General features: G+C 43.1%; 40 protein-coding genes and 1 tRNA gene. 11 read left to right on the top strand and 30 right to left on the bottom strand.

The window, feature by feature from the left end; genetic code table 11:
• From RG47T_RS25885 to RG47T_RS00475, 7 genes are all read right to left on the bottom strand, one after another.
• A partial coding sequence (locus RG47T_RS25885) for a M1 family metallopeptidase (RefSeq protein WP_253187480.1) occupies positions 1-1,599 on the bottom strand: 1,599 nt, incomplete at its 3' end.
• Positions 1,600-1,675: 76 nt separating this feature from the next.
• The gene (locus RG47T_RS00500) at positions 1,676-2,023 is read right to left on the bottom strand and encodes a Spx/MgsR family RNA polymerase-binding regulatory protein (RefSeq protein ID WP_074487371.1); all 348 of its coding nucleotides are present in this window, start codon (positions 2,021-2,023) and stop codon (positions 1,676-1,678) included.
• 9 nt (positions 2,024-2,032) lie between these two features.
• Positions 2,033-4,453 (bottom strand): outer membrane beta-barrel protein, encoded by a 2,421-nt coding sequence (locus RG47T_RS00495; protein ID WP_074487370.1) that lies wholly within the window; start codon positions 4,451-4,453, stop codon positions 2,033-2,035.
• 114 nt (positions 4,454-4,567) lie between these two features.
• Positions 4,568-5,128 carry an aminoacyl-tRNA hydrolase gene (gene pth / locus RG47T_RS00490; protein ID WP_074487369.1) on the bottom strand — a complete coding sequence of 187 codons (561 nt, stop codon included), beginning with the start codon at positions 5,126-5,128 and terminating at the stop codon, positions 4,568-4,570.
• Positions 5,129-5,375: 247 nt separating this feature from the next.
• Positions 5,376-5,954, bottom strand: coding sequence for a 50S ribosomal protein L25/general stress protein Ctc (locus RG47T_RS00485; RefSeq protein ID WP_074487368.1), 579 nt, complete (start codon positions 5,952-5,954; stop codon positions 5,376-5,378).
• Positions 5,955-6,108: 154 nt separating this feature from the next.
• On the bottom strand, positions 6,109-7,053 hold the full coding sequence (locus tag RG47T_RS00480; protein WP_074487367.1) for a ribose-phosphate pyrophosphokinase: 945 nt from the start codon (positions 7,051-7,053) through the stop codon (positions 6,109-6,111).
• 129 nt (positions 7,054-7,182) lie between these two features.
• Positions 7,183-7,253, bottom strand: a tRNA-Gln gene (locus RG47T_RS00475).
• Between the two features lie 213 nt (positions 7,254-7,466).
• Here RG47T_RS00475 and RG47T_RS00470 point away from each other — a divergent pair.
• Positions 7,467-10,610: a protein O-mannosyl-transferase family gene (locus RG47T_RS00470; protein ID WP_091690945.1), complete on the top strand. Its 3,144-nt coding sequence runs from the start codon at positions 7,467-7,469 to the stop codon at positions 10,608-10,610.
• Between the two features lie 468 nt (positions 10,611-11,078).
• Here the strand turns inward: RG47T_RS00470 and RG47T_RS00460 are convergent, their stop codons facing one another.
• From RG47T_RS00460 to RG47T_RS00450, 3 genes are all read right to left on the bottom strand, one after another.
• Positions 11,079-12,062 carry an acetyl-CoA carboxylase carboxyltransferase subunit alpha gene (locus RG47T_RS00460; RefSeq protein WP_074487365.1) on the bottom strand — a complete coding sequence of 328 codons (984 nt, stop codon included), beginning with the start codon at positions 12,060-12,062 and terminating at the stop codon, positions 11,079-11,081.
• Positions 12,063-12,108: 46 nt separating this feature from the next.
• Positions 12,109-12,624: a hypothetical protein gene (locus RG47T_RS00455; RefSeq protein WP_074487364.1), complete on the bottom strand. Its 516-nt coding sequence runs from the start codon at positions 12,622-12,624 to the stop codon at positions 12,109-12,111.
• 141 nt (positions 12,625-12,765) lie between these two features.
• Positions 12,766-15,477 (bottom strand): carboxypeptidase-like regulatory domain-containing protein, encoded by a 2,712-nt coding sequence (locus tag RG47T_RS00450; protein ID WP_083627238.1) that lies wholly within the window; start codon positions 15,475-15,477, stop codon positions 12,766-12,768.
• Positions 15,478-15,759: 282 nt separating this feature from the next.
• On the opposite strand from RG47T_RS00450, the gene RG47T_RS25880 reads away from it, so the two are divergent.
• Positions 15,760-15,915, top strand: coding sequence for a hypothetical protein (locus RG47T_RS25880; RefSeq protein ID WP_171972450.1), 156 nt, complete (start codon positions 15,760-15,762; stop codon positions 15,913-15,915).
• A gap of 379 nt (positions 15,916-16,294) precedes the next feature.
• Complete coding sequence (locus tag RG47T_RS00445; RefSeq protein ID WP_074487362.1) at positions 16,295-18,523, top strand: ATP-binding protein; 2,229 nt, start codon at positions 16,295-16,297, stop codon at positions 18,521-18,523.
• Between the two features lie 48 nt (positions 18,524-18,571).
• On the opposite strand, the gene RG47T_RS00440 is transcribed toward RG47T_RS00445, so the two are convergent.
• From RG47T_RS00440 to kdpA, 7 genes are all read right to left on the bottom strand, one after another.
• Positions 18,572-20,338 carry a HAMP domain-containing sensor histidine kinase gene (locus RG47T_RS00440; protein ID WP_074487361.1) on the bottom strand — a complete coding sequence of 589 codons (1,767 nt, stop codon included), beginning with the start codon at positions 20,336-20,338 and terminating at the stop codon, positions 18,572-18,574.
• A gap of 31 nt (positions 20,339-20,369) precedes the next feature.
• The gene (locus RG47T_RS00435; RefSeq protein WP_074487360.1) at positions 20,370-21,494 is read right to left on the bottom strand and encodes a sensor protein KdpD; all 1,125 of its coding nucleotides are present in this window, start codon (positions 21,492-21,494) and stop codon (positions 20,370-20,372) included.
• 9 nt (positions 21,495-21,503) lie between these two features.
• Entirely contained in the window at positions 21,504-22,541 is a 1,038-nt protein-coding gene (locus RG47T_RS00430; RefSeq protein ID WP_245770834.1) for a porin, read from the bottom strand.
• Positions 22,542-22,628: 87 nt separating this feature from the next.
• The gene (locus RG47T_RS00425) at positions 22,629-23,951 is read right to left on the bottom strand and encodes an outer membrane beta-barrel protein (protein WP_074487358.1); all 1,323 of its coding nucleotides are present in this window, start codon (positions 23,949-23,951) and stop codon (positions 22,629-22,631) included.
• A 25-nt stretch (positions 23,952-23,976) separates the two neighbouring features.
• The gene (locus RG47T_RS00420; RefSeq protein WP_074487357.1) at positions 23,977-24,540 is read right to left on the bottom strand and encodes a K(+)-transporting ATPase subunit C; all 564 of its coding nucleotides are present in this window, start codon (positions 24,538-24,540) and stop codon (positions 23,977-23,979) included.
• A 19-nt stretch (positions 24,541-24,559) separates the two neighbouring features.
• Entirely contained in the window at positions 24,560-26,587 is a 2,028-nt protein-coding gene (kdpB, locus tag RG47T_RS00415; protein ID WP_074487356.1) for a potassium-transporting ATPase subunit KdpB, read from the bottom strand.
• 90 nt (positions 26,588-26,677) lie between these two features.
• Entirely contained in the window at positions 26,678-28,396 is a 1,719-nt protein-coding gene (gene kdpA, locus RG47T_RS00410) for a potassium-transporting ATPase subunit KdpA (protein WP_074487355.1), read from the bottom strand.
• Between the two features lie 52 nt (positions 28,397-28,448).
• Between kdpA and RG47T_RS26545 the strand changes: the two genes are divergently transcribed.
• Positions 28,449-28,625, top strand: coding sequence for a hypothetical protein (locus RG47T_RS26545; protein ID WP_245770835.1), 177 nt, complete (start codon positions 28,449-28,451; stop codon positions 28,623-28,625).
• Between the two features lie 160 nt (positions 28,626-28,785).
• Here RG47T_RS26545 and RG47T_RS00400 read toward each other — a convergent pair whose 3' ends face one another.
• Positions 28,786-30,120 (bottom strand): sigma-54-dependent transcriptional regulator, encoded by a 1,335-nt coding sequence (locus tag RG47T_RS00400; RefSeq protein WP_074487353.1) that lies wholly within the window; start codon positions 30,118-30,120, stop codon positions 28,786-28,788.
• A gap of 146 nt (positions 30,121-30,266) precedes the next feature.
• The gene (locus RG47T_RS00395; protein WP_139235702.1) at positions 30,267-30,452 is read right to left on the bottom strand and encodes a hypothetical protein; all 186 of its coding nucleotides are present in this window, start codon (positions 30,450-30,452) and stop codon (positions 30,267-30,269) included.
• A 313-nt stretch (positions 30,453-30,765) separates the two neighbouring features.
• On the opposite strand from RG47T_RS00395, the gene RG47T_RS00390 reads away from it, so the two are divergent.
• On the top strand, positions 30,766-31,035 hold the full coding sequence (locus RG47T_RS00390; RefSeq protein WP_074487351.1) for a UBP-type zinc finger domain-containing protein: 270 nt from the start codon (positions 30,766-30,768) through the stop codon (positions 31,033-31,035).
• Between the two features lie 142 nt (positions 31,036-31,177).
• A complete protein-coding gene (locus tag RG47T_RS00385; protein WP_074487350.1) occupies positions 31,178-32,596 on the top strand; it encodes an FAD/NAD(P)-binding protein in 1,419 nt (472 codons plus the stop codon).
• 2 nt (positions 32,597-32,598) lie between these two features.
• Here RG47T_RS00385 and RG47T_RS00380 read toward each other — a convergent pair whose 3' ends face one another.
• Positions 32,599-34,140, bottom strand: a complete 1,542-nt coding sequence (locus RG47T_RS00380) for a DHA2 family efflux MFS transporter permease subunit (RefSeq protein WP_074487349.1) — start codon at positions 34,138-34,140, stop codon at positions 32,599-32,601.
• 182 nt (positions 34,141-34,322) lie between these two features.
• Here RG47T_RS00380 and RG47T_RS00375 point away from each other — a divergent pair, with 182 nt between their 5' ends.
• Together RG47T_RS00375 and RG47T_RS00370 are read left to right on the top strand one after the other, a co-directional pair.
• Positions 34,323-34,544, top strand: a complete 222-nt coding sequence (locus tag RG47T_RS00375; RefSeq protein ID WP_074487348.1) for an SDR family oxidoreductase — start codon at positions 34,323-34,325, stop codon at positions 34,542-34,544.
• Positions 34,545-34,780: 236 nt separating this feature from the next.
• Complete coding sequence (locus RG47T_RS00370) at positions 34,781-35,713, top strand: alpha/beta fold hydrolase (RefSeq protein ID WP_216350981.1); 933 nt, start codon at positions 34,781-34,783, stop codon at positions 35,711-35,713.
• 72 nt (positions 35,714-35,785) lie between these two features.
• Here RG47T_RS00370 and RG47T_RS00365 read toward each other — a convergent pair whose 3' ends face one another.
• Both RG47T_RS00365 and RG47T_RS00360 read right to left on the bottom strand, forming a co-directional pair.
• Positions 35,786-36,307, bottom strand: a complete 522-nt coding sequence (locus RG47T_RS00365; RefSeq protein WP_074487347.1) for a YceI family protein — start codon at positions 36,305-36,307, stop codon at positions 35,786-35,788.
• 177 nt (positions 36,308-36,484) lie between these two features.
• Entirely contained in the window at positions 36,485-40,747 is a 4,263-nt protein-coding gene (locus RG47T_RS00360; RefSeq protein ID WP_074487346.1) for a hybrid sensor histidine kinase/response regulator, read from the bottom strand.
• 268 nt (positions 40,748-41,015) lie between these two features.
• Between RG47T_RS00360 and RG47T_RS00355 the strand changes: the two genes are divergently transcribed.
• Both RG47T_RS00355 and RG47T_RS00350 read left to right on the top strand, forming a co-directional pair.
• Positions 41,016-41,516 carry a cupin domain-containing protein gene (locus RG47T_RS00355; RefSeq protein WP_074487345.1) on the top strand — a complete coding sequence of 167 codons (501 nt, stop codon included), beginning with the start codon at positions 41,016-41,018 and terminating at the stop codon, positions 41,514-41,516.
• Positions 41,517-41,660: 144 nt separating this feature from the next.
• Positions 41,661-42,647, top strand: coding sequence for a helix-turn-helix domain-containing protein (locus tag RG47T_RS00350; RefSeq protein ID WP_074487344.1), 987 nt, complete (start codon positions 41,661-41,663; stop codon positions 42,645-42,647).
• Between the two features lie 63 nt (positions 42,648-42,710).
• Here the strand turns inward: RG47T_RS00350 and RG47T_RS00345 are convergent, their stop codons facing one another.
• The 7 genes from RG47T_RS00345 to RG47T_RS00315 form a co-directional block, all read right to left on the bottom strand.
• Positions 42,711-43,478: a LytR/AlgR family response regulator transcription factor gene (locus RG47T_RS00345; protein ID WP_074487343.1), complete on the bottom strand. Its 768-nt coding sequence runs from the start codon at positions 43,476-43,478 to the stop codon at positions 42,711-42,713.
• A gap of 11 nt (positions 43,479-43,489) precedes the next feature.
• Positions 43,490-44,533 carry a sensor histidine kinase gene (locus tag RG47T_RS00340; protein ID WP_074487342.1) on the bottom strand — a complete coding sequence of 348 codons (1,044 nt, stop codon included), beginning with the start codon at positions 44,531-44,533 and terminating at the stop codon, positions 43,490-43,492.
• Between the two features lie 40 nt (positions 44,534-44,573).
• A complete protein-coding gene (locus RG47T_RS00335) occupies positions 44,574-44,951 on the bottom strand; it encodes a DUF2147 domain-containing protein (protein ID WP_139235703.1) in 378 nt (125 codons plus the stop codon).
• A gap of 22 nt (positions 44,952-44,973) precedes the next feature.
• Positions 44,974-45,600, bottom strand: coding sequence for a hypothetical protein (locus RG47T_RS00330; RefSeq protein WP_074487340.1), 627 nt, complete (start codon positions 45,598-45,600; stop codon positions 44,974-44,976).
• A 57-nt stretch (positions 45,601-45,657) separates the two neighbouring features.
• Positions 45,658-50,136, bottom strand: a complete 4,479-nt coding sequence (locus RG47T_RS00325; RefSeq protein WP_074487339.1) for an efflux RND transporter permease subunit — start codon at positions 50,134-50,136, stop codon at positions 45,658-45,660.
• A gap of 39 nt (positions 50,137-50,175) precedes the next feature.
• Entirely contained in the window at positions 50,176-51,267 is a 1,092-nt protein-coding gene (locus RG47T_RS00320; protein ID WP_074487338.1) for an efflux RND transporter periplasmic adaptor subunit, read from the bottom strand.
• A 265-nt stretch (positions 51,268-51,532) separates the two neighbouring features.
• Entirely contained in the window at positions 51,533-52,981 is a 1,449-nt protein-coding gene (locus tag RG47T_RS00315; protein ID WP_074487337.1) for a rhomboid family intramembrane serine protease, read from the bottom strand.
• Positions 52,982-53,134: 153 nt separating this feature from the next.
• On the opposite strand from RG47T_RS00315, the gene RG47T_RS00310 reads away from it, so the two are divergent.
• Positions 53,135-53,665 (top strand): hypothetical protein, encoded by a 531-nt coding sequence (locus tag RG47T_RS00310; protein WP_074487336.1) that lies wholly within the window; start codon positions 53,135-53,137, stop codon positions 53,663-53,665.
• Between the two features lie 157 nt (positions 53,666-53,822).
• Here the strand turns inward: RG47T_RS00310 and RG47T_RS00305 are convergent, their stop codons facing one another.
• Complete coding sequence (locus RG47T_RS00305; protein ID WP_074487335.1) at positions 53,823-54,452, bottom strand: hypothetical protein; 630 nt, start codon at positions 54,450-54,452, stop codon at positions 53,823-53,825.
• Between the last annotated feature and the right edge of the window lie 70 nt (positions 54,453-54,522).

Raw genomic sequence — 54,522 nt, 5'->3', positions numbered from 1 at the left:
GGGAGTGGGGTGTTTATAGGCCCAACGTTCTATATAAGTTTTAAAAGCCCTGTCAAACCTGTCTGTACCAAGCACCTGGTTACGCAAAATCTTTAATGCTTCGGCAGGCTTATCGTAAAGCACAGCGCCATCGTGCATTTCGGCAACGTTATCAGGCGCGGTCATTACCGGTTCCATTTCAGGGTTTAGCAGGTGCATGGCCTTGTTGCTTGTCCAGTTTAAGCCTGGTTCGGCATATTGGCCGTTGTTATAGGCTGCTGTAGACAGGCTATTGATGAAAGTATTAAATCCTTCGTCCATCCAGCCGTACAAACGCTCGTTAGAACCCACTATCATCGGGAACCAGGTATGGCCAAACTCATGGTCGTTAACATCCCACAAAATTTTACCCTTGCTGTCAGATCCGCAGAAAACAATGCCGGGGTACTCCATACCACCAACTTTGCCCGCCACAGCTACAGCCACCGGGTAAGGGTAAGCAAACCATTTACTGCTATTATACTCTAATGAGCCTTTAACATACTCTGTTGAATGCTCCCAGCCGTTATCGCCTTTACTCTCTACCGGATAGGCAGATACCGCAAGCGTTTTTTTGCCATTGGGTAAATTAACTTTAGCAGCATCAACAATAAACGCTGCCGACGATGCCCATACAGCATCGCGCGCATTGCTGATTTTGTAATGCCAGGTTAGTTCGGGCTTGCCTGCCGGGCGCGAAGCCGCACTCCTCACCTCACTTGCCGAACGGATAAGTATTGTTTTATCGCTGCCTGCAGCCTGTGCCCAGCGCTGTTGCTGCAACGGTGTATAAACTTCCTGCGGGTTCTGCAATTCGCCGGATGCAAATACGATATGGCTTGCCGGCGCGGTGATGCTTACATCAAAATCGCCGTACTCGAGGTAAAACTCGCTTGGGCCATTGTAGGGTATGGCATTCCAGCCCATTACATCATCGTACACACACATGCGCGGGTACCATTGGGCAATGGTAAATATTTTACCATTACGGGTTTCCTGTATCCCGGTACGGTCAGACCCATAATCGGGCACTGTAAATGAGTAGGTTATTTTAACGGCAACCTTACCGCCTTTTGCAGCCAGGGCCGCAGGCAAAAACAGCTGCATACGGGTATCTATAACCAAAAACTTAACCGCAAGGCCATTTATAGTTACCGATTTAATATCGTAGCCAGTATAAGCGGCCCCTCTCGAATGGTTACGGCTACCCACCGCGGCTTCCATCAATGCGCCTCTCGAGTTTTCTTTGTAAAGATTCTGCTCAAGCTGCATCCACAAAAAGTCCATTTTTTGCGGGCTGTTATTGGTATAGGTAAGTACTTCGGTACCTGTTATTTCGTTGGTTTTATCATCCAAATGGGCAGCCAACTGGTAGTCGGCACGGTTTTGCCAGTACAGGGGGCCGGGTTCGCCATCGGCTGCACGGTACTCGGTACCGTTGTGTGTATAAAAAACCGGGTTAAATAATTGGGTGTTATCAAACTTTGATAGCTCTGGCTGGCTGGCTAAATGCTGGGCTTTGCAAATAGTAATACCTGCAAAAAAGACCAGGGACAAACTGGTCAAAAAAGAATATCTCATTAAAAATTTGGTCAGCAGGTTACGTTATAATTGCTTAAGCAACAATTATAACGTAAAAAGGGCTTATTAATTACACTTATTTTAAAAAGTGTTGCTTATATACGTTTTCGTCAAAGCCAAAATATAAAAATCCGCCGTCTTCAATAACAGGTCTTTTAATCATGCTGGTTTTTTGTTGTAGCAACGGTAAGGCCTCTGCCTCGCCTTTTACGCTTTCTTTTACGGCAGGGTCAAGTTGTTTCCAGGTAAGACCTTGCTTGTTCATAAACTTTTCGTAGCCAGCCTTTTGGTTCCACTCCTGTAATTTTTCTTCGCTAACGCCCAATTTCTTAAAATCATGAAATTCATAATCAACATGATTTGCCTTTAGCCAGTCAACCGCTTTTTTTACTGTGTTGCAATTGGTTATACCATATACTTTCATGCCGCAAAATTAGTGATTTCCACCACGGTTGCCACTACTGTCATCATTTTGAATACCGCGCTGGTTCTTTTTAATCTGGCTGTTTAAGCGGCCAAACTTATAGGTAAAGTTAAACCCGATGTTACGGTAGTAATTTTGATTGGAGTTAGTTTGCTCAAATTGATCTGTTTTGGTATAGCTGTCGTTAGTCCGGTACTTTTTCCAGGGGTTGCTGATATTGATGCCAATGTTGGCTTTATCCTTCAAAAAATCTTTCGAAACACTCATGGAAGCCCCCACATAGTAGTTGTCTTTACCCTGTAAAAGCACATAACGGCTATCAAAGCCACCATCCATACCTACGCGCCAGCCTTTATCAAACTTATACCCGGCATTACCGAACATATACCCCTGGAAACCCTTGTTGGTATAAAAAATACTATTGTAGGTACCGGTTAACCACACATAGATCACTTGCGAATTAACACTCAGGTTCAGCTTTTTGGTAATAGGATAGTTAACGTTAAAATTGGCGCCTAGCCTTTTATTGTGGCCAACGTTTGCGTAAGTGGTGGTGCTAACGGTATCTTTCCCTATACTGGTTACACCCTGGATGGTATTGTTGGCAAAAGAATAACTTAAACCCAGGTTGACAGAGCCTTTGGCATAATTACTATAATTTAATTCGAAACTATGGTTAAGCACCGGGCGCAGCTCTGGGTTACCTACGTTGATATATTTAGGGTTCGATTTATCTATAAAAGGATTTAGCTGCCAGATGTTGGGCCGGGAGATACGCTCTGAGAAACCGAAATTGATACTGCTGCTTTTCAGCGTACGCTGTATGGATACCGAGGGGATAAGGTTATTATAATCTTGCGATGCCACACTGCCTATCGATGTAAAATTGGCATCCACTGTGGTATGCTCTAAACGCAAACCGGCCTTACCGGTCCACTTGCTGAGTTTAACCTGGTACGAGTTATAAGCAGCATAAACATTTTGCTGATAATCGAAATTATTGGTTTGGGTAGGGTTGTTAACAAACTTACCGGTTACGTCATCATAATTATCGTTGCTAAAATCGCTAAAGTTTTTTCGAAGTATAGCCTTTGCCCCGGCCTCTATGGTAACCTTTTTTAGCGGCTGCACATAATCCAGCTGGAAGGTGTGCTCTTTAGTACCCGAGTTATTATACTGGTTATAATCGGGCATACCATAATCAAGCCGCTCTGTAAATAAACCACTATTAATCTGTTTACTGCCAGATGAGCTGTATTTATAAGACGTAGTTAACAGCTGATCTTTATGCCCTGCAAACCCCAGTTGATAATTAATACCAACGTCTGTACCGCTGTAATGATTGCTGGTAGCATTTTGCAAATGATAGGCCTGGTTAACCACCGAGCTGTCATCAAACTGGCGCGAATACTGGCTGCTGGCTTGCGCCATGCTATAGGTATAAGATTCTATATTAGCTGTGATGAGGTTTAGGGTATCAAGCTCATAACTAAGTTCGGCGCTGCCGTATTTGTTTTTGCCATTTCCTCTTTCATTAGTACCATTTTGCAATACCGATGATACCGGGTTAAAAGTATTGATGCTATTTTGAAAAGTGGTGCTTTGTTTATTTTGCCTGTTATAACCTACATAACCGTTTAGGCCAAATTTACCCTGTTTTACGGTAGCATTAAGATTGGTACCTACCCCCCACACGGTATTGTAACGGGTGCTGATGTTACCGTTGTAGCCCTGGTCGGCATTCTTTTTGGTGATGATGTTGATAATGCCCGCCAAACCTTCAGCCTCGTATTTGGCTGGCGGCGTGGTAATTACTTCTATCTTTTCGATATTGCTGGCCGGCATGGCTTTCAATACATCCGACGGGTTTTTGGCAACCAGTGATGATGGCTTACCATTAATGAGGATCTTGTAATCGGTGTTCCCTTTTAACTTAATATTGTCAGAAGCATCAACAGAAACCAGCGGCACCTTGCGCATCATATCCAAAGCGCTTTCTACCTTGTTGGCCGGGTCGGCCTGCACATCGTAGCCAATACGATCAACCTCTTGTTTAATAATGGGGCGCACCGCAGTTACACTTACCTCATTTAAACTACTGGTAGAAGCCGACATCTGAATATTGCCAAGATCAATCAGCTTTTTAGTGCTGTCGATATCGATCACCTTATTTTTAAAGCCAACAGAAGCCAGCACTAACTGATAGGATTTAAGCGGAAGGCCGGTAAACTCGAAACTACCATTATCCTTACTTAACATGCTTTTTACCGGCAAGTTGGTTTTATTATGCCGTAACGCTACGGTTACATAGCCCATAGGTTGCTTTTTTAACGAGTCGGAAATTAATCCCTTGATGGTTTGGGTGTTAGATTGCGCAAACGCGCCTGCACAAAGGCATAGCAATGCTATCAGTGATAAGAAGTGTTTCATTAGGTTTTGTGTAAAGTATGCGATTACTCAATACAATAATAACCCAATACCCCCTATCCAGAAAATTAATTAACACTATTTAACTAAATAGCTAGTTAAGTTTTTGTTAAGTAATTACTTATTAAATTTCGTCATGGTAAGTTCGGTACCTATGGTGGCAAAGGCTTTGATCATCTCTATAGAACGATCTATAAGCGCGGGTAATTCGGGCTTTTCATCATCGTCAAAGCCGCTTAATACATAATCAACCTGGCGGCCTTTGGGGTAGTTATCGCTGATACCGAAACGTAAACGGGCATAGTTATTATCGCCTAAAACCTGTTCAATGTGCTTTAAGCCATTATGCCCGGCGGCACTACCTTTGGGTTTAAGGCGCAGGGTGCCTAGTGGCAAAGCCAGGTCATCAACCAATACCAACACATTCTCCTTCGGTATTTTCAGCTCCTTCATCCAGTGGTTAAGGGCCTTGCCGCTCAGGTTCATGTAGGTGGTAGGTTTTATCAAATGCAGCATACGGCTTTTATACTGGTATTCGGTATAATAGGCATGGCGCATATTGTAAAACTTTAAGCCTTCTTGCCTGGCCAGTTCATCCAATATCATAAAGCCGATGTTGTGCCGGGTATCTACATACTCCGGCCCGATGTTGCCTAAACCTACTATTAAATACTTCATTGCCTTGTTTTATATGATGCTATTGCGAGGTACGAAGTAAATGCCTCACCCAACCCTCTCCAAAGGAGAGGGCTTCAAAAGTCTCCCCAACCGGGGGAGATTTAGAGGGGGCTTTTCTCGCAATGATGGTGTTATTTATTATATGATCTTCAAAAAATCAAAACTATAAAAAAACAGCGATAAGAAAATCTTATCGCTGTTCCAAAAATCTGTGTAATTACACCATAACCGGTGCAATCAGCATAAATTATTTCTTGCCAGCTTCTTGCTCTGCCTGACGTAATGCACGTGAGGTAGTTACAGATACAACAGTATCTTCGATAGCATTGGTGATGGTAAGGTTTGCAACGCTTATGTCTGCAACACGCACTGATTTACCTACTTCTAAACCTTCGATGCTAACATCAATGTTGTTGATGTGATCTTTAGGTAAAGCTTTAACACGAAGTTTACGCAGTTTTTGTACCAATTTACCACCCATTTTAACACCTGGTGAAGTACCGGTTAAACGGATTGGAATTTCGATAGTTACTGGTTTTGCTTCATCCAATTGCAGAAAATCAACGTGTAAAAGTTGTTCTGTTAATGGGTGAAATTGCATGTCTTTGATAATAGCTGAAGTGGTAACACCACCAACAGTAAGATCAATAAAGTTAACTTCCGGAGTAAAAATTACCGGTTTAATGTCGGCAATAGATACTGCAAAGTGAGTTTGTGTAGCACCACCGTAAAGTACTGCAGGAACCAAACCCTGGTAGCGCAGCTCTTTGGCATCGCGTTTCCCTACGTTCTCTCTTAAAGAACCGCTAATAGCAACTGAATTCATTGTTTTATTATTTATTGTTTAATAGTTCATGGTTTATAGATCATGGTTCATGGTAAACTTACCAGCTTCTGACCTCCCCTATGAATTTATTCTCTTTATAATATATCGCCCAGGCTTTACTATGATCTATCAACCATAGGCCATAAACTAAAAATTAATCTATTTTAAACAGCTGGCTAATTGAGCCATGCTCGTTTACGTTGGTAATAGCTTCCGCAAATAATTTAGCGGTTGATAATACCCTGATCTTCTCACTTGCGTGTTTTAACGGAATAGTATCTGTTACGATCAATTCTGTTAAAACCGAATTTTGTATAGTTTCATAAGCCTTGCCAGATAATACCGGGTGTGTACAAACTGCTCTAACGCTTTTTGCACCACGCTCCATAATTAGTCCGGCTGCTTTGGCCAAAGTACCTGCGGTATCGCAAATGTCATCTATCAATACAATATCCTGCCCGGTTACATCACCAATAATAGTCATCGACTCAATTTCATTGGCACGCTTACGGCGTTTATCACAAATTACCACCTCGGCATTAAAAAACTTGGCAAAGCTGCGTGCCCTGTATGAACCACCCATATCCGGCGATGCAATAGTAAGGTTCTCCAGCCCCAGGCTTTTAATATAAGGTACAAAGATGATCGAAGCATCCAAATGATCTACCGGGATATCAAAAAATCCCTGGATCTGCGCTGCGTGCAAATCCATCGTCATGATACGGTTAATGCCTGCTGCAACTAATAAATTAGCTACCAGCTTTGCACCAATGGCTACACGTGGTTTGTCTTTACGGTCTTGCCGTGCCAAACCAAAATACGGGATAACTGCGGTTACATAATGGGCAGATGCACGGCGGGCGGCATCAATCATCATCAGTAATTCCATTAAGTTATCGGTAGGCTGGTTGGTAGACTGGATCAGGAAAATATCCCCTCCTCTTACAGATTCATTAAAGTGCGGTTGAAATTCGCCATCGCTAAAACGTGACAAAACCACATCGCCCAGTTCGCGGCCATAAGCATCGGCTATTTTATTGGCCAACGCTACTGTTGCCGAACCTGAGAATAATTTAACCGGATTAAACTGTAGAGGCATCTCTTTTTGATTTCGGATTTCGAATTTTCAATTTCGAATTTGCTTAGCAACCTTATAAAAAAACAATTCGGATTTCAATTTTCCTATCAGTAACCTGAAACGAAAAACTAAAATCCGAACTCTTTATTGTTGCCCGACCAGGATTCGAACCTAGACAAACGGTACCAAAAACCGTCGTACTACCATTATACTATCAGGCAATCCTTATTCGACAACAAGTCGTTTCCGAATTGGAATGCAAATATAGGACGATATTTTTAAAGTCAAAAGTATTTTTTCAAAAAATTTAAATTCAATATCTAAGCCTCTCGCACTTAGTTAAATTATGTTAAAGATTAATGGAATGATGAAAAAACATCGTAATAGTTTTGTTAATTTCGTCGGCTAATTATAGCTATACTGTATATTCAATCATGAATTATAATAAAATCAATAATCTGTTCGGCTGGATTGCCTTTGTCATAGCCTCCCTAACTTACATTTTAACACTTGAGCCTTCTGCAAGTTTTTGGGACTGCGGCGAATTTATTGCCTGTATTTATCGGATGCAGGTAGCCCACCAACCGGGCGCTCCTTTATTTACCATGATAGGCAAGGCATTTTCCTTACTATCCATGGGCGATATACATAGGGTAGCTTATTGGACAAACGTTGGCTCGGCACTGGCCAGCGGCGCCACCATTTTATTCTTGTTCTGGAGTATTACAGCGCTTGCCCGTAAAATAGTAACCAAATACGGCGAAGAAGTTAGCACACTTAATACGATATTAATTATAGGCGCCGGTTTAGTGGGCGCTTTAGCATATACTTACTCTGATACCTTCTGGTTCTCGGCTGTTGAGTCTGAGGTTTATGCGCAATCATCATTATGTACCGCCATTGTGTTTTGGGCGATACTAAAATGGGATGCCCATGCAGACGAACCGGGTGCCGACAGATGGCTGGTATTTATTGCCTATGTAATGGGTTTATCTATCGGTGTTCACTTACTCAACTTGCTGGTTATGCCGGCTATTGCACTGGTTATCTATTTCCGCCGTGCCGATAAGGTTACCGCGAAAGGCACCGTTTGGGCATTTGTTTTAGGTGTGGTTGCACTGGCCCTTGTATTATGGGGTATTATACAATATACTGTTAAAGGTGCTGCATACGCCGACCTGCTATTTGTAAACACACTTGGTTTCGGCTTTGGCAGTGGTGCCATTATCTTCTTTATATTATTACTTTCTGGTATTGTACTAGGTATCTACTACACCATAAAGCCATCAATGCCAATCATCATCGCTTCGGCTGTTTGCTTTATCCTGTTACTATCTATCAGTGCAGGTATTATTGGCTTTATCGCTTCGATAGCGGTTATTGCTTTGTTAGAGTATGTATTCCACATCCGCAACAAACGCTTTATACTCAATACGATATTAATAAGTACGTTGTTTATCCTGTTAGGCTATAGCTCGTTTGTAATGATCGTTATCCGTGCTAAAGCCGGCACTAACTTAAACAATAGCGATCCGCAGGATGCATTTTCATTAAACAGCTACCTTAACCGCGACCAGTATGGCGATACACCATTATTATACGGTCAGTACTTTGATTCGAAACCGGTTGACCAGGCCGAGGGACAAACCCTGTACCGCCGTGGTAAAACCAAATACGAGGTAGCCGGTAAAAAAACAACCCAGGTATACGATCGTAATACCATTTTCCCGAGAACCTTCAGCCAATCAAATGGCGACCCTGAGTTTTACCGACAGTGGCTGCATTTAGGTGCGCAGGAAAGCCCTACCCTGGTGCATAACCTGGCTTTCTTTTTTAGCTGGCAGGTAAACCAAATGTATACCCGCTACTTTTTATGGAACTTTGTAGGCCGTACCAATGAAATGGACGGGCAAAACGACAGTAACGGTACCGATGGTAACTGGATAAGCGGCTGGAACTTTGGCAAAAAACTACCTTATGCCGTTACACACAGTAACTCTTATAACCGCCTTTTCGGATTACCGTTAATCATAGGGCTACTAGGTTTATGGTTCCACTTTAAACGCAAACAGCGCGATGCCGGTGTGGTTGCCGTATTATTTTTTATGACAGGTTTGGCCATTGTGCTTTACCTTAACCAAGACCCGCTACAACCGCGTGAACGTGATTATGCTTATGCAGGCTCCTTTTATGCCTTTGCTATCTGGATAGGCTTGGGTGTATTGGCTATTGCCCAGTTTTTAAGCAAAAAGCTTAATGCCACTACCAGCGCTTACATTGCAACCGGTGCTTGTTTATTAGCTGCCCCGGTATTAATGGCCAACCAGGAATGGAATGACCACGACCGATCTACCAAATATACGCCACGCGATATGGCAACCAACTACCTGCAATCTTGCGCGCCTAATGCAATTTTGTTTACCTATGGCGATAATGATACTTACCCGCTATGGTATGCACAAGAGGTTGAAAACATTCGCCCGGATGTGCGTATTGTTAATTTAAGCTTGTTGGGTACCGACTGGTATATCCGCCAGATGAAGCAAAAAATGAATGAATCGGCACCGCTGCCTATCACCATGCCTAATAATAAGTTTGAAGCCGGTGTGCGCGATGTGATCTATTTCAACGATAAAAATATTTCGACCCCGGTTGAACTGAAAGAAGTGTTCGACTTTATGACTTCAGACAACCCTGCAACCAAAGTTGAATACCAAAGCGGCGAAAGTGCCAACTACCTGCCTACCAAAAACTTTAAACTGACTATTAATGCAGATAGCCTGATTAAAACCGGTACAGCAACAGAAGCCGACAGAAGCCGCATATTGCCGGAAATTGACTGGAAATACGCATCGAACTATGTGACCAAAGATAACCTAGCCATGATAGATATACTGGCACACAACAACTGGAAACGCCCGATATACTTTGCCATTACCGTAGGCAGCGAAAACCTGATGGGCCTTGATAAATACCTTTACAACGAAGGTTTTGCCAACCGCCTGTTACCGTTTAAAGCTGATACAACTGTTGCACCGGGCGAAGCTGCCAATACATTAAAAATGTATAACAACATGATGACCAAGTTTAAATGGGGAAATATGAAAAATGCCCGTTACCTGGATCACGAATCGTTAACGATGTTTTACCCGATCATCCTGAAACAGTTTATTATGCTGAACGACCACCTGGTACAGGAAGGCCACCCTGATTTAGCTAGAAACGTGCTGAAGAAATATGATGAGGTAATGCCTAACCTTTACCCTTATACCGAAGTAGCTGCCCGTAAATACTATATTGTAGAAGGCGCTTATAAAGTAGGCGAAAACCAATTGGGTAACAAATGGGCTAACGAGATAGATGCTTACATTATAGATATCCTATCTTACAACGCCGACCTGCTGCAAAGCAACTCAGATGGCATACAGCAACGTGATGTACAGCTCTCGATGTCGATACTGAATGGTTTAGCATCCCTGGCCAAAGATTTCCACCAAACTGCCTTAAGTACCAAATTTAGCACGCAGCTAAAGGAGTACGAAACCAAACTGGGGCCGATACTATCGAGACAGCAATAAGGTTTGCTTAAATATATTGTAAAGGCCGCTCGAATGAACGGCCTTTTTTTGTGGGGATATTTCTCAATAGACATTTGTAATTCTTCTTAGTTAAGAATATAAGCTTACGCGCGTTTGTAACACGTGCTTACCCAGCGGGCATTTCTATTATGGCATTACAAATGCCCTACCAATACGCACGCGTCAAAGAAGCGCACGAGGGGTTTCTATTTATTAAATCGCTTTGTCATTCTGAACGTAGTGAAGAATCCTCTTCGATTAACATAGCCGCCCAGCATGTGCAGAAGATGCTTCACTACGTTCAGCATGACAAAATAGAAGCTGCTGCAAATTCGGTTATAAAACCAGTTCAAAGCCTTAGGCTTCATAACGCGATACTCTTAAACAAGAACAGCCGCAAGCGATAAGCTTACGGCTGTTTTTATATCTTTAGTAAATCCGAAATCGAAATTCCGATATCCGAAATAACTATGCTTCCGGTTCTGCTGCCGGGGCTTCGTCTTCTATTACTACGCCCATGGCGCAGAACTTGTCTATGCGTTCGGTTACCAGTTGGTCTATCTCTTTTTCCTGCAGGGCTTTCATATCTTTCAGCAATTGCTTTTTCAGGGTTGATGCCATGGCAATCGGGTCCTGGTGCGCGCCGCCTAGTGGTTCTTTGATAATGCCGTCAATCAGTTTGTTCTTCAACATTTCTGGCGAGGCCAGTTTCAGGGCTTCTGCTGCACGCTCTTTGTAATCCCAGGTTTTCCATAGGATGGTTGAGCAGTTTTCCGGAGAGATCACCGAATACCATGAGTTTTCGAGCATCATTACCTTATCACCTATCCCGATGCCCAATGCACCACCCGATGCACCTTCGCCAATAATAACGCAGATGATCGGCACTTTAAGCACCGACATTTCCAGCAGGTTACGGGCAATGGCTTCACCTTGTCCGCGTTCTTCAGCTTCTAAGCCTGGGAATGCTCCGGGAGTATCAATCAGCGTAATAACAGGTTTGTTAAACTTTTCGGCCATTTTCATCAGCCTTAAAGCTTTGCGGTAACCCTCTGGGTTTGCCATACCGAAATTGCGGTACTGGCGCTCTTTGGTGTTACGGCCTTTCTGGTGCCCTATAAACATAGCCGTGTGGCCACCTATAGAACCCCAGCCGCCTATAATGGCTTTATCGTCGCCCACGGTACGGTCGCCGTGCAGTTCAATAAAGTCATCACACATCAGCTCTAAATACTGCAGGGTATACGGCCTTTCGGGGTGGCGCGATATCTGTACCCGCTGCCAGCCGGTAAGGTTGCTATATATTTGTTTTTTAGTAGTCTCAAATTTATCTTCCAGCTCTGTCAGCGTAGCCGACATATCCACCTGGGTTTTATCTTCAACCTGCTTTACCTTTTCAATCTGCGATTGCAGGTCAGAAAGCGGTTTTTCAAAATCAAACGTAATCTTCATACACTATTAAATGGGGCTGCTAATTTACATAAATCATATTGTATTGCTAATTATGATTTAGCAACTCATTAAACTGATTTAATTGCACCGGGTTAAGCACTTTACGGCTATTGTAACAGGCTATTAATAAAGCGCCACGGTATTCGCCCTGGTATAAGCCATATCTGTTAGTGTAAAATACAATTACACTCTCATTAATACGGCGGGTACGAAACAAGCTGTCTATCATACGTTCGTTTTGCACAACAGACAGGCCTACTTCCGTTTTTTTCATTTTCAAGGTGGCGTTAATCTCATTAAGCCTGGTAATTTGCTGCGGCGATAATTTTAAATGCGTCCGGTATTTTAAGATCTGATCCGGATATGGATACCGATATAGCTTGGCCACATAAGCTAAATTGTTAACATCATCGCCATTTAAAATAGCATTGTACTGCTCGTCGGTAAGTATTTTAACAGTAGAGTGCCGTATAGCCACACTATCTGTTTGCTGTGCCCGTAATGTTTGGGTAACCGCTGATAAAGAAACAATAAAAGCTAACTGAAGTACTTTTTTAATCATATGCTTTTAACAAAAATAGGCGTAAGGTGTTTGCGCCGTAAATATTGCCTAAGATACTTAAGCGCCGGCATTGTACCACACCTGTGCGCATAAAAAAGGGAAAGCCGTAGCTTCCCCCTTTTTTCATAGATAGTGTGTAGTTTATTTAACGGTATACCGTATAACTGTACGGCCAATATTGCCATCTTTATCAATGCCCTCAATTACTGCTTTGTAGGTACCCCTGCCATCGCTATTGTAAAAGTTAAGGGTTGCATTACCCAGTTTATCGGTTATAACGGCAGGGTTCCAGTAAATGGTGGTGCGCAAATCACTTGCTAATTGCGCTTTAGATACATCGTATTTAGGTAAATAAAACTGGCGTGTTTTGGCATATCCCTTTGGCGTAAAGGTAACCACATTCTGATCGGGGAATAACTCCTTTAGCTGGCTTGCAGTAACCTTAGTACCTTTTGGCACTTCTTTCATATTAATGGAGATTACGCCATTGGTATTATTCATTTTATTAATGCTGGAGAAACCATCACTGTTAAATATTTCTATACCTTCAACCTCGTTTGGGTTAACGCTATTTAAGAAACTAACATCAACCGGCATACCTTTTAAGTAAAATTGCACCGGGTTTTTGTTACCTGCATTATAGTCGCGGGTAATGTAAAAATTATTATCGCGATAGGTAATACCAATTAAAGCCGTAGTTAAGCACATTACAAAGTTATTACAGCCTTTAAGCTGTTCGCCGCTTACCTCATGGTCGGCAATAGAGCTTAAACCTGTTAAGGCAGAATAATCCTGGTGGGTAACTTTTTTTATCGGCGCGCTCTTAATTACAACCTCTTTCAGTATCTGATTAAACTGGTACTGTTTTTCGCTATTTTTAATAGAGGGGCTAAGTACGCTGTCGATATTAATAATCTCATCGGCAAAGTTTTCAGAACGGCCAACTACCGGATAAAAACCGGTGTTCATGGTAATCTTCATGTTTTTAGAATCCACATTATTACGCGCACTAATGGTAACCTTAGATGAGTCTGAGAATACTAAATTCTTAAATGAAAACTCGCCGTCGGCATTGGTGGTGGTTTCTGCCGAGAAATTTTTATCCGGTATAATGATACGCACAGCACCCTTAAATACAGGGATGCCATTAAACTTGCGCAAAATACCCGATAGGGCAATCCCCTGCTCTGCCCCTAATTTAACAGCCGGAATTTTGCCGCTTAGTATTTCGGTAAACCCAAACTCTCTGAAACCCTGGGTTAGCATTAAAACATCCAGATCATCAACTTTTTTTACATCGGGCTTAATAAAATAATAATTGGGCTGCTCAACATAACCGCTCACATCGCTTGTAAGTAGTATATTACTTAAAATGGTAGTGGCGGCATCTTCGGCAAACGGCACTTTAGTTTCGTCAACAACTGCTACAGAGAAACTTCCCTCTGCCGGCTTATCGGCCATTTTAGCGGCTACATTTAAACTTACCTTCCCGCGGGCCAGATACGATGGTTTATCGGGCGTTACTGCTATATTTAAAGCATCATCATGATTAATAAATACCAGCCTTTCGCTCAATGGTTCGCCTGCCGATGAAAGCAAGGTTACTTCTAAAACGCCCGATTTAAATTTACTTTTTGGTATGGCTGCGGTAGTAGTTTGCTCGTTAAGGATGGATTGTGCAGCGAAGGTTACAAAACCACCGTTTTTAGCTACAATATAAAATGCCTTGTTTTTATTTTTCTGATAAAAAGACGGGCTGGCGCCTATCTGTAATATCAGTGTATGCGGGTTAGCATTATTTACAGCCAGGTTAATACCATCTGCGGCTACGCGCGGCAAGTTGTAAGTAGCCTTGCTGCCATCCGGAAACTCAACTTTGGCGGTGTAAGCTGTATTACCCTGGGGGGTAAACAAAAATTTACCCATACCTAAATGTTGCGATGCAAAACTAAGCACCTCTTTGCCCTGCCCGTCAACCACGGTGCCTTTAACATCAAGGCCAAGGCCGTTACCCTGTATTGCTTTAAATGCCAGTTGCGATGGCACATCGGCAAGCAGCATCCCTCCTTCCGGAAAAAACTGCACATCGGCCCCGTTAAATGCATTTTTGAGTATAAATGTGCTGTTGGCTGTCTTCTTGTTTTCGGCTTCTATACTGGTAATTAGTAAGCCGCCGCTTATGTCTTCGCGCTTGGTGGTATTAATAGCCACGTATAAATACCCTTTGGCATCGGTATTACCACGGCCCTTAAGTACAATATCACCGTTTTTTTCTATCCGCCACTCTACGCGTTTGTTTGGCAATATGGCACCATCTGTGCCCCGGTATAAAATGCGGGCACTAAGTTTAGAGTTTTTATCATTAACGTTACCAGAGTAAGATATATTGGTATTCACATCCTTATTAAGGGCGCTGCCTACGGTAATTATCTTATCAAACATGTACGATGTATTAAAATTAAACATCCACTGGGTATAAGCCCGCAAACGGTAGTTGCCCTGCCTGTAGTTTAAGCCCGATAATACAATATTGCCAAAAGCAGTACCATTGGCCACCGGTAACCTCAGCTCTTCAACAACAGAATCGCGCGAGTTGATCAGTTCTACATTAAGCACCTTGCTTATTTCTGACGGTACATGGAAATCCATGGTTAAATAAGCCTTAAACCAAATGGTATCGCCAACGGCATAATAAGGCTTATCCAGGTGCAGGTATACTTTTTCTACAGGGTGATCATTATTGGTCTTAACCGCCTTTTCTATGATGGAATTAAGTGGGATGCTATCGTGCTGTGCCTGAGCCGATAAGTGGGTAAGTACAAAAAGTAGCAGCAGGTAGAGATATCTTTTCAACAGTTTATTTTTTTAATACGTTATATAACGGGTAAAAATGGCTAAACATTATCATTCCGCCTAACGATTTAACATTTTATAACTAAAAAATGAATAATTACAATTATTACCAAGGCATACAATACCTATGCAAATATATTGACTAATAAGACTTATAAAGCGTTTATTAAGCTGGGATGACGTTAACTGTTCACCCTATCAACCGCTTTGTAGTAACTAATCTGTTACGCGATTAATCTTTTTTAGCTTTTTGTTGTTATACTTACAGTAATACGTACAATTATGAAAAAGACATTTTTTAGCATAGCCCTACTTTTTACCCTTGCCGCTTCGTTAAGCAGCTGTTTTGTAAACCGCGATCCGCATGGCCGACGCAGCGACAGAGGACGCAGTTACCCGCATGACGAGCATCATGATGATGGGCATCACGATAGATAAATCATAAAAAAAGGAGCCTAAAGCTCCTTTTTTTATGCCCCGGCGATATAATAACCGTATAAAATACAATTATTTTACCGCCATTGTAGAATTATACAAAATATTAATGCTTTTTTGCAGTTAATAATCCGAACCCTTTTAAACATGAGGTTCGAGATTTAGTTGATTAAGTAGATATTACAAACTACTTTTATGCATTCCGGGTTGAGAGCCGGAATGCATTTTTTATTTCATACATTGCCATCAAATACACGTAGTAGGTTTATCAGCATCGTCAACTATTCCTGTTAGTTTTAAAAAGAGCAGCCCACACCTACCGGATAAACAGTCATTACCCGAAATATTTTGTCATATTTGTTTATAACTTTACGTTGCACGAATGCTTAATCATAACGAGGTCGACCTGAATAATTGCGATAGAGAACCTATCCATATACCAGGTCAAATACAATCGCACGGGTTTTTAATTGTGATTGATCATAATTACACCATCCGTTACCACAGTGATAATATTTCCGTGTTTGTTGAAGGTATAGGCAACAATTTGCTGGGCCGGAGTATTAATGACGTTGAGCTACTGATAGGCCAAAATGAACCGAAAGATTTTATAAGCCAACTAATCAGTTTCGGCAAAAAAAACGGGTTCGAGCAAACTAATCCGTTTACAACAGATGTGCAGGGGAATCCATTTTACCTTGTGATATCCCCAACAGATGATTATTACCTCCTGGAGTTTGAACCTGCCACATCAGATCTAAGCATTGATATTCAGAAAATGATTGGCCGCTCTATTTCTGAGATGCTGGCCGATAAAAATTTACAACACCTGCTGGATAATGCAGCCCGCCAGGTTAAGCAAATTATCCGTTACGACCGTGTTATGATTTACCGCTTTGCTGATGACGGGCATGGCGAAGTTATTTCTGAAGCTAAAAATGATGACCTGGATCCGTGGGTGGGCCTGCATTACCCCGCATCAGATATCCCAAAACAAGCACGTGAGTTATATAAGCTAAACCTTACCCGGCTAATTGCCAATGTACACACTGCGCCGTCTAAGATTATTACCGCGGCAGATAACAGCATCCCTCTGGATCTTACACCTTCGCAACTAAGGGCTGTATCACCAATCCATATTCAGTATCTGAAAAACATGGGTGTCGATTCCAGCTTCAGTATATCACTTATCTACAAAAAGGAACTTTGGGGGCTTATTGCCTGCCATAATTATACGCCCCGGTTTATTGATTATAAATCGAGAGAGTCATCAAAGCTTATCGGCCAGATCCTGTCATCGGCACTAGAGTTTCGCCAGGATGAAGAAAACCAGCAGATAACGCAACGATATAAAGTAGCGATAGACCAGATCTCTAAATACCTGCTTAAAAGCATCAGTATTGAAGATGCCCTAACTCAGCAAGAAGTTACCATTTTAGATACCACAAACGCCAGCGGTGTTATATTGCTATATGAGAACAACACTATTAAGATAGGCCAAACACCAAATGACAACCAGATTGAGGACTTGCTGAATTGGATAAAAGATAACCTGGGCGATTCTTTCCATTTTACCAACAACCTTAGCAGCGTTTACCCGGCTGCGGCGGCTTATAAAGATATAGCCAGCGGCTTGATGATCTCTGTGCTCTCGCGCGAAATGAATGAATATGTACTTTGGTTTAAACCAGAGCAGATACAAACCATTAAATGGGCAGGTAATCCCGAAAAACCGGCTGAAGTAGCGGCCAATGGATTAATGCAGATTTCGCCCCGCAAATCATTTGGGGAGTGGACGCAGAAGGTATCGGGCACATCAATCAATTGGAGTAACGAAGAAATTAAATCGGCCGCCCGCTTGCGCGAAGAGATCACTTATGCCATTAACCAAAAAGCCAGTGCCATACGCCTGCTGAATGACAAACTAAAACAGGCTTATGAAGAGCTGGATGCTTTTAGCTCTACCATTTCGCACGATTTAAAGAACCCGCTATCCACCATAAAAAGTTATGCGCAAATACTGACCCGCAATGGCAATCTGGAACCTAAAACGCAGCGAATTATGGAGCGAATTATGGTAGGCGCCGATAAAATGAACGTAATGATTAACGAGGTGCTCGACTATTCGCGTATCGGCCGGTCTGAAGTTCAGAATAAACGCGTCGAGATGGAACCAATTATTAATGACCTGGTAAGAGACTTAAAGGTTGCATACAATGCCCCCGATGCCATAGTAAACATTGGCGACATGCCCGATATTTACGGCGACCCGGTAATGATAGCCCAGGTATTTGCCAACCTTATCAGCAACGCCATAAAATATGCCATACCATCTGGCACACCTACAGTAGGCATTGCCGGTAAACTAACCGAAACCGGCGTTATTTACACTATTAGCGATAACGGCATCGGTATAGATATACAATATTTACCAAAAGTTTTTGAACTGTTTGGCCGCCTGGAAAATGCCCGCGACATTGAAGGCTCGGGTGTGGGCTTATCTATTGTAAAACGTATTATAGAAAAGCACCATGGTAAAGTATGGGTAGACAGCGAGCTAAGCAAAGGCTCTACCTTTTATGTGGAATTTTTTTATAAGCATAATATATAACACGTAATTGCGAGGATACCTCGCAATTACGTGCTGGACACAGCCAGCCTAAGCTATTTCCATTTTATGCGCCGGTAACGAGAAGCAAAACATGCTACCTTCGCCAATGGCGCTCTCCACCCAGATTTTTCCTTGCTGGGCTTCAATAAAATCTTTAGAAATAGCCAGCCCCAGGCCCGAGCCCGATTTATTCTGCCCATCGGTAGGTACCTGGAAATAGCGCTCGAACAGGCGTTTCTGGTACTGCTCGTCTATCCCCTTGCCAACATCCTTCACAGAGAATATCACCTGCTTGTTTTTCTCAGATACCTGGATAACTACCTTCGATTTTTCGGGGCTGTAGCGCAACGCATTTGATAGAAAATTGACCAGCACCCAAGCCGTTTTTTCCATGTCGGCGTGCACTTTAGATAAATTGGGGTGGGCTATTACTTGTAATTTGATCCCTTTTTGCTCGGCGTTAAATTTTACAGAGTTCAGGGCATAATCCACAATCTCCACCGGGTCTGACACCACAAAGTTTAACTGGATATTCCCGGTCTCTACCTGCGACAGGTCGAGCAGTTCGCTGGTAATTTTCAGCAGGCGGTCGCTGTCGTCTTTAATATGCTCCAGTAATTCCAATTGTTGCGGGTTTGCCACGCCTACCCGTTCATCATTCAGCAGTTTAAGGCTCATTTTAATAGATGAGATGGGCGTTTTCAGTTCGTGCGAGATCGTAGCTATAAAATTGGTCTTAGCCTCGTCGCGCTCCTTAAACTCGGTAATGTTGCGTAAAATATAAACCTTACCCGCCGATTTACTGGCCACGGTAATTATATCTGATTTTTGCGGGTTAAGGTTTGGAATCACAATCTCGCGGCTTTCCAGTTGAAAATAGGCTTCTTTGCCGGCTAAAGCTATCTTAAATGATTTAATGCCTCCGTTACTTGCCAGTATAGATTTAAACAGATCGTTACTGCCTGTAAACTTTTCGGCCGATTGGCCTACTATTTTTTGCTCACTTATATTCAGGATGTTCTCGGCCACGGTATTAATAAACAAGATTTCCTGTTTTTCATTTAAACCGATAATGGCATCCTGCATTTGTTCAATAATAGTTTCAATACGCTGTTTCTCTGATAATACCTTGGCCAGGTTGGTATTCTCCCACTCATTCAGGCGGTCGGCCATGTCATTAAACGCCAGGGCTACCTCGGCAAACTCATCATTCTTTTTAAAATTCAAGTGCTGGTTGTAGTTTTTCTGGCTAATTTCCCTGATACCATCGATAAGCTCCCTTAACGGGTTGGCAATAAAACCGGGGAAGTTTACACTAAAGCTAAACAACACCAAAAAAGTGAACGAGCCCACAAAGCCTAAAAACAAAGTAGCCTCTTTTACCGATGCCTGTGCCCGCTCATTTTTATGCACAATGGCCAGCATGTTTACCTTCTCAATTTTACGCAGCTGGGCGCGGGCATCATATTGTGCCTGGTATTGCTGTGCAGGGGTAGCGCTTGGTAATTGTAAAATATCATAATCTTTCTCTAATTCCAGAGTAGCTTCTTTTTCGCCAACTTCGGTAATATTGGCCTCCTGCATTTGCAGTTGCTTACCAAACTGGCTTTTGGCATCTCCGTTTAACGGCAATTTATTTTCGTCCAAAACGGTGCGCATTTCGCGGGCAAAGCTCAACGACTCGTAGTTATTTTTAAGGATAACCTTGGCGCTATCTGAAATTTGGTGGATGTAGAATATGGACACTGCTCCGAAGAACATGACTACGACGAAAAGGAAGCCGAATCCGAGTCGAAGTTTGTTTTTTATTTTCATGGCTTAACTGGTTAAATATAAATGCTTTTATTCAGGATAAGATTACTAAGTCTGTCTCTTTTGCTGCAATATATTTAAGCAGCTGGTTAAAGATTGCCGTTCGGAGTATTACCTGAAATAAATTAAGGTGTGGTTTACCGATGCAAATGGTAGTGATGTCCTTTTCGTCGGCAATTTGTATAATGGTTTGCGTTATCTGGTCGCTTTTAATTTTTAAAACCTCGCCGCCCAATTCAGTGGCCAGTTTAAAGTTGTTGATGAGGTGGCGTTGCTTATCCAGCTTAATTTTATCGGCGCTTTCGTTGCTGCTTTGTACATACAGCACCACCCATGGCGAACGGTAATAAGATGCCAGCCGGGCTGTTTTACGAATCACCACTTTAGCCGTATCGGCGTTGGATGAGATACAGGCCAGGAACTTTTCGGGCCGAAGCTTAATTTGCTTGGGGATCTCGATATCAATTTTACGCTCTACATGGTGCGCCACTTCTTTCAAAGCCAGCTCGCGCAGCTGCAGGATCTTATCGGGCTGAAAGAAATTCTTGAGGGCAATGTTTATCTTATCTTTGGTGTAGATCTTGCCATCCTTTAAACGGTCTATCAGTTCATCGGCTGTTAGGTCTATGTTCACGATCTCGTCTGTCAGTTCCAGCACTTTATCGGGGATGCGCTCGGTAATGGCAATCCCGGTAATGGATTCTATCTCCTGGTTCATGCTCTCCAGGTGTTGTATGTTTACCGCCGAAATTACGCTGATGCCGGCTTCTAGAATATCCAGTACATCCTGCCAGCGTTTGGTATTTTTGCTGCCTTCAATATTACTATGCGCCAGTTCATCAACAATAACCACTTCGGGGTGTCGGTTTAAAATGGCGTGCAGGTCCATCTCTTCTACCTCCTTACCTTTGTAAAAAACCTTACGGCGCGGTATAAATGGGATACCGTCAACCAGGGCCTGGGTTTCGGCACGGTTATGCGTCTCAATGTAGCCAATCTGGATATCGATTCCGTTACGCAAAAGGGCGTGCGCTTCCTGCAGCATTCTGTAGCTTTTACCCACGCCGGCACTCATGCCAATGTAAATCTTAAACTTACCCCGCCTCGACTTTTTTACCAGTTCGATAAACGTTTTTACGGTGCTGTCCTGCTCTGCCATTGTTACTGCTTAAAATGAAACCGCAATACTTGTTGTGATAACCTTGTTGGCCGCTACGGCCTCGTTATCTTTTATAAAAATAGGGTCTTTGCTATTCAATACTTTACCCTCTAAGCGTATCACCGCATTAGGGAAAGGTATATAATCTAAATTTACCGAATATCCTGTTGTTTTAAACCCGTTCGGTGTCCCGGTGCTTATAATCATTCCGTTCGGGTCTCTGTAATATTCAATCCGGCCTGCAATAGCCCATTGTGTAGCCAGCATATAACGTGCAATAAATACCGGCGATATAATATGGTTAGTCCTTTTATCTGTTTTTGATTTTTGCTGGGTACCGTAATCTATACCTGCTGTAATCCCAAACTTAGGTGCAAGTTGTAATACCGTATAAAAGTTATTGTAAAACCGCCGTACACCCACCGAATCGGCTCCCTCTGTCCCTAAATAATTGCTGTAATTAAAAGTAACATCTTCAGACGGTTTCCAGGTAAGTTGCAACCCGCCGGCAGGTTTATTATTACCATCCTGGCGCTGTATGCGCTGCCAGCCATTAAGGTACAGGGCCGAAGCGATAAACTTACCGTTATCTGTAGTGTAACTAACCTTAGCACCCGTTTCAAAGTAAGGCGTATTGTCTGACAGGATACCCCGGGTTAACACCCAGCAATCTTTACCAACCGCGCTCTCAAACCCAATGTGCGATGCAAACACACCGGCATCCAGCCACAAATCTGCTTTTTTAGAGAGCCTGATGCCTGCATTGGCCTCAAATATATTTTTGAGCACGCCGGGTTCGGCAGCCAGGTTGGTATTGGTATAAGTACCGGCCATTAAAGCCAGGTTAGCCCTCACATTATCGTTGTTATAGTTTGCCTTTATAAAACCCAGGTTTAAATTAACTTCATTATGCCGGTTATAGGCATACACAAAAGGTGGCATGTTATGGTCTGGCGGGTTATTGAAACTGTAACTATAATATACTTCTGCATAACCGCTAATGGTTAAGTTTTTGTTATCCTGAGCCGATGTTGTTAAAGCACTCATTATAAAAATTGTAGCAAATAAAATTTTGAACTTGTTCATTTATAATTTATTAAAATATTTAACCCTATAAATGAACAAGCTCAACCATTAAAAACGCACAATCAAATCCATTGCTGCGCTCTTCTGGTCTTTCTTAGTTCCATTATCATAGGGGGTTATACCATTGCCATAAGCACGCTGATAGCTAACCTCGGGCCGTAACCTAAAGTAAGTATTGAAACTGTGCACAAAGCCAATGGTATGGTCTGAGTAGGTTGAAACATAACCGGTTCGGTTACCCTGCCTGTCATTCAAATACCCGTTACGGATAGAGACATAATCCTTACCCGACAATTTAATCTGAAAATAGTTTACCGCACCGATAGCACTTGCCGTACCGGGAATGAGGTTACCTGCCCCAACCCCGCTATAAAATTGCCTTGGCGGGCCATCAATTACTGTACCTCCCACTAATGCATCATGCTGCCAGATGTAATAAGCCTCGGTCATCATATGTATAGTACCGTTAAAGCGATGCCCCCAGGTACCTACAACCATTTGCAAATCGTCATGATTGTTTTTATACCTGCCTGCTCCCAGCGAATTAATACCAGCATACACAGAGTTGTTATTATCATCAGACACCCAACGAGCCATCAACAAACCATTTAAACTGGCCGAATTACTCCAGGGCGCAACATCATTACCGCCATGTACACCAACTTCTAATTGCCAATGCGAACCTAGCTTAAAGGTAGCCTGTGCCCCTGTAAATGTAAAAGGATCAACAGTAAACATCAACGAATGGGTATACAGGTAATTATCTGGTGCCCATTGCGCCTCAATATCCGCAGGCGATATAAAACGACCAACTTTTAACAGCATCCCATCACCTATCTTAGGGAAATAGATCAAGCCGTACAACTGGGCCGGATCATATCCGTATTTATTATTGTGCGATAATAGCTGGCTGCTAAAAATCCCTTTGGCCGCAGTATAGCGGTAATCGGTACCATAAACGTTATCAAACAAAAAGCCTAAAGAAACATGGTCTGTTTGTACCGTATTAGGTTGCACCTCCATGCGTAAAACCACCTGATCTAACACCACATTATTGGGTATGATGTCATAAGAGGCAGGCGCATTTGAGTTTTTTGATGAACTTATATTAGCACCAGGATCAACCCATCCATATATCCTAAACTTGGTTTTAGTTAAGCCTAACGCCTTTTGTAAAGGATATATAGGTGCGGTATTGTCCAAGCCGACCAATGGCGCCCCATCCCACTCGCTTCCCGGAAAAGGAGGCGAATCTATAGGCGAAGGCAATGACCGGGCAACCGTATCTTTTTTTGTTGTATTAGTAACTTGTGCTTTAGTGTTTAAACTAATTGCAGTTATTATAATTGTTATGAGCAGGGGTATTTTCATGATTTTTGAATGCTTTCTATAATTCTTATTTCAATTGATCGAGTGCTATATTTAATTTAAGCACGTTGACTTTGCTTGGGCCAAATACGCCCCAAAGTGGTTTTTCTGTATTGTTAGTTAATAAGGCAGCAACCTTTTGCTCATCCAGTTTGCGGTATTTAGCTACGCGCTCTACCTGTACCCTTGCAGCATCCGGCGAAATATCCGGGTCGAGACCGCTACCCGATGCAGTTACCAGGTCAGACGGGATGTCGCTGCGTTTTAAGTAAGGATGGTATTTCAGCAGGGTATCTATACGGCTATTCACATCCTTCAAATATTCGGGGTTGCTTGGGCCTTTGTTTGAACCCGCAGAACCGGCAGCATTATAAGCCACTGCCGATGGCCTGCCCCAGAAATACTGAGGTTTGGTAAAGCTTTGGCCAATATTGGCATAGCCAACCACTTTACCGTTAACGGTAATGGTTTCGCCGTTACCGGCACCTTTTGATGCCTTACCGATAAGCATGATGCTGAGCGGGTATATCACACATAGTACCACGGTGAGTACTAATGTCAATCTGATAGATTGTATGATGAAAGTTTTCATTGTCTTTGATTTTTAATTATTAGAACATTAAGCCTACTACCATATCAATTAACTTGATACCGATAAACGGCGCAATTACGCCACCCACGCCATAATAAAGCAGGTTGGTACGTAACAGGGCACTTGCGCCGATCGGTTTGTATTCTACCCCTCTCAAGGCTAACGGAATCAGCATCGGGATAATAATGGCGTTAAATATCACTGCTGATAATATGGCCGACTCGGGGCTGTGCAGGTGCATAATATTGATGCTTTGCAATGCCGGGATAGAGGCGATAAACAGCGCAGGTACAATGGCGAAATATTTAGCCACGTCGTTTGCGATAGAAAAGGTAGTCAAGGTACCGCGGGTAATCAGCAATTGCTTACCAATCTCCACAATTTCAATCAGCTTGGTTGGGTCATTGTCCAAATCCACCATGTTACCGGCTTCTTTGGCGGCCTGGGTACCGCTATTCATGGCTACACCAACATCTGCCTGGGCCAATGCGGGGGCATCGTTTGTACCATCACCCATCATGGCTACCAGCTTACCGGCGTTTTGCTCGGCTTTAATGTAGTTCATTTTATCCTCTGGCTTGGCCTCGGCAATAAAATCGTCCACACCGGCTTTCTCTGCAATAAACTTGGCGGTTAACGGGTTATCACCAGTTACCATTACGGTTTTGATCCCCATTTTTCGAAGGCGTTCAAAACGTTCGGCAATACCTGTTTTAATGATGTCTTGTAGTTGGATAACACCCAGTATTACTTCGTTTTGTGATACCACCAGTGGCGTACCACCGTTTGATGAGATCTCTTTAACACGTTCTTCAACCTCCTCAGGGAAGGGGTTACCAGCTTTCAGGGCTATGTTACGAATGGAATCAAATGCGCCCTTACGGATGCGTAAACCTTGAGGCGTATCAATACCGCTTGAGCGGGTTTCGGCAGTAAATTTCACAAACTCAGAACCGGCCGGTGCAGTTGGCAATTTAAAATGAGCCGATGCCAGTTCGATGATCGATTTACCTTCGGGTGTTTCATCGGCTAATGATGATAGTACACAAGCTGTAATTAAATCATCGGGCGATACCGCTTTCGCTGGCCAAAACTGGGTGGCTTTACGGTTACCAATGGTGATGGTACCTGTTTTATCTAATAACAATACGTCGATGTCGCCTGCAGTTTCTACCGCTTTACCAGATTTGGTAATTACGTTGGCACGCAAGGCTCTGTCCATCCCGGCAATACCGATGGCTGATAACAGACCGCCGATGGTGGTAGGGATCAGACAAACGAACAATGATATAAGCGCGGCTATCGTGATCGGTGTATTTGCATAATCTGCAAATGGTTTCAGGGTGATACATACAATAATGAACACCAGTGTAAAACTTGCCAGCAAGATAGTCAGCGCAATTTCGTTAGGTGTTTTTTGGCGCGATGCACCTTCTACCAAAGCAATCATTTTATCCAAAAAGCTTTCGCCCGGCTCGGTAGTTACGATTACACGAACTTCGTCTGATAGTACTTTAGTACCACCTGTAACAGATGATTTATCACCACCAGCCTCGCGGATAACCGGGGCAGATTCACCTGTAATAGCAGATTCATCTATAGTAGCAATACCTTCGATAATCTCGCCATCTGTTGGGATGGTATCGCCTGTTTCGCAAACAAACACATCGCCTTTGCGCAAATCGCTTGATGATTTGGTTACGATGCTGCCATCGGGCATTACCACCTTGGCGGGTGTCTCTTCACGGGTTTTACGTAAGCTGTCTGCTTGTGCTTTACCGCGTGCTTCGGCAATAGCCTCTGCAAAGTTGGCGAACAATACAGTTAGGAACAGGATAAAGAAGATGGCAAAGTTATAAGCAAACGAACCCTGCCCCTGATGCGAATAGCTGTAGATCATCACAGGGATCATAACCAGTGTACCGATCTCCACGGTAAACATCACCGGGTTACGGATCATCATCCGGGGGTCCAGCTTAATGAAAGATTCTTTTAAAGCAGTCTGCACTAAGGCAGGCTCAAATAATTTATTTGATTGAGTTTTCATCAGTTTATTTTTAAGAGCCCTCTCTAAATCTCCCCCGGTAGGGGAGACTTTTAAGCCCTCCCTTCCGGGGAGGGTTTGGGTGGGGCTTTGTTATTTAAGCATTGAGAAGTATTCTGCCAACGGGCCTAAAGCGAGTGCAGGGAAATAGGATAAGGCGTTTAATACAAGGATTACGGCAAAAGTCATCAGGCCGAAAGTTTTAGTATCTATTTTTAGCGTACCGGCACTTTCGGGGATGTATTTCTTCTGGGCCAATAAGCCGGCAATTGCAACCGGACCAATAATTGGCAAGAAACGACCCAGGATAAGCACGATACCTGTAGTGACATTCCAGAAGATGTTACCATCGCCCAGGCCTTCAAAGCCAGAACCGTTGTTGGCATTTGATGAAGTGTACTCATACAGCATCTCCGAGAAACCGTGGTGACCTGGATTATTTAACCATGTTGACGGTTTAACAGCCCAATCGCCACCCAAATGATTGGTGAATACATAGGTAGAAATTGCAGTACCAGCCAAAATCAGGAAGGGGCTTAATAAGGTAATGATAGCCGCTATCTTTACTTCGCGAGCCTCAACTTTGTGGCCTAAGAACTCTGGCGTACGGCCAACCATCAAACCAGAGATAAATACAGCGATGATTAGGTAGATGAAATAGTTTAACACACCAACACCGCAACCGCCATACAGCGAGTTAATCATCATGGCCAGTAGTTGCCATAAACCGGTTAAGGCCATCGTACTATCATGCATCCCGTTTACCGAGCCTGTGGATATTACGGTGGTCATGGTGCTCCAATAAGCAGTAGCTGTAGGGCCGAAGCGAACCTCCTTGCCTTCCATAGCGCCTGTGATTTGGCTGACACCCATTTTGGCGATCAGCGGGTTACCAGCCAGTTCGCTGGTAATGGTTGGGATCATCAGCATAAACACACCGATGGTCATTACCCCGAAAATGATCCAGGCTAATTTTTTACGGCGAATGTAGTAACCGAAAGCCAACACCATAGCAACCGGTAATATTACCTGTGCTATCACCTCAACCATGTTGGTTAGGTAGTTAGGGTTTTCGAGCGGGTGGGCAGAGTTAGCACCAAACCAGCCGCCACCATTTGTACCAACGTGTTTAATGGCGATAAATGCAGCAGCCGGTCCGCGCGATACATTTACCGTATCGCCTTGTAAGGATATAAATTTGTCTTTACCGGCGTAGCTGCTTGGCGTACCGTTAAAGGTTAATATAACAGCTACCACAATTGATAAGGGCAGCAACACCCGGGTAATGGATTTTACAAAAAACTCCCAAAAGTTACCCAGGTCTGTAGTGGTTTTATCTTTAAATGCTTTGAAAACGGCAACCGCGCAAGCCATACCTGTTGCAGCACTGGTAAAGTGCAGAAACATAAAGATGAAGTGCTGGGTAAGGTAAGTAGCGCCGGTTTCGCCCGAGTAATGCTGTAAGTTACAGTTTACCACAAAGCTAATAATGGTGTTAAAAGCCAGGTCGGCGCTTTGGCCGGGGTTACCATCGGGGTTAAGAGGCAGCTTATCCTGGTATATTAAAACAAAGAAGCCGTAAACCAACCACAGTATATTGATGGTCATCATGGCTTTTAAAAACTGTTTCCAGTTCATGGGTTCTTTGGGGTTGATGCCCGATAGCTTATAAATTCCGGTTTCAATCGGTTTTAAAAAGTCGGTCCAGATCTTTTCGCCGGCATACATTTTGGCCAGGTACTTACCCAGCGGAATTGCGATCAGCAGGGTGACCACAAACGAGGCGATTATTCCAAGTAGTTCGGTGTTCATTGCGGGTTAGGGTTAAAATTTTTCGGGTTTGAGCAGTACATACACCATGTATATGAAAACTGCGATTGAAACGATGAATAGGGCTAACATAATTTTAGATTTTTTCGAACCAGTCAATAGATTTAAAAATCAACCAGCTGCAAAGCAGTATGGCCAGAAACAAAATGATCGTATTCATATCTTTTTAATTTGTAACCTATTGCCAAACGCTGTACCAAATCGCCAGTAATTAACAACAACTTATTAAAAATCAGATAATTACGTTGAAATTTAAAGAAAGCAAAATGCCCATAAACAAGAAAACCCTTCCATAATGGAAGGGTTGTTTTTCAAATGAGTGCGTTGAAATGGGGATCTAATAACAATACCTGGCTCTGGCAGTGTACCGATTAGCCCAAATGGTATTCTTCTATTTTACGATATAGCGTGGTAAGCCCGATATTCATCAACCGGGCAGCTTCTGTTTTGTTGCCTTTGGTATAGTTTAGGATCTTACGGATATGGTTCTTTTCTACAATAGCCATATCAAATACCGTATCAGGCGATTCTTCTTCAATACGGTGCCCAACCGGGAGCAGGTCTACAGTTAGCAGGTTGCCTTCGCATAAAATCACGGCACGCTCTATGAGGTTCTTCAGTTCGCGGATGTTACCTTTCCAGCTGTAAGTTTCCAGCTGGGCTATAAAATTGGCATCGAAGCCGGTAATATTGCGATTGGTTTTTTCAGAATATTCTTTGAGATAATACTCGGCCAAAGGCTTGATATCTTCTTTACGCTGGTTAAGCGATGGCAGCTTAATGGTAAATACAGACAGCCTGTAAAACAGGTCTTCCCTGAAATGTCCTCTATCGATCTCATCCTGCAGATCGCGGTTAGTGGCGGCAATAATGCGCGCATTTACCTTCTGGGTTTTGGTATCACCCACCTTAATAAACTCGCCCGACTCGAGTACCCTTAGCAGTTTAGCTTGGAGGTCGATGTTCATTTCGCCAATCTCATCCAGAAACAGCGTACCGCCGTCGGCTTCCTCAACCAGTCCTTTTTTATCTTTCATGGCCCCCGTAAACGCCCCGGCCTTATGGCCAAAAAGTTCGCTCTCTAAAAGCTCACGGGCAAAGGCGCTACAGTTTACCGCCACAAAGCTTTTGCTTTTACGCGTGCTGTTATAGTGGATAGATTGGGCAAATACTTCTTTACCGGTACCTGTTTCGCCTGTTAACAACACCGTGGTATCCGTAGTCGACACCTTTCGGGCCAGGCTTACGGCATCTTTAACCGCATGCGAGGTACCCAAAATAGATTCGAAACTATGCTGACTGATAATCTTATTCTCTATCTGGTATAGCTTATACTGCAGGTTAGCCTTTTCGGCAGCTTTGGCCAGCAAGGGGAGGATCTTGTCGTTATCGTCGCCTTTGGTAATGTAATCGAAAGCACCGTTTTTGATAGCCAAAACGCCATCGTGTATGGTGCCATAGGCGGTAAGGCATATCACCTCTACATAGGGTTTCTTTTCTTTAATCTGTTTTACCAGTTCAACACCGTTTACATCGGGCAGTTTAACATCGCTTAGCACTACCTGTACGTTTTCGCTGGTTAAAATTTTCAGCCCTTCTTTGCCTGTGTAGGCCTGCAAGGCTTTATAACCTTCCAGTTCGATGATCCGCGCAAGCAACCCGCACAATTTCTTCTCATCATCTATAATTAATACCGTTTGTTGCATGCTTTAATTGTTACCCGGAGTAAACAAGAGGTGTTTAAGGCTCCTGCTAAATTCCGTTGTAAATATCTTAATTATATGATATAAAATTCACAAAAAAAGCCCCTGAACCAGAGGCTTTATAAATTTGATTTAACTTTCTTTTTCAACTACTTAACCTTTTGGCCAACATAGTTATTACTCAGATAATGCAGGTACCCGTTTTCTGTTATCACTAAACTGCTTAAAACCGGGGCTGGGGTATGTACTTGTTTTGTTCTTGAAGTTTTAATTAGCGGCAAAAGTACAACTGCTAATAAAGCGCCTACTTTAAGCGCTATGTAAAATGCTATCATTACTAAAAAATTATGTGTCGATATAGAAGTTTTATGTTCTATAATATCCACATAAGCCAAAACACATGCCAAAATTGCACCAGTACGCATTATTAGGACTTTAGTGTTAAATAAGCCCTATAATTATACAAACTCATTACAAATTTTGCATTTTGCTTTCCATTTTGAAATGGTATTTTATCAAAGTGGCAAGGTTGGTGTACAATTTAAAAGCGATTACAGATCAAAAGGATTTAGGTTAACTGCAAGAAATGGATTTAGGCAACCAATAATTTTCACCTAATTATATTAATTTAGTGAAAAACAACCTGCCATGAATGAAGTATGTCAACATATTAAGGATATTAAAGAAATAAAGCTGGCCGATGAACTGGTATGCCCCGAATGTATTAAAGTGGGCAGCGATTGGGTACACCTACGCACCTGCCAAACCTGTGGCATTACGCTATGCTGCGATGATTCGCCGTTGAAACATATGACGGCACATTACCATGCAACCAGCCACCCGGTAATTACATCGGCACAGCCCGGCGAAAAGTGGATGTGGTGCTATAAAGATGAGTCGTTTGCAGATTACGAATAAGCAGTTTTAAATAGCCTTATCCGCTAATTATAGCTATATATTTTACATTTAGAAACAGAAAATATTGCTTATAATCGTGGGTTATAACCCTCACACAAGTTATAACCTATAACAAATTTTAATACTAAGCAATACATTATACATGCACACTATTGCCATTATTGGCGGCGGCTTTGCCGGCACCATGACAGCTGTACACCTGATGCACCAGGCAGATATGCCGCTCCGCATCTTGATTATTAATACCCATTTCCCGCTGATAAAAGGCATCGCATACGCCACCCAATATCCCGGGCACCTGCTCAATGTAACGGTAGATAGTATTAGTGCCTTTGACCAACAAGAGGATCACTTTTTTAACTGGCTGCAACAGCACCATGACTTTAAGGATTTACCTGCCGAAAACCTGAAAACCAGCTTTGCACCCAGAAAGGTATATGCCGAGTATTTAGATTCAATTTGGGAAGCCGCCGTAGCGGGCAAAAGCAGCCTGGTTAATTTGCAAATCATTGAAGATGAGGTTGTCAATGTGCATTCGCAAGTACAGGGCTTAACGCTCGGGCTTAAGGCCAATGCCTCTGTAAATGCAGATTACGTGGTTTTAGCTACAGGCAATGCCATACCCAAAAATCCGCCCATTGCCGATGCTGCTTTTTACAGCAGTCCGCTTTATTTTAAAAACCCGTGGAATGATGAAGGTTTGCAAAACCTGAAATCGGAACGGGATATTTTACTGATCGGTAACAGCCTCACCATGATCGATGCTGTAATTTCATTATTGGCCAATGGGTTTACCAAAAACATTTACACCGTATCGCCGCATGGTTTTGCCATTATGCCCGATGAACATGTACCGCCCTACGACCGCGATATCCTAAACGAAATTGCACGCCCGTATCGACTTTATGACTTGATTACCGTAATCAGTAAACATATGAAACGCTGCAAGCAAGAGGGCATATCCCGGCTGGCAGTTATCAATTCTATAAGGCATAACCTGCAAGAGATCTGGGTCGACTTTACGATACAAGATAAGCGCCGCTTTCTGAAAAGAATAAGCCCCATGTGGAACGCCTGGCGGCACCGTACACCGGCTGGCATGTATCAAAAGATCTCCGGCCTAAGGGATACAGGTAAACTGACAACAATTACCGGACGGTTGATTAGCTTCACAGAAAAAGACGGTTATGCTGAAGCCCGCATTTTCGACAAAACAACTAACCGGGAAATAGTGCTCGATGTGGAAAGAGTGATTAACTGTACCGGTTCGCAAATTGATGTGCGCTTGCCGGGTACGCTGCTAAACAACATGTACACTGCCGGACTAATTAACCCCGACCCGCTAAACATTGCGCTAAATGCCGATGCCCAAAGCGGTGCTGTGATTAACCGTGATGGTAATACATCTACTACCATCTACACCCTAGGCAACAACATGAAAGGCATCCTCTGGGAAACCACCGGCGTGCCCGAAATACGCGCACAGGCAGAAAATATAGCTATGGGGTTAATAAAGCAGGTGAAACAACAGGAAGTTAGCATTGAGAAAACTTCCTATTAGCTTTACTCCTTCTTAACCCCAACATTCCTGATAAAAATAAACGCCATCAACGCAGCTAAAAAACCCAGCCCGGCAGAGACGCGTAAGATAAACGCATAGGCACTGATAAAACTGCTGTAATAGGTTTTTTCTACAGCAAGCTTCTGGCCGGCGGCCACTCCGGCGGGAACCTTGGCATTACCCAAATTAACAGCCGAGGCGATTACAGCTTGTTTTTCTTTATCCTTCATTGGGATATGCTTTAACTCCTGCTGCAAAGCACCCGAAAAGATGAGCACCGCCAGCGCACCGAATATAGCATTGGCAAAAACATTGGCAATACGGGTTATGGCATTGTTAACGCCCGATGCCGTGCCCGAAAAATGATCGCTTACCGAGCCCATTACCGCCGTGGTAAGCGGTGCCACCGTGAACGACATTCCCAACCCGAATACCAATATACCGGGGAAGAAGGTAGTCCAGTATTCGCCCGGTCCGCTGGTTTGTTTTACAAAGGAGAGCAGCAGTAATCCCAGGCCGGCTGTAGCCGGCCCACAGATGAGTAATAACCTCGGGCCATGTTTATCAGCCAGTGCCCCTGCAAAGCGGGCCACGCTAACCATTAAAATAGTAAAAGGCAAAAAGGTAAGCCCCGATTGCAGCTGATCGTACCCCTGTACCTGCACCAGGTTGAGAGATAAAAACAGCATCCCCGCCCCAAGCCCGGCGTACAGAAAAAACGAAAGCAAATTGGCCCCGCTAAAAGTAAGGTTGGTAAACAGCTGTAAAGGCATCATAGGGTGCTTGCTTTTACTTTCTATAATGATGAAGGCGATCAACAGCACCATACCCAATGTTATGGAGGTATAAACCTGCCAGTGGTACCAGCCAATAGCCGGGATGCGCAGAAAACCAAATGTAAGCATGGCTAAACCCATGGCAATGGTAATGGCACCCGGGTAATCAATGGCGTGGCTGCTGCCTTCGTCCCGGCTTTCTTTAACCTTAAACCAAAGGATGAGCACTGCTGCCAAACCAATGGGGATATTGATGAAGAAGATATAACGCCACAACCCGGCATCGCCGAGTGCGCCGCCCAGTATCGGCCCACCAATGGTGACTACAGTTGTAATGGCCGACCAGGTGCCGATGGCCTTGCCGCGCTCTTTCTCATTAATAGAAGACGAGATAAGCGATAAACTGCCGGGAATCATGAGTGCACCACCAACGCCCTGCATCATACGGAACAGGATCAACATGGTAACACTGCCCGATACGCCGCAAGCAGCCGACCCGGCAATGAATATGAGGATGCCGATCATAAAGATCTTCTTGCGGCCCAGTTGATCGCCCAGTGAACCGCCTATCAATATCAGCGCAGCCAGCATTAGCAGGTAGGCATTCAGCATCCAGAACAGATCTGCACCGCTGGCACCCAGGCTTTGTTGCAGCGAAGGCAATACCACATTTAATGCCGTACCATCTATAAAAGCCATAGCCGAGGCCAGTATGGCCGAAACCATAACCCACCTACCCTCAGAACTGCGAAGCGCTACCGTTGCCATTAATATATTGGTTAGTGATATAAAGCTACGTAAATGGTTTGGTTGTGTTTGCTAACAGCCAGTTGTAAACAGCATGATACTATGCACCCACAAATTTAGATCATCCTAAATCTTATCCCGCTCAAGGGGGTTCGGGTATTAACCGTATCACCGGGATTTATTAAAACAACCTCCGCCAACCCATGGTGGAGCGCGAAGCAAAAAGCACCGGAATCAGCATAGCAGAATCTTTGCAGCTGTTAATGAATTCCCTGGGCGGCATTCCCATGGGCAGGCCTGCCGAACCCGAGGAAGTAGCAGAGCTGGTTGCCTTTCTCGTATCGCCCCGGGCAGCCTACCTATCCGGCACCGAATACGTAATAGATGGCGGGACTATACCACCATTTAACCCCAGCATAATTTAGGCTGATATTAGGCGGGTAGATTTAAAGATTCACCCGTTTTTTCATTGGCCTGCACGGCACCTTTATTTCGTCTCCCTGCTTTCTGTAAATACGATATATAGCACTTAACATTTTGCTTATTTTATGTAAAACACTAATAAACAGATACTTGAATACAAGGCATAAGTATTGTATTGATAAGATAAACCATGTAGTAAAACATTCATTTCTCTATCATCACTATAAATATTAAAACAATGAAAACCTTAATCAAGATCTTAAACACGGCACTATTTATTTCAATCATCAGCTGGTCAGCAGTAATGGCGGCGGTTGTTAAACCAGCCTCAGCTCCTGCAGGCTTTACGCACCAATATGCTACGGTAAACGGCGTTAAAATACATTACGTAACGGGTGGCAAAGGCGAGCCTCTGCTGCTGGTACATGGTTTCGGCCAAAACTGGTACATGTGGAACCGCCTGATGCCCGAGCTATCCAAACATTTTACCATTATAGCCCCAGATCTGCGTGGGGTAGGCGAATCCGGCAAACCTGCCGGCGGTTACGACAAGAAAACCATGGCTGTTGATCTGCACGAGCTGATGAAAAAGCTGGGCTACAAAAACATTAACCTGGTTGGGCACGATATTGGCCTTATGGTAGCCTACGCCTATGCCGCACAGTTCCCGGCCGATGTGAAAAAGGTGGCTTTGCTTGATGCATTGTTGCCGGGCATAGAGCCCGTTTGGAGCCAGGTACGCGCCCAGGCCTGGTGGTTCGGCTTTTTTGGGATGCCACACTCAGGCGAAATTGTTGCGGGTAAAGCCGGACTATTCTTAACAAACTTTTGGCCGGTGGTAGGCTATGTTAAAAAACCATTTACCCAAGCCGAAACTAATGAGTTTATCCGGGCCTACTCGGTGCCCGGCGCAACTACCGGTAGCTTTAACTGGTTCGCTAATTTTCCGCAAGATGCCAAAGACAATGTAGAGCTGATGAAAAAAAAGTTGCCGATGCCTTTACTGGCCATGGGTGCCGAGCACTCTTCGGGGCCATACCTGGCTGCGCATTGCCGGTTGGTAGCTACCGATGTGAAAGAAATTATCATTAAAGGTTCGGGCCATTGGCTGGTGCAGGAGCAAACTGCACAAGTACAGCAAGGCTTACTAAATTTCTTCTTAATGAAGTAAAAAAACGATCAAAACCGGCAATTTATCGCCGGTTTTGATCGTTTTTCTCTTACTCATTTAAGTAATATGAAATTACGACTTAGCAACGGGTACAACCAGGCTAATCGTAACCAAATCGGGTGTTCCGTTGCGGTCAATACCATAGTCTTTGGGTACTACTTTAAACTCGCCTTTAAATGTACCCTCGTTACCTTTCTCGTCAAAAGTAAAATGGATGGAGGCCGGCCTGGTGGCCCCTTTCATGGTGAGGTTGCCCTTGGCTACATAGCCACTACCATCTTTAGCTACCGAAGTGGATACAAATTTAATGGTTGGGTATTTATCGGTACCCAAGGCATCTTTGGCGTGGCTGGTTTTAAGAAAAAAGCCTGTGCCTATGCTGCTTGCATCAATGGTGGCTGATATTTTTCCCTGCTCAGGCTGGTTTTTATCAAACTGAATATCAGCTTTTAAGCCCTCGAAAGAGCCATTGATCCTGCTGCTTGTAAATTTTACAGAGGCATCACCTTTTACTTTCCAGTCGCTCACAAAATAGGCAAAAGCCGACAGGCTGATAACAACTGCAACCAATGCAGGATAAATTATTTTTTTCATGGGATTAATTTTTATTTGATCATGGCTAAATAATACAACAATGTATTGCTTTATAAAAATACGATCAACAGTGCAAAGAGGTTGCCAGCGCAAAACATTTGAAACAAGAAAAGTTTCAACTCAAAAAAATCCCTGCTAGCGATAACCTAGCAGGATTTTTTTATGTAAATCTGGCTATCAGGCCAGGATATTTTTCTTCAGAATATTTACCAGGTCTTCGAGTTTCATGGGTTTAGAAATATAGTCATCCATACCGGCACGCATACAAATCTCCCTGTCTTCGGCCATGGCATTGGCCGTCATGGCTACTATATAAGGCTGTTTGCCGGGTAACCTGCGGATGTGCCCGGTGGTTTCCAAGCCATCCATTTCGGGCATTTGTATGTCCATCAAAATCATATCATACGTATGCTGTTTCAATTGCTCCAGCACCTCTACGCCATTTTGCACCATATCGGGCTTAAAGCCCAGCTTGGCTAATACCCGCTCTATCAGTTTTTGATTAATCGGATTATCTTCTGCTATCAGAATGCGCAGCGGGTGTTCCAGTGCAAAATTAGCCGACAAGATATTAGGCGTTTTCACCTCCAGATCCGCAACCTGGTTTTGATTAAATGCCCTGCTGATACTCTGGCATAAATGATGCAGCTTAACCGGCTTTACCAATATGGAAGAGAATATACCGGGAAACTTACTTTTGGTTTCATCACCAATGGAGCTTAGCATCACAATAGGTAAACCAGGGTATTTTACTTTTACTTCTTTAGCCAAACCAACACCATCCACCAACGGCATTTCCATATCCGTAATTAGTAATTTAAAGCTGCTATCGCCGGCCAATTGCTGCAGGGCATCCTCGGCAGATACGGCAGTAACCGGGTCGAGCTTCCAGTTTTCGAGCTGGGTTTTTAAGATAAACAGGTTGGTATTATTGTCATCTACAATTAGTACGCGCAAGCCTCTTAGTGTGCTTAAATCGCAGATTAATGGTGTGGTTACCGGGGTTTTGCTGCGGGTTGTTGTAATAGTAAAGCTAAACTCAGACCCCTCTCCAAATTTACTAAGCGCCCAAATTTCGCCCCCCATTAAATGTACCAGCCTTTCGCAAATAACCAGGCCCAGGCCTGTGCCGCCATACTTACGGGTTGTAGATGAATCGACCTGCGAAAACGCCTTAAATAGCTTGGAGATCTTTTCTTTGGGGATGCCAATACCGGTATCCTTTACACTAAAAGCAATTTCTACTGCTTCGCCAACCCGTTTATAAATATATGCTTTAATAAAAATCTCACCCTTTTGGGTAAACTTCAGCGCGTTATTAATGAGGTTAATAAGTACTTGTTTAACCCGCAAACTATCACCCACAATATGCATAGGCACATCCTCGTCCAAGTGGTAAATAAGGTCTATTTTTTGCTGGGCCGCTTTTTGTGCAAAAATATCCATCACCTCTTCTACCGTACTGCGTAGGTCGAAATCTTCGTGCTCAATATCCATGTTGCCAGATTCGATCTTCGAAAAATCGAGAATATCATTAATTACAGTAAGCAGGTTTTCGCCGCTGTTAATAATAGTATCGGTATACTCCCGCTGCTCCTCGCTTAATTCGGTTTCAGACAGTAGGGATGCCATACCAATTACCCCATTCATCGGCGTTCTGATCTCGTGACTCATGGTGGCCAGGAATATGCTTTTAGCCTGGTTGGCTTTCTCTGCTTCCTCACGCGCCTGCCGCTCTTGTTGCTTTTGATCAACAAGCGCATTATTAAGCTCGTGCATGTTTTCGGCCTGCGCTATTAATTCTTCCGATTGCGACAGCAACTCTTCCGACTGTACCTGCAGCTCCTCATTAAGTAATTGTAACTCGTCTGATTTTGCCTCAAGTTCATCGGCCTTAAGCATTACCTCCTGTGTACGCGCTGCTACCTGTTTCTTCAATTCGGCCTTTTGCTTTTCAATGGCACTAAGCCTGTAATGGTATATGCTGTAAACAATTGCGCCAATAATGAGTAATATCAGCAGCCTGAACCACCACGTGGCCCAAAAGGGCGGCGTAATAACAATGGTTACCGATGCGCCAACCTCATTCCATATGCCATCATTATTAGAGGCCTTTACATGGAAAGTATAAGTACCTGGATCGAGGTTGGTATAACTTGCCTTTCTTTCTACCCCTCCTTTAACCCAGCCAGAATCAAGGCCTACCAGCTGGTATTTGTATTCATTATTATGGCTGATGATATAGCTGAGTGCAATAAAATTGAAGGCAACTGAGGCTTGTTTGTAGTTCAGCAATATTTTGTGTGTATAGCTGATATCGGTTTTCAACAAGGAGTCTTTATTGCCGGGCACTATCGTTTTGTTGAGCACCTGAAAATCGGTAATATACACCGGCGGAACAAAAGTGTTGATCTTAATTTCGTTAGGATAAAAACGGTTGAACCCTTTTACGCCGCCAAAAAACATTTCGCCATTACGGGTTTTAAGGTACGAGTTTGCTTCAAACTCTATACCCTGTAAGCCGTCGTAAGTATTAAACTGCTTGCAATCGCCGGTTTGTGTATTAAGCCGCGTAATACCATTAGCGGTTGAAATCCAAAGATCATGTTGCTCGTCTTCTGTAATGCCTTTAATAAAGTCGGCACAAAGCCCTGCTTTTTTGGTAAAAAGCTTAAATTTATGATGTTGCTTATCCAGCAGGTACAACCCGGCCATGCCCAGCCAAACCCGGCCTTTACTATCTGTAAAGATGACGCGCGAATCTGTTTGCTTTTTTTCTTTATTAAAATAATGCGCAAAACGCTGGGTGTTTAAATTATAGCAATTAAGGCCGCCATCATCGGTGCCAAACCAAACATTATTGTCTTCATCTTCATTAATAGAAACTACATTGTTTCCTATAAACTTTGTTTTGCCATCGGGCGCAGTGGTTATACGCTTAAACCGGTGTGTTTTGGGGTTTAATAAATTGAGGCCGCCATAATAAGTGGCCACCCAGAAATTACCTTTGCTATCCAGGTACATCTTTTGCAAAAAGTCTGAGCTGATTGCATTCGTATCTAAGCGGTTGGCCCTAAACCTGATAAACCTCCCGGTTTTAGGATCCATGAGGTTAATGCCCGCACCCCAGGTTCCTACCCACAAATTGCCCGCTGCATCCTGAGCTATATCCTGCACGGCGTCTCCAGATAAGCTCGCTGCATTTGCCGGTGAATATCTATATCGTTTAAACAGGTTTGTTTCACGATCAAAAAGATTAAGGCCGCCGCCATCAGTACCTATCCACAAATTACCCTTGCTATCTTCAAAAAATGCTTTAACATCATTATAGCTTAAAGTAGTTGCATCCAGCCCTTGCCTGTAAAGCTTAAATTTATCAAACTCTGCTGTGTACAGGTTAACGCCACCCCGGTGTGTACCTATCCATAGGTCGCCCTGGTTATCCTGGCATATAGCAGAAACCGTCATGTTTGATAAACTGCCTGTATTATCTGGCCTTGGGCGATATTTGTAGAAAGTATTATTTGCGCGGTTAAGCAGGTTCATGCCCTGGTTAACTGTACCTATCCATACGTTGTCCTTTTTATCAACCACAACCTCTAAAACAAGGTTACCAGATAAACTACCGGCATCGTTATCATTATGGGTAAACAGTTTTATCTGCTTATTTACCAGGTCAAACACTCCGGCGCCGGTGCCGTTAATGCCTAACCACAAATTATTTTTATGGTCGCCTGCTATGCTTACTATGTTACTGTTATTACCCAAGCCACCAATAGGGTACGGCTTAAATGTTTGCTTTTGGCCATCTAAAATATTCAACCCGTTTTGGGTGCCTACCCACAGGTTTTTGTGGCTGTCCTGGTAAAAACAATTTATACTATCGCTGCTCAGGCTTGTTTTGTTGCCCCGTTGGTGCTTAAAATGGCGTATTTGCCCGGTGCGGGTATCCACCAGGCCTATCCCGCCGCCCAATGTACCAATCCATATATGGTTACTGTCGTACCCGCTTATGGCTGTTACACCGTCTCTGGTTGGTACATTTAATTTGGTAAAAGAGTTGGTAACAGGGTCAAACCTGTTTAAACTATAGGGTGTACCAATCCAAAGCCTATGGCGGGCATCTTCATAAATACAATTAATTAAATTATCGCTGATACTGGCTTTATTCTTAGGGTCGTTTTTGTAAACTATTACCCGCACACCGTCATACTTATTTAAGCCATCGCGTGTGCCAAACCACATAAAGCCTCTGCTATCCTGAAAAATGCAGGTAACAGTGCTATTAGAAAGGCCTTGCTCACTACTAATGTGCCTAAACCTTACATCAGAAATTTGTGCACGAGACAGCAACGGCACCAAAAACAATAGCAACAAAGCATACTTTTTAAAAACAGTCGGGGCGCGCTGGTAGTATGTCGAAATATTGTGATTAGTCATTTTAGTGTTTCAGAGAGATGTGTAGCACACTATAAAAATAGATAAATTATAAACATAATTATCCATTACCACTGTTGCTATTTGTGTAAATACGTTATTAGCGCTTTAAATGTTACGAACATTAATATTCGGCTAATTAATTTGGGATATAAGTTTGATTAACAGCAAAATGCCCACCTTAAATTATGTCCAATCAGACTATTATTCTGCCTTATCAGGTTATTTTCTTCATAAGCATAAACCGAACTTAGACTTATAAATTAAACCGATGAAAAACACAAAACCAGCTCCGATCACTATCGGGGCTCAAGATGGAGAAAGCCTGTCGATGGTAGGCAATAACTACCGCATCCTCATATCGGGTAAAGAAACCGGTGGAGAATTTGCAACTATAGATATGCTGGTTCCGCCGGGCGGAGGCCCCGGTCCGCATGCCCATCCAAATATCCAGGAAACCTTTTACGTGGTTGAAGGTGAGGTGGAGGTTAAATCTGAAGCCGGCGTTTATATTGCTCAAAAGGGTGCGTTCATCACCATACCCAAAGGCGGCATTGTACATAGTTTTAAAAACAAAACCGATAAAATGGCCCATTTGCTTTGCACCGTAGTACCATCGGGCCTGGAAGAAATGTTTGAAGAGATGGGCACCCCTATTGCCACCGGAACCTTTTTACCTGCTACCAAACCCGACGCTGACATGCTAAAAAAGATGCAGCAACTTGCCGAGAAGCACGGGCAGCAATTATTTCCACCAGATTATCTCGACTAAAACTAAGTACAGTCAACAAGTTAACATTCATCATTAAAAAATGGAAAACAAAATATTAGCTGCTTACTCAAAAAGAGCATTCAGCCTTAACTTGGCTAACATTGTATATTCTATATCTTAACTAGCCTATCAAATTAAAAAAGCATGCCTGTAGTGTTTGAATTTACGCTCGAAAAAGGTTTTCATTTTGCAACAGCCTTGGCCGCACATTTTAATGTACAGGCGGTTAATAACAGGGTTTACCTACCCGAAACCCTGGGCAATGGCTACATACAGGAAATATACCTGGACAATGGCCTGTTTTTATGTATGCACCATTATGTGCTTAAACAGGAGTTTATTTTAAAACGCCAGGCCAATGCATCAACCAATATGCTGACCATCAAATTTGATTGCCGCACCATTGGTAAAAAAGCCAACGGCATTAGCCGGGAACCGCTTTTTGCACCACGAAAAGGCAGCGAAGTTGAATTAGGCACCGGTAATTTTTTCACAGAACTTAGCATCCCTCCGGGCGAGGAAATTGATTTTTTGGTGATCGGTACAACCCGGCAAGCCTTACTGGGAATTTTAAAGCTGGATGCCGACGGCTACAGTATTGAAGGCATGATAAAGGATAACTTGTCTTTTTTACTGCATGAAGGCATGACCAGGGAAATGGAAAAATCATTAAAGCAGATGAGCCAGATTACCGAGCACACCAAAATGGCCGAACTCTTATATCAAACCAAAGCCCTGGAACTGATCTATCTTTTGTTTAACAAACTGTTTTCGAGAACGGTAAATGCAGCTTTAACCATTAACCAAGCAGATGCGGAAAGGATTTACGAGATAAAGGATGACCTGCTGGCCGACCTAAGCAAGGTGCCGCAACTGCCCCAGCTGGCCGTTAAGGCCGGTATGAGCCTTACCAAAATGAAACAGTTGTTTCACCAGATATTTGGCGATAGCATTTACAATTACTACCAGGCCGCCAGGATGGAAGAAGCAGCGAACCTGCTGCATTACCATAATGTTTCTGAAACCGGGTACAAAGTTGGCTTTACCAACATGAGCCATTTTGCCCGGCTGTTTGAAAAATATCATCAAATGAAACCCAAACGTTTTAAGGATACATTGCGGGTAGCCTAGTGGCTCAATTATTTTAATAGGCCGTATCCTAATTACAACTGTGGGATACCGGTAATACAATTTTTACATTGCCGACTGATCTAACCATTTTTTAAGTTGGTTTGACTTGTCCCTGCTCATTAACACACTATCATCCAATGCAGGCAACAATTCAATTTTGAGCTGCCCGTTAAAAGATTGATGGATTTTATGGATTGATTTTATGGAAACAATAAACTGCCGGCTTATCCTGAAAAAAGTTTCCGGGTCCATTTCCTTTTCCAATACCTCCAGTGTTTGATCTATCATAAAGCGCTGTGAAGTAGATGTGATCAGGAACGTAGCTTTGTTTTCTGAGGTAAAATAGGCTATTTCATCGGCCATAACTAGAATATATTTGTCGCGGTAGGCCACCAAAAACCTGGAACGGTAGATAGGTTGTTTAGTTTGCATGCTTTTAAACAATTGGAGTATACCGGCATCGCTTCCCTGCAAGCCAAGGGACATTGCCTTGCGAATACTCTTTTCCAGTTTATCAGCTTCCAGTGGCTTTAATAAATAATCTACCCCGTTCACTTCAAATGCCCGTAGCGCATACTCATCATAAGCGGTAATAAAGATCACAGGGGCTGTAATGGTTACCCGGCTGAATATTTCAAAACTTAACCCATCGGTCAACCTGATATCCATAAAAATAATATCCGGCTGCTCATGGGTTTTCAGCCATTTAATACTGGCCTCAACTGTTTGAAGACTGGCTGTTACTTTAATATCTAAGCCCAGCACATGAAGCATCTTTTCAAGCCTTTGTATGTTTGGAAGTTCATCTTCTATAATTAAAACACTTGGCATCAGTATTTATTTTAGTTCTTGAAATCAATTAGTGGTATCTCAACCCTGAAAAAATGAGCTTCATTAGTAATTACAGGCTCCTGCCCGTTGATGAGGCGGTATCTTTCTGTGATATTTTTAAGCCCCATATTTGTGCTTGGTTCTGGTATCGGTTTCGGTGTTTTATTATTTTCTACAACAATGGTTTTACTGCCGCCAGGAATGTAAATATGAATATTCAACGGCGAATCTGTACTGAACACATTATGTTTAATGGCATTTTCTATCAGCAATTGCAAGGTCAAAGGAGGCAGACCAAAGAGGGCGGCTTTCCTCGCATCCTCAATCCGGACATTAATACCATCTCCATACCTGATCTGATACAAATACAAATAAGCTTTTATAAATTCTAGTTCTTCCGTTAAAGCTATCACATTCTGCGTCCTGTTCGTCAACATATACCGGTAAATGGACGACAATTTAGCGATGTAGGAAACTGCCGTTGACGGCTGGTCTTCTATTAACGCGGTTACGATGCTTAGGTTGTTAAACAGGAAGTGCGGGTCAAGCTGTAATTTCAATGCCTCAAGCTGTGCCTGTGTAGTCAGTTGTTCCATCTCCATTGATTTTAGTTGTGCATCATTCCAACGGTAAAAAAAATATTCTGCTGCAAAAACAGCGGTAATCAGCAAAGAGAATATGATTCCTATAATAAAAGTCTGCCTGATCATCAAGGCGTCATAACCAAAGTAAGCCGGAAATTTAACTTTAAAAAACAAACTCAATAGGATGTAAATGATTATGATATGCAAGGAAAGCTGGATCCCAAACCTGCTTATGATCCGGCTTTCCCAGGGGTACCATTTATTAAGCATTGTGGTGAGCAGGATGCCTGTTTCAAACAATGCGGCAGCATAAGCAACGCTGAACAGGAGTTGCAGCATAATATCACCCAACCCATAATAACTATCAAGAGTAGTATCATCCGGATGGATCAACGTCAGAATCAGGTATAAAACCAACCCAAAGCCCGGGTAACCATATAGCCTGTATAACCTGTAGCTGTGTTTATGCATGTGCTAAAATAAAGATAACTGTAATAATTATGAGTTGAAATCAATTGATCCGTTTCCAGGTTTCATTAAAACTCAGGAAACCCCATTTCACTTTGAGGTTCAGCTGTGTCCCTGTATCGTTAATTGTAAATTTACCGTGATACGTTTTGTTATCTTTCGGGTCAATCACAATTCCTTCAAAAACCTTTGCAGCTGTTGATTGAAGTTCTTTAGCAACAATCTTATTGTTGTTAACTTTGTCTTTTTCGGTTTCCGTACTAATTTGTTTGGCCGTAAACATCAGCCCCTCGGGATAAAATTCTATAATGTCTTTATCGGGGGTTTCCCATTTACCGGCGATGGCAACTTGCTGTGCACGGGAAATAAAACCAAAAAACACAGAGAAAAGGATTGTCATAAAAACCTGTTTGTACATCATCTTAAATTTAGGGTGATTAATATTATAAGGGTGCTTTGATACCAATCATGGCGCTAACGCCACTTAAATGGGTACTGGATTTATTGGGTAAATTAGGAATTGTAGATCCCTGGCCTTCCAGATATAATATAAACGATTTGGATATTTTATAATTGATACCACCACCGGCATTGATATACAGGTAGGTGCCAGAGAAGGTGGTGTAATTAACGGTATTGGATACCTTGGCGAATGATGTAGCCGGTACATCAATAAAAGATGCACCTGCACCCGCCAGTACAAAGGGCTGCCAGCGGCCAAAGCTATGCTGGTAACCAAAAGCCAAACCGAGGTTGGTACTGTTGGCCTTGGCATCAATTAGTGAATTCACGGTTTCAAAGCTGCTTTGTGATTTGAAATTTACCGTTGTTTGCCCGAACTGCAATTTTGTAAAATAATCCTGGTGGTAATTGAGCTGCAGTGCAGTCATGGCATTGGAGCCGGTTAGTGTCTTTTGGCCTTTCACCTGGTCGTAGGGTATAAACACGCCAACAGAACCTCCAAAATCTAAATACAGTTTTCTCGCTGCCGGGTCGTCATTGTTTTGTGCATGGGCAACTGTTGATAATGCGCCGATAAACATCAGTGCGATTAAAAGTTTAATTTTCATAATGGAAATTTGACACGGCAGTGTTACCGCGGGGTTGGGAATTTGGGTTGTTAAATATTAAAGTATGTTACCGGTTGCTTTATAGTAACCGGCAACTGCGGTGAGGTATTCAAAAACACTTTGAGTGTAGTAGTTATCCGCCTGCACCAATTGCAATTCGGCGTCTGCCACATCGGTATATTTGGCAAAGCCTTTTTGCCATCTCGCCCGGACAAAGGCAAGTGCCTGTTCGCGTGCATTCCGGATATTTTGCTGGCCTTTTATTTTCTCCGTATTTTCTGCGATCGAGAGCAAATTATTACGGATCTGAAGATTAGCCTGGGTTTCTAATAAGCTGTGTTCGGTAAGCACTTGTTCCAACGCCAGCCTGCTTTGCTTCACCTTGGCATCGGTACGAAAACCAGTAAAAATGGGGATGCTCAACTGTATCCCTACATAAAAACTGTTAGGCACGTTGTAGCGATCAAAGTTGAAATTATCCGACTGCGCCTGCATGGAATATTGGCTCACAAATGCCAGTGATGGCAGGTATTTCGATTGCTCATTTTTAACCTGCTGCCGGGCAATTTCAGTTTTCCAGTCATTCACATGCAAATCCGGTCGTTTGCTGCTTTTAACATTTAAAGTGTCAGCTACTATTATTTCTTGTTCTCCTATTAGTTGTCTACCAACTGTATCTGTCAATTCCAGTTCTTTATCAAGCGATACATTTAATAGAGATTTAAGGTAATTTTCAGACTGCTTTATAGCTGTTTGTGCCTTGCTGCAATTGATCTTCATCAGTTCTACATTACTCCAGGCATTTAGGGTATCACCTTTATTGGCATAGCCCTTGCCAAATAACAGCCGGCTGTCTTTAAGATTACGCTCTGACCGGTTTAAGGAAGCATTGGTTAATAACAGGTTCTGCCGGGCAATTAAGCTATTAAAGTAGGCCTTCCTGGTCTCGTCTGCCAATTCCCAACGGCTTAGTTCTATATTGGAATCATTCAAGCCTTGGTTCAGCCGGGCCGTATTTACATTGCCGGTAACTTCCAGGTTAAAGAGCGGCATGCTCACGTTCAGGTTACCGGTGTAAGCATTTTTGGATGAAGCGGGTATAGCCTGCAAATTCCTGCTATCATAAGTGATCTGTGACGCAGAATTGATACCGAATGTTGGAAGAAAGAATACAGCAGGTTTAACATTCCTCAGGTAATTTGCAGTAACCCCAACTTGCGGATATAAATAAGACTGTGCTTCCTTAAGGCTGTATTTTGCTTTCTGCGCATCGATTTCTGCCAGCCTGATCTGCTGGTTGGCACGTAATACTATGGTTACTGCTTGTTTTAAAGAAAGCGGCATTTTTTCCTGCGCATGGGCAATATCTGCACTACTCAGGCTAATGATCAGGCCACTTATTATTATAAGTAATGTTGCTGCCGCTTTTTTTATAAACAGCTTTTGCAACAGGGTTCCCAGGCTTTCTTTTAGCCGCATCATGGTATTGTATACTACAGGCACCACAACCAATGTAAGGAACATACTGCTACTCAGTCCGCCGATTAGCACCCAAGCCAGGCCACTGCTAAATGCTGAAGAACCCCCATGAGCCAAGGCCAAGGGCAACATACCGATTACCATAGCCAGCGTGGTCATGAGTATGGGTCTGAACCTGGCTTTACCGGCATCTATCAATGCCTTATTCACCATACTATTGTCTGTATCCTCTTTTAAGAGATCGTTGGTTTTATCTACCAATAGTATCCCGTTTTTTACAACCAGCCCCATCATCATAATTAATCCGAAAATGGAGAATACGTTCATGGATCTGGCTGTGAGCGCCAGCGCAAGTAATGCACCTGAAATGGCAAGCGGTATTGAAAACAGGATCACAAACGGGAATAGCCAGTTGTTGTAAAGTGTAACCATAATAAGGTAGATGAGGGCGAAGGATACCAGCAAGGCTATCCCCAAGTTACTGAAAGCATCTCCCTGTTGTTCCAGATCTCCTTCGTATAAAACCTGCACATTTTTACCCAAGCCAACTTTGTCTATTTCCTTTTTAATATCCTCACCCACATCGCCAACAGGCCTTCCCGAAACCTGTGCTAATAAAGTAATGCTCGGTTGCTTGTTGCGACGTTCGAGCCCTGACGGGCCCGACTGTTGAACAATTTTTGCAAACTGACTTAAATACACCAACTGGTTATCTGCATTAATAAAGGTCATCTTCATTAACTGGTCAGTTTTATTACGGTCATTAACATCCAGTTGTATCCGGGTATCGGTTTCCTTTTCCTGGTCACGAAACTTCAACTGGTCATTACCATAAACCGCCATGCGCATGGCATCCCCTACAGTTTCGGTGTTCAATCCAAGCCTGGCCATTTTATCGCGGTCTGCAAGCAGCCTCATTTCCGGTTTACCCAAATCAGATGACAGCCGTGGGCTCACTAACCCGTTAACGCTGCGAATACGGGCAAGAATAACAGCTGCTGCGGCATTTACGCTATCCCTGTTGGTTCCGGTAACCAGTAATTGAACAGGTGCCTCATTTGCCCCAAACAACCCGATAGGCGATACCCTGCTTTTAACACCGGTAACCTGCATGGATAATGCTTTCAGATCCCTGGATAATTGCGACAGACTTTTCGTCCTTTCTGTTGCCGGGACTAGCGATATATTAATGGTGGCCAGGTTAGAACTGTATTTTTCATTAAAACCATCATTTTGATATCCGGTGTTTGAAAATACCTTGGTGATCTCCGGAATAGCTTTTAATTTGTTTTCAATCACCCTAACGGTAGCGTCTGTTTCTTCCAGTTTAGTGCCAGGTTGCAAGTCGACAAACAGGGACAGTTCTCCTTTATCTGCTGCCGGCAAAAATTCAGTACCTACTGTATTGGAAGTAAGCAACAACAAAGAGCTGCCGAAAATGGTAGCTGCCAATAAACCGATGACAATTTTATGGTTGAGGCCCCATTTTAAAAGCCGGCCGTACCCTTCGGTGAGTTCATACATCCGGGCTTCAAACCAAAGGCCCGCCTTGCCGAAGATCGTTTTTGCGCTCAATTGCTCCAGCTTGGCGAAACGCGATGCGATCATAGGCGTAAGCGTGAAAGAAACAACCAGGCTGGATAGCGTGGATACAACGATAACCAGCGAAAATTCTTTAATCAAACTACCAACCAGGCCCGGTACCAGCGCCATAGGCAAAAACACCACCACATCCACAAGGGTAATGGATAATGCTGCAAAACCGATCTCGTTACGGCCATCCAGTGCGGCATCCCGTTTATCTTTTCCTTTTTCGAGGTGATGGTAGATATTCTCCAACACCACAATAGAGTCATCAACCAGCACACCAATTACCAGGCTCATGGCCAGTAAGGTCATCAGGTTAAGCGAATAATCCAGCGCATACATCATGATAAAAGCGCTGAATAGGGAAGCCGGTATAGAAACCATAATGATCAGCGAGTTGCGGATACTGTGTAAAAATACCAGCATCACCAATGCGACCAACAGGATAGCAATACCCAAATCATCATATACCTGGTGAGCGGCTTCGAGCGTAAATTCAGAGCTGTCCTGGGCTACATTGAATCTGATCTTTTTATCAGTGTATTCCTGTTCGATCTTTGTTAGTTCTTCCCTTACTACTTTGGTAACCTCCGCAGCATTGGCGCCGGATTGTTTGTTGATGAAAAGCGCTATAGATGATTGGCCGTTGAGCCTACTACTAATCTCTTCGTCCTTATGGCTGATTTGAACACTGGCTACATCTTTTATACTCAGGCTGCTGCCATCCGGATAGGTTTTTATCTTTAAATTATTGACCTGATTAGTATCCGTTAATTTACCGCCCAACTTAACACCAAACTGCGCATCCTTATCCTTGATTGTCCCCACCGGGTAATCGGCATTGGCTTTCCGGATGGTTTCGTAAACGTCTGTGATTGAAAGGCCGTTACTAACCAGTTTATCCTGCCTGGCCAGTACTTTAATTTCTTTGGGGGTACCGCCCAATATCTTTACCTTACCAACACCTTTAACCTGGGCCAGCCTCGGTTTGAGCCGGTTATTCACCAGGTCGTATAATTCGGTCGGGGAAATGGATGCGGTTACGGCAAGTTTTAATACCGGCAGGTCATTTACGTTAAATTTCTCCAGTACCGGGGCTTTAACACCTTCGGGAAAATCTGCCAGCGTACCATTTACAGCGCGCTGCACTTCCTGCATGGCCTGGTCGGGGTTGGCATCGGCCATAAATTCAATAGATACCAAAGAAAGATTATCTGCCGATAAAGAATTTACCTTTTTGCTTTTACTAACGCCTGCAACAGCGTCTTCAATTTTTTTGGTAACACTGTTCTCCACGTCCTCCGGCGAAGCGCCGGGGTATGCCGTAATCACGGTAATGGTTGGCGTGGCCAGGTTGGGCAACAGTTCATACTTTAAATTCTGATAGCTGGTGATGCTTAAACCACCCAGGATCAAAAAAAATACGATAAATAAGATCGGCCTTTTAATAGCCAGTCCGGTAATGCTCATAAAAATAAATTTGAGTTGATAAAAAGGAGATAAAGCCGCTTAATTTTTGATGGTAAGCCGTTGTAATTGTTTACCGGGCTCCACGTTGAGCAGGCCGGATGTCATTACGGTATCTCCGGCTTTTAAGCCACGGGATACACCCAGGTAAGTATCATATTCTTTTCCAAGAACAATGGGCGTAAACACCGCCTGGCGGCACTGGTGTACCAGGTATACAGCCGCTTGTTTATTGTTGCCGGTTAATGCGTTGCGGGGTATCACCAATGCTGCAGTCCGTTTTTCTTGTCCCATAATTACAGACACGTTCATACCTGCCAGGAGCCTCTGCGATTTATTATTAACAATCCTGATCTCCACCGGAAATGTTTTAGCAGCAGATGCCACGGGTACAATGGCAGATACCTTGCCTGAAAACGTGCTATTGGGGTACGCATCTGCCCGCACAATTACCGTATTCCCCTTTTTTAAATGCGCAACTTCATTTTCCTGCACAAAAACATCAACTAGTACCTCATTAAGGCAGGCTATGGTGCCCAGGGTGGTACCGGGCGTAACATATTCGCCCTGGTTTATTTTCTTATCTATAAGCGTTCCGCTTTCCGGAGCCGTAACTAATGTTTGGCCAACTTGCTTTTTACTGATGTTGAGTTGCGACCCGGCATTCTGCATTTGCAGTTTAGCCTGCTCTACCTCCATGCCAGAGGCATTTCCCGACGATTGGAGTTCCTGAAGCTTGGCATAATCACGCTTAGCTTTATTGTAGGTATCCTGGCTGATCTGATAAGCGGATGAACGTGTTAATGGGTCCACCTTAACCAAAACAGAACCCTTTGTTACATCATTTCCTTTTTCGATGGCCGAATAGACTATTTTACCGTCTGTTTCTGATGTCAGCGTGATTATTTTACCGGCCTCAACAGTTCCCCTGTAGGTGGTGGCATCTGTAAAAAACATTTCTTTAACTAAAGTTGCCTGGGCTGTGTAAGCAATTGGCTTTAGCTCTTGGTTTATCTCATTTTGAACAACATCCCGGTTGCTTTTTAGCTTGCTCATTACAGCAACAGCCAGTAGTACGAATACACCGACAAAAAGTGCTTTTTTATAATATCTTTTGATGGAGGTCTGATACATATTGCAATTGTTTGATGCAAAAATGTACCAATTGAGAAAGTCATTTTATTTTAAGTGACTGAGTTAGCTAAAATCGGCACCGAAGTTTCAAAAGCCGGGATTAAAGTACGGGCATTTTCTGCTGTAAGATCTGTTTGTTTGACTAGTGCCCCCCCGTTTAGAATCGATTGGGGTTGTATATTACATCAGCCGTTAACACTGTATTAAATTTTGTTGTTTAACATGATTTAATGCTTTTATAGATAGTTGCCATCTACCAATCGGCTTATTCCGCCAATTTTTTAATTACCGCCTTAATTTGTTGGGTAATAAAGGGTAGTTGCCCCTGTTCGGTGTGGTCACCCTTTTGTATCCCCAAACTTATTAATTCGAAGCTTTGAATTCGGAGCCGGCAATATTGGATGAGTAAAGCATTTCTTTGATGTAGCTTATCTGATAACCTAAGCTTATCTGATAAGCTAATCAGTTCGATAGCTTTTTTCCAGTCCCCTATCCCTGTTTGTAAACCTGATAATTGCGTTTCCGCAGGCTTGTAGTCAAAATCTTTAAAAACCTTAAGCGCATTGGTTTCTATGGCGTAAAATACCTGCATTTGTTTTTGGTAAACCACTCGGTCACTTTTTGACATCTGTGTATAAACCAGGGTGGAACAAGCGATTATTATGAGCATTATAGCAGGAAGCGTTAGCCGGTTTAACATACGGTTATCTGGTTTTTGCAGGACAGGCAGATATAGCAATCCGATCAGGAGGCCACTCAATAGCCCGCCTACGTGTGCCGCGTTGTCAATCCCACTTTTCAAATTACCATATACCAGGTTGTAGACTATAAAAATGCCGATATTAATCAACAAAGGGGTCCGCATGGACCGCTCAACCTGGTTGGAAAACAATAGGGCGAGAAACACGCCATATAACCCGAAAATAGCACCGGAAGCACCGGCGCTTACCGTATAATCATGCCACCAAAGGCTTGCTAAACTGGCCGCGACACCGGTTAACAGGTAAGCCGCTATAAATTTACTCTTTCCCAAAAAGGGTTCGAGTAAAAGCCCCACATAAAAAAGCGCGTACATGTTAAGTAGCAGATGAATGAAGCCAAAGTGTAGAAAACAATTGCTAAGCAGCCTCCACCATTGCCCGTCCAGTGTGGTAATTGTTGAATTGGCCCCCCAGGCAACCATACTTTGCACATTAGGTTCAAAGAAGGATACACCCGTGCACACCATCAGGATAAAGATGAGGATGTTAAAACCAATTAATATAGGTGTAACAAAATAGCCCTCCCCTGGCACAAAATAAGAGCGGTATCCATCAAAAATATGGAATTTAGGCCGCGTGTCTGGCTTTAGAATATCTTCATAAGGCGGCACAAAATCCTTTTTATATAGCTTGTACTGCTCTTGGATCTCATCATCTGTCAAAACGGACTTCATTTTTTCAAATGTGGCCAGGTATTGGGAAACCGCATGTTCGCATTTGCCGTAATCAACAGTCTGATTGGAGATTGTCACACATTGCACGCTTATCGCCCCGTCCTCCAGTTTTACCGTAACTTCTCCATTCCATGAGTATTCGCCATTCTCCGTATAGGCAATAACGCCCGCATCAGAAGTAAACCTAATGCGCCATCCAAGTTCTTTTACGGTTTCAAATGCAGTGACAAGGGTTTGCTTATCGGTAAGTCCATTGGTAGGCAGGTTTACAGCGTTCATAAAACCAATAACAATCAAAAACCGTTTTGTTTTATTTCCGTTCTCAGCAGAAGAATGTATAACTATGACCCACGATCCTGAGTTAATTTCCAGGCCCTCGCTTGCTTGTTTTACACCTAAGATTGGATTATTTAATAGAATACTAAAATCATAATGCAGGAAACCAAAAGCTATTATCTCCCGCGGTATCGATCGGTCATTGTGGGTATTATCCTAATTGTGATAGGCCTCGGAATAACTTTTGAGGGTATTGAGCTCAACCAGTCTTTATGGGCCAATCTTCAATGGATATTCCTCAATTTTGAAAGCGCGTCTGATTTTATTGTTTCATTTATACTATTGCTCTTTAAGGCTGGTTTTATAGCAGGCGGTTATTTTTATATTAAATATTCGAGCGGCGTGGAGCGGGCCCGATTGGATGATAAAGGCTTCTATTACCGGGAGATCCCCAAAGGTAGCGGTATGGCAAAATTAGGGATCGATATAGAGCCGCTAAGCTTTACACCCTATAGTGCCATCAGCGATATTTCTTATAAAAAAAGTTTGTGGACCGGTGGACAAATAATAGTCACATTAGATTCCGGACCTATCCCTTTGGTTGCTCTGGGCGTACTAAAAGACGACGAAAAAAAGGAAATTGTAGAATTGGTAAAAACACGTGGATACCCCGGGAGGCTTGACTAGGCAATTCCGTAAATGTAGCGCATCTAATTGTGTTGTAATATTAAAAAAAGGAAATTAATGTGGTCAAGATGTTCCAGAATTAACTTTTCAATAGTTCGGAATGTGTTGTCAATGACTCTGGACTCTCTCTCATATCTTAGAGGCAGGTTTTTTAAAACTATTTTCTCTTTGTATATTCGTACCTGTGAGCAAGCCAGCTTCTGCCGCTGCCGTCAGCCAAAATAAAATGCTGTTCTTTGATAACGTGGTCGGGATCTTTAAAGTTTATGGTTTCGTCCATTCGCAGCATTTGACCAGTAACTGACGATCCCTTACCAGCGATTGGAAATGGGTCAAATATTAACCTGATTTTACCTTCTTGACCGCGATCGAAACTAGCGGCAGGCATTAGCCCAACCGGAACCCTAATATCCATAGAAATGGACCTCCAGCGGCCTTCGATCCTGTTGAAACTAATATATTCTATCCTTTCTACGGGAGAGTTGGCTGTTCCGGGTGCTGCATACATAAATTCCTGTAAAACAGAACCTATCATTTGTCTCCGGGCAATTAACTTCGTATTGTAAACAGGCCCTGATGTAGGAGAACTCCATATGGTTTCCTTTACATCGAAGTTTCCCTGCAATAATTTCAATGCATCGTTTTCCGCTCCAAGGGAACTGACTGATTTCTCAGCCAGCGATAATTGTTGCGCATTAACATTCCCGGATAAAAATACGGGCAGTAAAATAGCCAGTATTGTTGCCCGTAAATAATCAACAATATGCTCTTTTTTGATTTTTTCCATAATTTTTTAATTAAGTTATAATGAATAAATTTTCCGCCAATCTTTACGTTTTCTGCTTTCACATCCTGTT

The sequence above is a fragment of the Mucilaginibacter polytrichastri genome, assembly GCF_001911425.1.
GTDB lineage: Bacteria > Bacteroidota > Bacteroidia > Sphingobacteriales > Sphingobacteriaceae > Mucilaginibacter > Mucilaginibacter polytrichastri.
The sequence above is the reverse complement of the archived record's forward strand: the minus strand, read 5'-3'. Positions and strand labels throughout refer to the sequence as shown.

Coding starts and splice junctions, on each gene's coding strand:
- RG47T_RS00500 (WP_074487371.1), bottom strand. CDS start 2,023: ATGAAAGTATATGGTATAACCAATTGCAACACAGTAAAAAAAGCGGTT.
- RG47T_RS00495 (WP_074487370.1), bottom strand. CDS start 4,453: ATGAAACACTTCTTATCACTGATAGCATTGCTATGCCTTTGTGCAGGC.
- pth (WP_074487369.1), bottom strand. CDS start 5,128: ATGAAGTATTTAATAGTAGGTTTAGGCAACATCGGGCCGGAGTATGTA.
- RG47T_RS00485 (WP_074487368.1), bottom strand. CDS start 5,954: ATGAATTCAGTTGCTATTAGCGGTTCTTTAAGAGAGAACGTAGGGAAA.
- RG47T_RS00480 (WP_074487367.1), bottom strand. CDS start 7,053: ATGCCTCTACAGTTTAATCCGGTTAAATTATTCTCAGGTTCGGCAACA.
- RG47T_RS00470 (WP_091690945.1), top strand. CDS start 7,467: ATGAATTATAATAAAATCAATAATCTGTTCGGCTGGATTGCCTTTGTC.
- RG47T_RS00460 (WP_074487365.1), bottom strand. CDS start 12,062: ATGAAGATTACGTTTGATTTTGAAAAACCGCTTTCTGACCTGCAATCG.
- RG47T_RS00455 (WP_074487364.1), bottom strand. CDS start 12,624: ATGATTAAAAAAGTACTTCAGTTAGCTTTTATTGTTTCTTTATCAGCG.
- RG47T_RS25880 (WP_171972450.1), top strand. CDS start 15,760: ATGAAAAAGACATTTTTTAGCATAGCCCTACTTTTTACCCTTGCCGCT.
- RG47T_RS00445 (WP_074487362.1), top strand. CDS start 16,295: ATGCTTAATCATAACGAGGTCGACCTGAATAATTGCGATAGAGAACCT.
- RG47T_RS00440 (WP_074487361.1), bottom strand. CDS start 20,338: ATGAAAATAAAAAACAAACTTCGACTCGGATTCGGCTTCCTTTTCGTC.
- RG47T_RS00435 (WP_074487360.1), bottom strand. CDS start 21,494: ATGGCAGAGCAGGACAGCACCGTAAAAACGTTTATCGAACTGGTAAAA.
- RG47T_RS00430 (WP_245770834.1), bottom strand. CDS start 22,541: ATGAGTGCTTTAACAACATCGGCTCAGGATAACAAAAACTTAACCATT.
- RG47T_RS00425 (WP_074487358.1), bottom strand. CDS start 23,951: ATGAAAATACCCCTGCTCATAACAATTATAATAACTGCAATTAGTTTA.
- RG47T_RS00420 (WP_074487357.1), bottom strand. CDS start 24,540: ATGAAAACTTTCATCATACAATCTATCAGATTGACATTAGTACTCACC.
- kdpB (WP_074487356.1), bottom strand. CDS start 26,587: ATGAAAACTCAATCAAATAAATTATTTGAGCCTGCCTTAGTGCAGACT.
- kdpA (WP_074487355.1), bottom strand. CDS start 28,396: ATGAACACCGAACTACTTGGAATAATCGCCTCGTTTGTGGTCACCCTG.
- RG47T_RS26545 (WP_245770835.1), top strand. CDS start 28,449: ATGAAAACTGCGATTGAAACGATGAATAGGGCTAACATAATTTTAGAT.
- RG47T_RS00400 (WP_074487353.1), bottom strand. CDS start 30,120: ATGCAACAAACGGTATTAATTATAGATGATGAGAAGAAATTGTGCGGG.
- RG47T_RS00395 (WP_139235702.1), bottom strand. CDS start 30,452: ATGATAGCATTTTACATAGCGCTTAAAGTAGGCGCTTTATTAGCAGTT.
- RG47T_RS00390 (WP_074487351.1), top strand. CDS start 30,766: ATGAATGAAGTATGTCAACATATTAAGGATATTAAAGAAATAAAGCTG.
- RG47T_RS00385 (WP_074487350.1), top strand. CDS start 31,178: ATGCACACTATTGCCATTATTGGCGGCGGCTTTGCCGGCACCATGACA.
- RG47T_RS00380 (WP_074487349.1), bottom strand. CDS start 34,140: ATGGCAACGGTAGCGCTTCGCAGTTCTGAGGGTAGGTGGGTTATGGTT.
- RG47T_RS00375 (WP_074487348.1), top strand. CDS start 34,323: ATGGTGGAGCGCGAAGCAAAAAGCACCGGAATCAGCATAGCAGAATCT.
- RG47T_RS00370 (WP_216350981.1), top strand. CDS start 34,781: ATGAAAACCTTAATCAAGATCTTAAACACGGCACTATTTATTTCAATC.
- RG47T_RS00365 (WP_074487347.1), bottom strand. CDS start 36,307: ATGAAAAAAATAATTTATCCTGCATTGGTTGCAGTTGTTATCAGCCTG.
- RG47T_RS00360 (WP_074487346.1), bottom strand. CDS start 40,747: ATGACTAATCACAATATTTCGACATACTACCAGCGCGCCCCGACTGTT.
- RG47T_RS00355 (WP_074487345.1), top strand. CDS start 41,016: ATGAAAAACACAAAACCAGCTCCGATCACTATCGGGGCTCAAGATGGA.
- RG47T_RS00350 (WP_074487344.1), top strand. CDS start 41,661: ATGCCTGTAGTGTTTGAATTTACGCTCGAAAAAGGTTTTCATTTTGCA.
- RG47T_RS00345 (WP_074487343.1), bottom strand. CDS start 43,478: ATGCCAAGTGTTTTAATTATAGAAGATGAACTTCCAAACATACAAAGG.
- RG47T_RS00340 (WP_074487342.1), bottom strand. CDS start 44,533: ATGCATAAACACAGCTACAGGTTATACAGGCTATATGGTTACCCGGGC.
- RG47T_RS00335 (WP_139235703.1), bottom strand. CDS start 44,951: ATGATGTACAAACAGGTTTTTATGACAATCCTTTTCTCTGTGTTTTTT.
- RG47T_RS00330 (WP_074487340.1), bottom strand. CDS start 45,600: ATGAAAATTAAACTTTTAATCGCACTGATGTTTATCGGCGCATTATCA.
- RG47T_RS00325 (WP_074487339.1), bottom strand. CDS start 50,136: ATGAGCATTACCGGACTGGCTATTAAAAGGCCGATCTTATTTATCGTA.
- RG47T_RS00320 (WP_074487338.1), bottom strand. CDS start 51,267: ATGTATCAGACCTCCATCAAAAGATATTATAAAAAAGCACTTTTTGTC.
- RG47T_RS00315 (WP_074487337.1), bottom strand. CDS start 52,981: ATGAACGCTGTAAACCTGCCTACCAATGGACTTACCGATAAGCAAACC.
- RG47T_RS00310 (WP_074487336.1), top strand. CDS start 53,135: ATGCAGGAAACCAAAAGCTATTATCTCCCGCGGTATCGATCGGTCATT.
- RG47T_RS00305 (WP_074487335.1), bottom strand. CDS start 54,452: ATGGAAAAAATCAAAAAAGAGCATATTGTTGATTATTTACGGGCAACA.